This window comes from uncultured Sutterella sp. (assembly GCF_937923675.1).
Taxonomy (GTDB): Bacteria; Pseudomonadota; Gammaproteobacteria; order Burkholderiales; family Burkholderiaceae_F; genus Sutterella.
Map to the genome: position 1 here is coordinate 1 of NZ_CALDXB010000084.1, position 57671 is coordinate 57671.

Here is a 57671-nt window from a genome sequence, read left to right on the forward strand (position 1 = left end):
GTACTGTCGGCGAAGTGGAAAAACTGGCTTTCCGAATTTATGGAAGCCCCCTTAATACTATTGATCTTGGTTTTAATCTCAATCGAGTTTCCTATCTTATCCGCCCTGATCTGTCCGTCAAATGTGGCCACACCCGGAACCAAAATAAAATCGGGAGCCGAGACAGGAGAACTTAGAGAAAACGATTGATGTTGATCATCAACCTTTAAATTAATATTCGCCGGAAGCGCTGAACCATTACCTTCTTGAATTTGCAATATACCAGGAAGGTCGCCAAGGTTAATGCTCCCTGGATTCAGGTGATCTTGTCCATACGTTTTAGACCAGTTTTTATTAATAGCCTGATAGAGAACAGACCCCAGATTCAACTCATCGCCATTCTTAAGAGCGGCATTCAACGCAACAGTTGACGGGTTTCTACTTTTTGCGGGAGTTTTATCTGCATTTACGGCAGGCTGGAAACCAGCATTTAAATCAATTACATTAGCGTTTACCCCCCCCCCCCGCATAAAAGAATAATAGCTGCAGAACAAGCCATAAAAACAGGCGACTTCCTGTCGTTAAAATGGCTTACCTTATTATTTACCTGATAATCCTTCTTCATGATTTAATATCAAAATAAAAATTAAATTCTGTTGTTGGAGCAAGATGAATCGTATTTATTGATAAATGCTATTCACCTATCTTCATCGATAGCACCAAGGATTCTATCAGTGTAAACAGCAAGTGTCTCCGCAACATCACTTATTTGAAGAAGGTAGAGCAAAAGACTTATACTTAATTGAGTACCAGAGTAATTACATATATATCAACATGCTAAATTGATTCCATCAAAACAATCACATTTCCGTACGGCAATAAGAATGAGCCTCCGTAAACAGATTTGTAACTAAAAGATAATTGAACAAAACATTTTACACATCGCTCTATCGGATTAAATTCGCGCTTAGCGTAAGAGTCTGGAGCAATTAACTTCAATGAAAAACTGCCTGCCTCAGCGAAAAACATACCTGTTAAGGCAACGGGAAACAGAACATGCAGATAAATCGTTGCTTTTAGGCACAGTGACATTTATGGTTGTTTGCAAAAAGCGAAAACCAGCATTTTGAAAATTTAACAGAAAATCCCCGTGCGCCTAGGAGAGTCTTATCCCATTAGTTGAATCAAAAGCCGCTGAAGAGCAAGACAAGGCACTTGCGGGCGTCGCAGCGAAAATATCCGCCCACGTCTGGCGAGTGCCTCAGTCTGATCCGTCTATGCATCAAGTGGAAGAGCCGCCAGCTCGTTCCGTCGATATTTCTGAATTAAAAACCAAATCCCCGTCTTTTCAGCCTGCTGGCCAGAAGAAGCATAAGAAAATACCCTGCGCCGAGAATCGCCGCGAGCGTGCCCGCGGGAATCTGCGCCGGGTAGATGAGCACCTGCCCGAGCCAGTCCGCCCATGAGACGATGGCGCCGCCCAGGAGCGCGGCCGCAAAAAGCTGCGTCTTCACGGTTCTCGCTCCCATCATGAGGGCCATATGAGGGGCGACCAAACCCACGAAGGCGACGGGTCCCATGGCGGCCGTCGAAATGGCGCAGAGAAGCGCGCAGAGCCCGAGAAGCATGAGAGAGGCTTTTCCTAAGGGGAGTCCCCTCGACAAAGCGAAGTCGCGTCCGACCGTGAGGAGCGTCATGCTCCTTGAAACCGCGAGCGCCGCGGCGATGAGAAGCCCGACCCCGAGCGCGAGAAGCCCCGCCGCCTCAGGCGTCGTGCGGTAGGTTGACCCGGAAAGCCACTGCAGAATGAAGTAGTTTTCCATCGTTCCGCGCGAGAGGGAAAGCGTCGTAACGGAGTCAAGGAACGCTGAAAGCGCAATGCCCGAGAGCACGATGATGCCCGGTGAGAAATGGGCACGCCTTGAGAGCAGAAGGAGAACCGCAAGAACAGCGAGGCTCCCGACCAGCGCTCTCAAAGAGCCCGAAGCTCCGACGCTCGCCCCGAACCAGAGCGACCCCGCGACCATCGCGAAGGAAGCTCCCGCCGAAACGCCGAGAATATCGGGCGACGCGAGGGGATTCCGTATGAGGCGCTGCAGAATCACGCCGGCAGCGGCAAGTCCCGCGCCGGCGGCAAGCGCCGTCACGAGCCTCGGGCCTCTGAGGAGCAGTTCATAGTCCCCGGCAAGCCCGAAGGTCCAGCCTTCCCCGCGGCTTACAAGGAAGAGATTCATGAAAAGAACGCCCGCGAGCGCGATCGCCAGCACGGCGACGCCTGATTTCGAAAGCGTTTTCCCTGCCGAAACCAGACTCTCCTTGCCGGTTCCCGAGGCTTCAGCCGAAAGCGAACTCATCTGCCGGCGAACGATCCAGATGAAGATGGGCGTGCCCACCACCGCCGAGACCACGCCCGTCGGAACGATGTCGCCCGTGACGGAGGAGAGCCAGATCGCCGTGCCGTCCGTTGCCGTGAGAAGCGCCGCGCCGATCAGAATGCTCGCGAGGAGCTGCCGGCCGGGCGAGCGGAATCCCGCCGCCCGCGCAATATTGGGGGCAATGAGGCCCGTAAAGTTGATGACGCCCGCTGTCGTGATGAAGGCTGCGACGAGCCAGACTCCAAGAGCCGTGAGCGCGATGAAGACCGGCACGACCGGAAGACCTCTTGCACGCGCCCCTTCGTCGCCGAGCGAAATGAGGGCGAGCGCTCTCGGCGCAAAAAGGAGAATCAGCAGGATGACGGGAAGCGTTCTCGGGAGTAGCCATTCAAGCCCGCTCCAGCCGTTCTGCGAAAGGTCGCCCGCGCCCCAGAGAAAGACATTCTGGATGAAGTCCGCGTGAAGAAGCACCACCGCGGTCGCAATCGCGCCGAAGAGGAGATTCACGACCATGCCGGAAATGACAAGGGTTACGCCCGTCATGTTTCTCGGTCCCGTAATGAGGACGATGAGCCCGAAGGCGAGGAGCGCACCTGCAAATGCGGCGGCGAGCAGCCATTCGCTTGCGGCCTCCGGGAAGAAGGCGGAGAGAACGACGATCGCGAGCCACCCGCCCGACGAGGTGCCGAGCGTGAGGGGCGAGGTCATCGGGTTCTGCGTCAGCTGCTGAAGAAGACACCCGACCAGACCGAGAATGACGCCCCCGAAAATAGCGGCGGCAAGTCTCGGGAGCGTCCCGTATGCGTAGTAGTAGGCGTCAAAGCTCCCGGCCTTCGCCGGATGAAGGAGAAGGTCGAGGCAGTCCGTAAAGGAAAGCGGATTCTCGATCGTAAGCGCAAGCGCGATCCCGACGGCAAAGAGAATACCGGGGATGGCGATGAGCGCGCCCGCGGATTTGAATCCCAATAAAGATTGCTGCGTCATTGCCCGGCTCCCGGAGCAAGGGTGAGAAGCGCATCCGTGATGCGCCTGGCCGTCACGAGAATCGAAGGCGCCCCGCCGTGACTCCAGTAAGGTTCCGCTGCGGCTACGCGGCCTTTTCTCGCAAAGGGCGTTGCGCACCAGAGAATGGAATTGAGGACCTTCTTTTCCATCGCAAAGGGACGGATGTAGACCACGTATGCGTCCGTATAGTCCTTGAGATCCCGGATCCGCACCTGCGTGAGTCCGTAGCTCGCATTAGGACGCTCGAGCGGCTGCCGGATGTCCATCTTCCTCAACACATAGCCGCAGATCGAATTGGGCGTATAGACAAAGAGCGTCGTGAGGCTCGAAAAGCGGATCACCTGTACTTCAGGCGCCGTCCCGAAAGCGCGCTTCACTTTGTCTCTGAGTTCAGCGATCCCTGCCTGGATCCTGGCGATTTCTTCCTCTGCCCGGGCTTCCCTGCGAAAGAGCCTGCCGAGCTCGCGAAACTGAGCGATCGCGGTTTCGGCTTCGCCTTCAGCACTATCTGCCCTGTAGTTTTCAAAGAGAAGGACCGGCGCAATGCCTTTCAGCTGCGGAAGAAGATCCTCCTGCGTAGGCCCGATCAGAATGAGGTCGGGCTTCAATTCCGCGATCCGCTCGAGATTGGGTTCTGCCCGCGTCCCCACGTCGACGATCCCGTCGGGGAGCGCGGGCTCCCTCACCCATTCGGCCCAGGACGCGATGTCTGCGGCGCCGGCCGGGCGGATACCGAGACCCACGAGATTCTCAAGGATGTCCCACTGGAGCGCCACGACGCGCTGAGGAACCTGCGTGAATTCATGAACGCCGCGGGAGTCGCGGATGATGATTGCTTCCCCTTCGCCGGCAAAAGCCGGGGAAAGCGGAATTCCCATGAGAGGAAGAAGAGCCGCGCCGAGAGACGCTTCAACCAGTCTGCGGCGCCCGAGCTTGAAGGAAGACGTCACTCGCATACGACCGCCACCTGGAGAGGTTCCTTGTGGAGCGCCGCATAGGCCTTGGGCGGCATCGGATGCTTCATGAGCTTCACGTCAATTTCAAAGAGCGCCCGGAGGTTCTTTTCGTCTTCGAGCATGTCGGCGGAGCCTTCAAAGAGGACGTGTCCTCCCTTCATGGCAACAATGTGCGTGGCAAAGCGGAGGGCGAGATTGATGTCGTGAATGATCGCGATGACGCCCCGGCCCTCCTCGCGGCAGATTTTCTCGAGAAGCGCGAGGACGCCGTACTGGTGCCGCACGTCCAGCGCGGACGTCGGTTCGTCAAGAATCATCACGGGCGAGGCCTGGGCGAGGAGCATCCCGATCCAGACGCGCTGGCGCTCGCCCCCCGAGAGGTCGTCCGCAAAGGCGCGAGCGAACCGGCTCGTTCCAGTGGCTTCGAGCGCCGCGTCGATGGCGCGCTCGTCCTCGTCGCGCCACCGGCCGAAAAGCCCGCGCCAGGGGTAGCGCCCGAGGCGGACGAGCTCGCGGCAGATGAGGCCCGCCGATGCGGGAAGCTTCTGCGGAAGAAACGCCACCTCGCGCGCGCGGTCGCGCTCGGAGAGTGCAAAAAGGTCCTTGCCGTTCAGCATCACCTTCCCGGCGTCAGGTTCCACAAGGCCGGAGATGACGGAAGCGAGCGTGGATTTGCCCGACCCGTTGTGACCGAGGATGAGCGTCATCTTGTTGGTCGGGATGGTGAGGTGATCTATGGAGAGAATGGTTCTGCCGTCTCGAACCATGCGGATGCCGGAGAGTTCGTACATGGGAAAGCCCGGATGAAAAGTTGGATGGCAAAGTGCCGCCCGGAGATGAGGATCCCCGGGCGGCTTTGAGGCTGATGACTCTGAGTCAGAGCTCAGATTCGGGCATTACCAGTTGTAGGAAAGCGACCCGCGGACCACGCGGCCTTCGCCGTAGTAGGCCGTCTTCCAATCACTGCCAGCGACATAGCGTTTATCCAGGATATTCGAAGCCGTACCTACAAACTTCCAGTTGCGGTTGAATTCGTAGACAACGTTGGCATCCCAGAGAGTTGCTGAATCGACTTTGAATTGCGTATTGGTATCATGCGTGGATCCAAGATACCGAATGCCATTGCCGATAGTGAGCTGAGGGAGTCCGAAATCCGCAAAATTGTAGGAAACCCATGCCGAAACCAGGTGCTTCGGAGATAGCTCCGCTTCATCGTGCCAGTTGCCGTATGCATCCTGATACCACGGCTTAGTGACTTCCTGGAACGTATATGAGGCATTCAGAATCAGACTCTTTGTGAGCGCAGCCTGCATCTGAACTTCGACGCCTGTTGCCTCTTTTTCGGCGACCGGCACCTGCATCAATGCTCCGTCAAGAACGCCTTGAGCAAGTGCATTCTTCTGCTTCAACCGGAACCAAGCCACATTGAAATAACCATCGAGCCATTCAGGAGTGAATTTCACACCGGCCTCGATTTGTTTTGTTTCAATCGGTTCTGCAAGATAATTCCCGAACGTATACACATTGTTTTCAGTTTTTCCAATTTTGACTGTAGATGCATTCGTAAAGAATGCTTCTGAATAGTTCACATATGGAGAAATACCGAATGGACCGAAATACATTGCACCCGCATTCCAGGAAAGCTGGCCTTTATCCATGGAATCTTTGGTGTTTTCAGAACCTGTTTCTTCATTTAACGCATCAATCTTCACAAAGTCGTATCGCAGGCCTCCTTTCAACAAAAGAGTTTCATTCCACGTTGACTGCGCCTGAGTGTAAAGGCCCAGCTGCTGCTTTTTGATGTTGTTATTCCAGACAGGAATCTCGTCGTCAGAAGGCATTCCGGTATGTGAAGGATGGAAAGGATCTGCATTGGCTAATGTAGTACCTAATCCATTTCCGACCCATTTATTTTTGTGATGCTGGTAATCGAAGCCCACCTGAGCAATAGAATCGAAATTACCTGTATACCAATGTCCAGTCAAATTATTATCGAAGGTGAAACTCACCTCAGTGCCATCATTCAGAAGCGTGCCGCGATATAACCCATCAGGGCTCGGCGAACTTGCAGAATCAAACGAGCCATAAGCAGCTGTGGATCGCAAAAAGAGATCCGTGTACTTGCCCGTAAAATTCTGCTTGTATTCAACGTTGTCATTGAAGGCGTGCTTGAATTCCCAGCCGAAAGTCACCTGATCCTTATCGTACCTGTCATGTTCCGGATCTCCGTAATTGGTCCCATACGGAATCATGTGACCATTGCGAGGAACCACAGTGCCCCAAGCAGGCATAAAGGCATTGCTCGGCGTCTTCTTGTCCTTGAGGTAGCTGGCAAGCAGCGTCAGCGACGTTTTTTCAGAGATGTCGATCGTAAAGCTCGGAGCAATGTAAGCGCGCCAGCCGTCAACGTCATCCACGAAGGAATCCTCGCGGTTCGCCATCGCGACGAGGCGATAGCGCTTTGAGCCGTCTTCGCTCGCGAAATCCGAAATATCGAGCCCGCCCTGAATGAACTTCTGGGTGCCGGCAGTCACCGTCACAGAGTGCTGCGGAGTCTTCGTCGGCTTCTTCGTCACCAGGTTGACCACGCCGCCCGGCTGTGAGTCGCCGTAAAGCGATGATGCCGGACCGGAAACGACTTCAACGGCCTCGAGACCGAATGGCTCAACCGTGGTATCAAAATAGCCTTCCTGATATTGAGTCTGTCCGTCAAGTAGCGTCGTTACGGGGAAACCGCGCATACGAATCCAGTTCGAGTCATAGTCGGCACCGTAAGGGTTGACAAAGCCCGGCGTATAGCGAAGCGCATCATCGACCTTGCGAAGGATCTTGTTGTCCAGCTCTTCGTGACTGATGACGTTCACCGTCTGCGGCGTTTCCTCAGTGGAGGTATCAATTTTCAGCGCCTCAGCCGTGACGCTCACGGCTTCGACTGTTTTGTAATCGTCCGCGGCCTGCGCGGAGAGCGCAAAGGCGGCAGCGGCAAGAGCAACGGCGGCAGGGAGCTTGCCGAGAGAGATGTTTTTCTGACCTTTGATCATTTCTTTGGCGTGCGTTGTGAACGCTTTTACAAATAGGAATGAGTCTCATTCTATTTGCGCGTCGTAAACGACCATTGCAGAAGCCGCCAAAATAGTCGTCGATATACGACATGGAGGCCTGAAAATGCTTCGCGCGGGATGGCTTCATACGTTCTGCCGCCCTGTCTTTCTAGGAAACTCAGAAAACATCGGATGTTCGGATGACTTGATGACCGATTTTGTCGTCAGTAAACAACTTTTCTGCATGCGCCCGCTTCCGAGCGGACTTCTGACACCTTCCCAACTATTTTTTCTTTCCTACTTGCAAACGATTCTCATTTGCGATATAGTTCATCTCACTGGAACGAAACGCGCCGCGCACAGGAACCAAGGGGTCGGTTCCGCGGCGCAGAAGAGCTCCTCTACGGTGAAGCGGGGAAACTTCACTTTGAGCTCTTTTTCTTCCGAGAGTCTCCTGCTCGGTTCGTTCCTTGCCTCTGATGGGAGGCCGCGTGTTTCTTGGTCCGCGGCCTCCCATTTTTCTTTTCTGTTCTCAATATGAGCGAGCCGCGGAAGCGCACTGCGCCTGCGGCTCTTTCAATTTCGCGTTTCTGATCATCAGACTGCGGACGTCAGTCCGAAAAGCGAAGCCGCTCGGCGGTCCGGGTGCTCCGCTTCACAATGAAGAAGAAGACGAGGGAAAGCAGCCACGTCCCCGTCATCCAGCCGATGTAGCCGAGGTAGATGGCATCCATGGAAACGCCTGCCGCAAGTCGGCTCACGACAAAGTTGGGGATGCCGGATCCCACGTAGCAGGAGAGATAGAGCGCCGCAATGACGCCCGCGCGCTCGCGAAGCGTCGAATCCTGAAGCAGGAACTTGACGCCCAGGGTCGACGTGGCTCCGGAACACGCGCCGCTCAGGATGAGCGCCGTTAGGAAGAGCGACGGATGCCCCGTTTCAAGGAAGCAAAAGAGCAGCGCGCCGGCAATTGTGAAGCAAGTAACCGCTATCGGGAAAACGCGCGAGGGCTTGAGGCTACCCACCATGAAGCCGGCGGCCGCATTCGGAACAATGAGCCCCATGTAGACGATCGCCGCATACATCGTGCTCGTGGCGCCGAAGGCGGTTTCAGCTAGCTTTGCCGAAAAGCCCTGAAGGAAGCTTCCGAGCCCCCAGGTGCCGAGCATGGCGAAACCGGTCACGAGAAAAATGCGCCAGAGTCTTCCGGGGAGCGCGACCTTCGGAATCAGAACCTCGACCAGCGTTTCAGTACCCGGAGGGATGGTTTCCTCCGCCTTCCAGACGAGCGCAGCAAGAAGCACGCAGATGACGACGAAGCTCATGAACATCACGTCGATATCGACGAGCCCGTAGGCCGTGAGAACGCCCGAGAGGAGCGTCCCGATGGAGAGGCCGACATTGGGGCCTCCGGCCGTGAGCGCCGTTCCGATCCAGGCATGCTTCTTCGGCGAACAGTCGACGATCCACGACATGGCGGCCGACGATGCGAGCCCGCAGGCAATGCCCTGCGTGAAGCGCGCAATGTAAAAGAGCGTGGTATCCGTCATCACCGCATAGCACCAGCAGGAAACGGCGGCCCAGCCGATGGTGATGAGCGTTACCCAGCGGCGCCCCAGGGCGTTCGAGAGGCGCGCGAAGAAGACGAGCGTGACGATGCAGCCGAAGAAGTAGCTCACCACCGTCATGGCAACCTCTGCGGTCGTGAGTCCCATTTCACCCGCCCAGACGCCGATCAGCGGAATCGGAGCGGACGAGAAGATGAAGCAGCAGATGAGAACAAGGGACGCGGCAAAAAGCGTGAAGCTTCTGCGCGAATCGGAAATCCGCGCGCGTCGGCTGAGGTCTACTTCGGACATGGCGCTCTTGGGGAAAGGTCGAGCCTGGGAGGCTGAAGAAAAGCCCATTATGCGCCGCAGAGCGTCTGAAAGCGCGATCCTCAGAATCCTTCTTCGGTTTTGAATCCGAAAAACGAAAAAAACTGTCTGCACCGGCCCCGGGAAGGAGGTGCAGACAGTTTTTAGATGTGAAGGATGAGATCTCAGGCTGCGGGCGACGTTTCCGTCTTGGCAGGCGTGATCGCGGCAACGGGTTCTCCGGCCTCGCGGCTCTGGAAGTAAGTGGCGACGATCGGACCGGTCAGGTTGTGCCAGAGGGCGCCGACAGCCGAGGGCAGCGCCGTCATCGGATTCGCGGCAAAGTGCACGGAGGCGAGCGCCACGCCGAGAGCCGAATTCTGCATGCCGACCTCGAAGCAGAGGGCGCGGCATTTGGCGGCATTCATGCCCGTCATGCGGCCGATCACGTAGCCGAGGCCCATGCCGACGGCGTTCTGGATGGCAACCACGAGGAAGGCGACGAAGCCTGCGTTCACGATGCTCGACTTGGTCGACGCAACCACGGCGGCGATGATGATCACGATGGCCGTCACGGAGATGAGCGGCAGCGCGCAGGTGACATTCTCAACACGGTCGCCGAAGATGCGGTGAATCAGAACGCCGGCGCCGATCGGAACAAGGATCACCTGGACGATCGAGAGGAACATCGCGGTCGGGTCGATCGAGAGCCATTCGCTCGCAAAGGCGTACATCAGGGCGGGCGTCACGACAGGCGCCATCAGCGTCGTGCAGGACGTGATCGTGACGGAGAGCGCCACATCGCCGCGGGCGAGGAAGGTGACGACGTTCGAGGCCGTTCCGCCCGGGCAGCAGCCGAGGAGCATCAGGCCGACGGCGAGGTCGGGCGGCAGATCAAAGGCCTTGCAGAGCACGAAGGCCGAGAGCGGCATGATCGTGAACTGCGCAATGATGCCGATGAACACGTCCTTCGGGCGGGAAAAGATTTCGCGGAAGTCCGAGGTCGTGAGGGTGAGGCCCATGCCGAACATGACGATGCCGAGAAGGAAGGGTACCCAGGGACCAGCAAGTACGAATACTTCCGGAAATAGGAAGCCGAGGACGCCGGTGGCGACGACCCAGAGAGCGAACGTCTTGTTCACGAAGTAACTGATTTTCCGGAGAGTATTCATCATTTTTCAAATTGCAGAGGACGTTGTTGGCGTCCATGCTCCCTGTTGGCGACTAAACCTGAACCCGAATATGGTCATGGCGCGTCTCTTGAAGTTCAAATGGATGGGGATTGAGCCTGCGCATCAGCAGGAGAAAAAGTCCCGCTTGCTGCGCCGCTGAGAAGCAACTTTACGCGAAATTCAGAATTTCGCAATGCAATTTTCTAGATCTTAAGAATTAATTTTCTTGTATATTAAGATCATCGTGATGAAATTCAATTAATACTGCAAAGAATCCCTAGCGGTTTTCCCCAACTCCTGCGCTTGTTCCCGCGCATTTCCTTCACTCCGGATGCGGATGCAAAGCACTCGCCTTCATTCGCCTTGATCCTCATCAAACAATGAAAACTCTGAAGCCGGCTTCATGCTCATTCGTCGCAATCGCTATTGCGAATCGTTCTCATGTGAGGCATACTTCACCTCAAGCAAGACAGCTTGATCCACTACGAGAAGCCAGGGGTCGGCTTCGTGGATCCAGGCCTCCGGGCGGGTGCAATGCCTGCCCCCTGAAGCGAGGCGCTGTCTTGGGGTCTCCTGGAAGGGGATGGCGCAGAAGCGCCATCCCCTCTTTTTTCGCCCTTTTCCGGGGACGAGGAGCCCCGCACGCATGCCGCATGAATGCAAAAAGCCCGACCGCGGCTCTTCTGGAACCGCCCGGGCTCGTATTCAATATCATGGATGTTTGGTCCGGGGGGAAGCCTCAAGCCCGGAGTCAGACTCCGGTCTACCCGCAGGAACGATTTCCCCTCCGCTCCCCGGGCAAACGTCCGCGTCATCGACCCCCGATTCCGCGTGCGCCAGGAGGATCCCCCCGAACCAAAACTGAAGATGAATGAGAATGCATTCGCGCAGCCCTTAATCTTCGGCAATGCGCCTGAGATTCATTCTCAGTAAGGGAGACGGATTGTAACAAACTCTGAGGCGGCTACGGTTTACGTTTGGTCTGCAAAAAGTAAAGGTCCGCCGATTCCTTGGAAAAATCGATGCGGACCCTACGACATTTGCCTCAAGACTTCATGAGCCGGCGGGACCTTCCATAGCGGCTCAGCCGGGATTGCCCATCTGATCAGGCGAGAGTTCGACGAGCCGGAAGATCTTCCGGGCGCGCGGCTTTTGGCCTTCCCTGCTCCGGTCTTCATAGGTGCAGTGCAGAAGCTCGTGCGCGAGATGGCTTCCCGGAGCGCCGAGGAAGTCTTCATAGAGGCGGATCACTTCCGGATTCTCGTGCGAAGCCCGGATCGGCATCCTGGCGTCGATCTCGTACACGGCGCTCTGACGGGCGCCGAGGTTGTTCCTCCAGATGTCGCGGCCGCGAGGCGTGCCGCCTCCTCCGACGCATCCGTTCGGGCAGGCCATGACCTCGACGAAGTGATAGGGGCAGGTGCCCTTTCTCACCATGTCGATCACCTTCGCGACGTTGGCGCATTCATGCACCACCGCCACGCGGATGTCGCCCAGATCCCCGAGATGAACGGTCGTCTCCTTGATCGAGCGCGCGCCGCGGACGTCCTCAAAGGGCGGAAGCGGCTGCGGATCCTGGTTCGTAATCGCAGACATCGTGCGCAGCGCCGCTTCCATCACGCCGCCCGTCGTAGCAAAGAGCTGCGCGCCGCCCGAGGCGAGCGTCATCTGCGGCGTATCGAAGGCCGTATCGGGGAGATCCGCCAGATTGAGGCCCGTACGCTTGATCAGGCGCGTGAATTCCCGGATCGTGAGAACGACGTCGGTATCCTTTTCGCCGGGGTTGCGCTCGAGGAGCTTTCTCCCGGCCTCGTCCTTCTTCGCCGTGCAGGGCATGATCGAAATCACGCGGATCGATTTCGGATCGAGATCCCTCGACTTCGGCATCCAGGTCTTCGCGAGCGCCGAGAAAATCGCCTGTGGCGAGCGGGTCGAGGAGAGGTGCGGAATCATGTCGGGGGCCACCTTCTCAACGTAATTGACCCAGCCCGGGCAGCAGGAGGTGAAGTACGTGAAGGGTTTCCCAAGCGTTCCCGCAGCCTTTGCTTCCCTCAGGCGCTCCAGAATCTCCGTTCCCTCCTCCATGATCGTCACGTCGGCCGACCAGCGCGTATCCATCACGTAGTCGGCGCCCATGCGCTTCAACGCTGTGACGAGCTTTCCCTCCACATTGGTGCCGGGCGGAAGTCCAAAGGCTTCGGCGATCGCCACGCGAACGGCGGGCGCAATCTGAAAGACGGTCGTCACCGAATCGTCGTCGAGCAGGTCGAAGACGTCGCAGCACTGGTCGCGCACGCTGATGGCGCCCGTCGGGCAGACGAGCGAGCACTGCCCGCACTGAATGCAGACGTCGGATGCGCCCCAGGAATCCGCACCGCGGAAACCGACCTGGGCGCCCGTGCCGGTGTCGATGAGCGTGAGCGCAGCTACATTCGGGCCCTGCACGCGGCGGCAGACCTCGATGCAGCGCAGGCACCGGATGCATTTTCTGCCGTCAAAGCGCATGGCGGGCGCCGTGGCATCCTCGCGGCGGTCCGCGAGGTACTTCCCCGAGAGGTGCGAGCCTTCAAGCCCCACCCAGAGGGCGGCCTTCTGGAGTTCGCAGTCGCCGTGGCGCGAGCAGGAGGAGCAGTTTTCGTCATGGTCGGCGAAAAGGAGCTCCATCTGAAGACGCTGGCGGCGGCGCACCTCGGCCGTGCGCGTATGAATGCGCATGCCGGGCTCGATCCTCGTGTCGCAGGAGGTGACGATGTCGTGGCCGCCGTCCGCCCGCTCAATCCCGACGAGACAGATGCGGCAGGTACCGGGACGGTGGCTGAGGGCCGCAAATTCGCAGAGCGTTGGAATGAAGATCCCCGCACGGCGGGCAGCCTGAAGAATCGTGTCGTTGGGCTCGATCACCACGGAGATGCCGTTGATGAATGCGCGGGGCGCGAGCTCCTTCTTGTCTTTATAAATCTGGGAAGCCATCTTGGGGAAACTCCGTCAAAGGGGAAGCGTGTCCTCGCCCGTGGGCTCGGTGCCGGGAATGGGGTCGCGGGTGGTCACGCCGATGAGGCGGTAGCAGCGCATGCAGCGCTTTGATTCCTTCCAGCCGTCCGAATCCGTCATGCCGAATTCGACCTCCTCCCACGGGGTCTCCTCGATGCGTTTGCGGGCGTCGGGCATCGGCACTTCAAAGCGCTCGGCATGCGGATAGCCCTTTTCCGGACGGCACTGTCCGAGAAGATCGGCCTTTCTGATGATTCGCGAAAGGCGCTTTCTCGGGAAGAAGGCTGCTTCCCCGCTCTTCAGATAGGCGTCGATCGAGCGCGCAGCGCCTTCGCCGTGCGCCATCGCAAGAATGAGCGTCTGAGCGCCAACGGCGGCGTCGCCGCCCGCGAAGACGCCCTTTCTCGAAGTCGTGTAGTCGGCCTTCGTTTCAATTGTGTTCCAGCGCGAGAGCCTGATGCCGTCCTCGGGCGAAAAGACGGACGCATCCATCTTCTGGCCGATCGAAGCAATGACGGTGCTGCAGGGAATCACGAATTCAGAGCCCGCAATCGGCTTCACGCCGCGGCGCCCGGACTGGTCGGGTTCGGTCTGGTACATCCGCACGAGTTCGATTCCGACCACGCGGCCGTCTTCAACGATGATGCGCTTCGGGGCGGAGAGGAATTCAAACTCCACGCCCTCGGCGCGGGCGGCCTTGATTTCCTCCGGATCTGCCGGGGCCGAGGCCTCGATGCGGCGATAGGCGACGATGACGCGCCCGGACTTCAGAAGTCTTCTCGCCGTGCGGCAGCAGTCCATTGCAACGTTGCCGCAGCCGATCACAACCACGTCGCCCTGAAGGGGTGCGGGGCCTTCGGGATTCTTCTGGCTGTGCTCGACCTCGAGCAGAAAGTCGAGGCCCTTGAGGTAGCCTTCAGCCGACTGGTCCTCGTCGGGAAGGTTGAGATACTGCCCGAGCGCGCAGCCGATTCCGAGGAAGACGGCGCTATAGCCGTCCTGAAGGAGGCCGTCGACCGAAAAGTCGCGGCCGAGCTTCTTGCCGAAGACATAATTGCCGCCCAGCGCCTTCACGACGTCCGTTTCACCCGCGAGCTCCATGCGGGGGAGTCGGTAGGCGGGGATCCCCCAGCGCGCCATGCCGCCCGCTTCCTCCTCCATGTCGAAGACGTCGACGGCATGTCCCATCTGCAGAAGATGGTAGGCGCAGGTGATGCCCGCCGGACCGGCGCCGACGACGGCAACCTTCTTTTTGTCGCTCCCGAGCGCTTCTTCAGGGGAAAAGAGGTGCGACACCGGCGCGCCCGCATGATCGGCGGCAAAGCGCTTCAGGTCCTTGATCGCAACGGGCGCCTCGACAAAGCGCCGCGCGCAGGCTTTTTCGCAGGGACGCACGCAGACGCGCCCGCAGGTGCCGACGAGCGGATAGCGCTCCATAAGCACGCCTTCGGCGAGCTGCGGACGGCCGTCCCGGATGTAGTCGATGTAGCGGGGAACATTGACGTTCGCGGGACAGGCTTCAATGCAGGGCGCGGTTGCCGCGGACGCATAGCGCTTCTCATTCATGAGGGCCGCGGGATCGCCCGCGGGCTCCGTGGTCTTCAGATCATCGACAAAATGGTCGATTGCTCCGATGAGGGCCGCCGTCGTGGAGGCGCCGATGCCGCAGAGGCTCGTGAGCTCCATCTGGCGCGCGAGCGTGCGGATCTCCTCCCAGTTGACGGTGTTCCCGAGGCCGAGAACGGCTTTTTGGAGCGCCTCGCAGATGAGGATGCTCCCTGCGCGGCAGGGCGTGCAGCGTCCGCAGGACATGCGGCGAACGTTGTCGTAATAGGCGAAGAGAACCAGCGGAAGGGCTTCCGCCCCCTGGAAGATGAGAAAGCCGGCGCTCGAAATAAGGCTCGTCACCGGATTGTCGCGATTGAATTCGCGCACTTCGTCGAGCGGGAAGCCGTCAGGGAGCGCTCCCGAAGGATTGCTTCTCCGATCGAGCCGGCGGCCCTTCCAGAAGCCAAAGAGAAAATTCTCTTCCATTATGTGGGTCCCTCAAAACGTGCAGTCGGCGAGGCGCCTCTGGGCACAGCATCAACCCGGCCGGGGATGCTGACGGGGCAAACGCACTCGCTTCTGCGGTTTCTTCTCTGAGCGCCCGATGGATGCGGCTTTCGGAAGTTTTGCTTCTTCTCAGGAGCCGCCGCGGGGATCCGGGCTGCGTCAGTCTCTTCTTTTTGCGTCGATCATTCTAACTAGTTCTTTTGAAGGAACTGCACGCCTCTGAGTCAAAGTCTTACGGGAAAGCCAGAACTCAATCAGAAGCAAAGGTTTCTTCCTATATTGAGTTTCCGGGTTTTCCCTTATGCCTCAAGCGTGCCTTCAGGCAATACGCTTCTCCTGTCCCCGTTCATCCTTATTCGTAATTTCTCAAGTGCCCGACCTTTCTCCGAGCTTCAGAGAGGCCTCCTCGCGAGAGCGTCTCTTTACTCAGTTGCTTTTCAAGTGGATTCCCGCCGGCGCCCGTGCGCTTCTGCTCGGGAAAGCGCGCTTTGCCGTCCAGATGGCGGAGGCGAAGGTCGCCGTCACGCTCACGGCAGATGCGGAGCCGAAAACTCCGGTAACCGATGGGGATGTCCGGATGGAGCGCATTCCGCTTCATTTTCCGCTCGATAAAGCGGATCGCGAAGCTTGCGGCGAAATGCTCCGGAGCGCCGCCTGCGATGCGGTTGTCGCGGACGGTCTGGAGGGAGCAGTCACTCCGGAAAAGCTCCATGAACAGGTGCGGGAAATTGAGCTCGCTCTGAGCCCCTCAGGCACTGCCGTGGTTCTGCTTGACGGCGCTTCATCGACAAAAACGCTTTCTCCAGAGTTCGTCATCGCGCTTTTTGAGCGCTTCGGCTTTGCGCTTGCCGAAAGGAAATCTGCCGGGGACCCGGGAAGCCTGGTCACCGCGGCACTGGTCTTCGTGCGCGATGCGGCCCGGGTGCGGGCGAGAAAAAGCCTCCAGGGGCTCCTCGAGGAAGATCGGAAGACAACAACCTATAAGCTCGCGCTTATCAAGGCGCTCGCGGAAATCAACCTCGCCAACGCGGCGCGCGTCCGTTATCTCCCGCCTGCCGATATGGATGCCTACCGCCTTCTGACGAAGATCCCGGATGCTCCGCACCAGGCGGCGATTCCGATGGGACTCGTCATCGAGCGCGTCGCGGCGCTCTACTGGCAGATCTACCGCGCGCATGCCCTCAATGAATCCGCGCTGCTTCCTGCTCAGATCGGCGGCGGAAGGCGCCTCGAATTCGAAGAGCCCCTCATAGCGCTCATCCGCCTCTACCAGGGCGACTGGCTTTCCTTCAGAAACGACTTCTATCTCGAAAGACTGACGGCCGGATCCCCGCGCGCCCTCGCCTTCATCGCTCTTGCAAAGGTCATCCGCAAAGCCATTGGCCGCGGCCCCGTCCGCTATGCCGGCAACTCCCTCGGGGACGACACAAGCGCCATTGCCGCGATGAACGGGAACCGCCTCTTCCGGCTTGAAAAGGGAGCCGAAATTGATTTTCGAAAGGAAACGATTACGCCTGACCTCCTCGACCGGGCGGCCGGAACCTTCTACCTTCCGTCAGAGCTCTGGCGGGAGCTCAATGTCTCCGCGCCCTGGCTCACGGAGGCCGTGACGATCCGCTGGGCGAAGCAGTCGTCGGACTTCTCCCGCGGCGTCATTACCCCCGGCGCCGTCATCGACATCATGGCGCTGCCCGAGGACGTGCGCGATACGAACTGGTCGCGCGGGCTCTTTCTCGAACGCATCCGCACGAATGGGCTTGATTCGATCTGGTCCGGCGCGGCGCTCTCCGCCCATACGCTTGCCGTCGACCACATGATCCCGTGGTCGCGCACGCATACGAACGATCTCTGGAATCTGATGCCGGCGGAGAAAAAGGAAAACGGCCGGAAGTCCGATCTGGTGCCGTCGGCCGCCTGCCTCGACCAGGCTGCAGACCGGATCATCCGAACCTGGAAGCTCTATGAGGGCTCTCCCATGGGAACGCTCTTTCGCGCGCAGGCGCAGTCGACGCTCATGGGCCGGACGCTGCCGCAGAAGGACTGGGAAGCGCCGATGATGGACGCGCTTCTTAGGAGCGCTGACGAGACGGCGCTCCAGTACGCCTGCCGCCGCTGGGAGCCCGAGCCTGCGGCAGGCTTCTGACGCGAAGCAGAAAAACAAAAAGAGCGCTCGCTCTCCCGGAAATCCGGAAGTCTGAGCGCTCTTCATCAGGATGTCTGTCCTTTAGTCCGTTCGAACTGAACGGGCTGAAGGTGAGTCATCAGGCCTTCGCCGGGCAGCAGCCTTCCTGCCTGGCATCCGCACGCATGGCGGAGAGGAACCAGAGTTCCTTCGCGTAGCTCGCGAGATAGCCTTCAAAGAGACCCTGCGTCTGGAAGTCGTCTTCCTCGGCAGCCGCATCGCGGATTTCGCGGGCGAGCTTCGCCATCTTCTTCATGTCGGCTTCGACTTCAGCGACGACTTCGCAGGAAGAGAAGAGGCGCGGAGCGACTTCTTCAACAACCGAGAGCTCGATGCTGCCGCGAAGGGTTGCATGCGGCATTTCGCCCTTCATCTTGAGGAGCTCGGCCGTTTCGTCGTAAGCCTCGAAAGCCTTGTCGTAAAGGGCTTCCGTGTATTCATGGAGGGGCTTAAAGAGCTTCCCCGTCACGTTCCAGTGGAGATTGTGGAGCTTCACATTCCAGACGAGAAGAGAGGCAACGTAGGCGTTGAGGCGTTCAGTATTCGTCATTTTGATGGGTCCTGCTGCGATGCATTTAAAACTATCATTTATTTGTTTTCAATGCATCTTGTTTATCGATGAGACCATATTACATACTAAAACTATCGAAGTCAAGTTTTTAATAGTTTTAACTAAAGACGGCTGTCGTTCTTCATTGTCAAATTCAATCAAATAGCTGCCCCAATCTCTCAAATTGAGGCATCTGAAAGGATTCATGGAGCGCCCTCAACCACTGCATTTCCCTGATTCATTGATGTAATGAGACTTTGCTTACGCCATTCACCCACCTTGCAAACTGCCCAATCCTGCTTATCATTTGAACTATGACCTGCTCCGGCGCAAAGCATCTGCCGGACATCCCTTCGACCAAATCTTTCTTCCGATTCATTCCACTGCCATGTCCGACATTGATTCTCAGATTGCCGACATGCTTCAGGCGCTCAAGGCTCTCAACCCTCAGAGAGGATCGCATGAGACGAGCGTGCCGGACTTCTACACGCACCGCCACGAGTGCGAGATGCCGCTTACCTGCTCCTGCGGGGAGCTCGCCTGCTCGCTCATTCTTTCCGGGTCGAAAAGCTCGCTCATCTGCAACCGGGAAATCATTTATCACTCCGGCGAAGGCCTCCTCTCGGGCGCGGCGCTCCCGAGCGCATACCGGGCGCTCAACGCCTCGCCCGAGCATCCCTTCTATTCGATTTCGCTCCGGCTCGACCGGGCGCTCCTTATAGAGCTCGCTGAAAACATGACGGCGGCGGACGCCCAGCCTCAGCCGCCCCAGGCCTGCTTCGTCTTTACGCCCTGGAAGGATCTGCTCGAGGACTTCTCCCGGCTCATTCATCTCGCGGCAAACCCCGATCAGGTAAAGGTGCGCGCACCGCTCGTGATCCGCGACCTCCACTATCTGCTCCTCACGGGCGCAACCGCGCCGCGGCTCCTGCCGCTTCTTCGGGACGCTGCTCCTGCGGGCGCCATCGTGCGCGCGGTTTCGTGGCTCCGGGCCAATTTCGCGACCTCGATTGCGATTGAGGAGCTCGCCCGCATGCACAACATGTCGACCTCGAACTTCCATCGGCAGTTCAAAGGCCTGACCGGCATGAGTCCGCTTCAGTTCCAGAAGCAGATCCGTCTTTTTGAAGCGCAGCGCATGATGCTCGCGCAGCACGCGCAGGTGGCGGAAGCCGCCTATGCCGTCGGATACGAAAGTCCCACGCAGTTCGTGCGCGAATACAAGCGCCAGTTCGGCGACTCGCCCCTGAGGGATGTGCGCCGTCGCCGCACGGCCTTTGCCTCTGCCGACCGCTACGGAATCGAAGCCGATGAAGCCGCGTGAGGGCCGACCCGACTGCTGCCTGAGCTGAGACCACCATTTTTTTCAATAATCCAGACCATGTCCCATTCCACCGTTCGCTTCGATCTTGACCGTCCGCGCCGCATCGGTCTGCCTGAAGCGGTGTTCTGCGCGGGGAAGCCCCGTTCGGTGCTCACTGAGCTTTTCGAGCGGTTCGGAAAGCCCGGCGCGGAACCGATTCTCTTCACGCGCCTCGAACCCGAATTTTTTGCCGGACTCCCGGAAGATCTCCGCAAGCAGTACGACTTTGATTCCCTTTCCCGCACGGCCTGGAACGCGAAGCTTCCAGCCCGTCCGGGCAAAGCAGCGCTCGTGTCCGCAGGAAATGCCGATGCGAGCGTGCTGCATGAAGCCGCACGCACGCTCGAATACCTTGGGTACCAAACGGCATTTTTCGAAGACTGCGGCGTTGCCGGCCTCTGGCGCATTCAGTCCGTGATCGACGAGATCAACGCGTGCGACGTCGTGATCGTCGCTGCGGGCCTCGATGCTGCGCTCGCCTCCGTCATGGGAGGCCTCACCGAGAAGCCCCTTTTTGCCGTTCCCACATCCGTGGGCTACGGCATTGCCGAGGGCGGCATGACGGCGCTTCGCAGCATGCTCGCCTCCTGCGCTCCGGGCGTAGCGGTCTTCAATATCGACAACGGCTACGGCGCCGCCTGCGCTGCCGCGAGAACGCTCAGGCTCCTCCACTCCAATTTCTGAACTCTGCATTTATCCATGACTGAATCCACGATTCTTGCCGTCCGCATTCATGCGGGCTTCAACGCGGGCGCCTTCCTCGCCGGCCTTCTGGCCCTGAACGACCTTCCGGGCGGCATGGCAGGCGCCTACCTGCGCACGCTCTTTCCCAATATCGACTGCGGCCTCGAGTTTGCACCCCATTACGTCAATTCCATCCGAGGCATGTCGGCGCGGATTCTGGCGCCGAAGGAGCACGCCCACCGGCATCCGGCGGACATCCGGGCAATCTACGCTGAGAGCCGCCTCTCAGACGCAGCGCGGACGCTTTCCGACCGCGTCTGGCAGGTGCTCGCCGGGGCCGAGGCTAAAGTGCACGGCATGTCGATGGACGAGGTCCACTTTCACGAGGTCGGCCGCATGGCCAACATTCTTGCGATCGGCCTCTCGGCAGAACTCTTCCTCAGGATGAACGTCTCGAAGATTGCAGCGAGCCCCATTCCGATGAACGAGGGCGAGGTCGAGTGCGCCCACGGTCTTCTTCCCTACCCGGCGCCCGCGATGTTCACGATGCTCGACGGCGTCGCCGTGCGCGCCTCCTCGGGAAAGGGAGAGCTCGTGACGCCCACGGGCCTCGCAATTCTCAAGGGTTTCGGCGCCGAATTCGGCCCCTGGCCCGAAATGACGATTGAGAAGGCCGCGCAGATCTTCGTCTGGGGAAGCGACTATGAGGGCGTTCCCAACGGCTCCCGCTTCTTCCTCGGCTCCCCTGCACCGGCCGCAGCCGAATAAGCGGCAAGTCCATCACCGCCTTCCGACAAAAAAGCCTCCGCCCGGCAGAAACCGGTTCCGGAGGCTTTTCTCTTATTCAGAGCAGAGCTTCAATCAGGTCGGAAGCTGGCGGATTCGGCGCCGGTAGGCGGCGGGAGAACACCCGAACCAGCGCGAGCACGAGCGCGAGAAGTTGCTCGGATCCGAGAAGCCGATCGTATAGGCGATCTCGGTGATCGAGCGCTCGGTATGAGCGAGCGCGTCGTGCGCAAACTGCTTCTTATGCTTGTCGACCAGGTGAACGAAGACGGCGCCTTCCTCCTCAAGGCGACGCTGAAGCGTGCGCGCGGACAGATTAAGGCGCCCGGCAACGTCCGGAATGCGGACGCTTTCGCCGGCTCTCAGGAGCGCCTCGATTTCCTCTTCAACGCGCACGGTGAAGGAGAACTGCCGAACGCGGTTAAGGTACTGACGGACCACCTGCTCGTTGGCCTCGCGCAGCATTGCGTTCTGTGCGGCATAGGGCTCCATCACGTCGTTGTAGGCAAAGCGGATCGAAGCGCGATCGGAACTCTTCGTGTCGACGGCGCAGCCGAAATACTCCTCGAGGCGGGAAATTTCCTCGCGCTCTGCTCTCGGAAGCGGGATCTTCACCTCGACGGGCGTGACCGCATGCTGCGAAAGGGAATTGGCCTGACGGAAGATGAAGGCAAGCACGCAGAGGAGCGCCGCATGGCGTGCTTCATAGCCGTGCAGAGTCTTCAGCGTCAGGGTCGACCCGGAGCTGTCGTGCGCGAGGCTCGCGTCCATCGTCGTCGAAATCACCTTGGCGTAGCGGGCCGTGAGGTCGAGCACCTGCGCGAGCGAGTGGCTCGTGATGATGGCAAGCCCGAGGCCGTGGAGCGTCGGCGCCTGCATTTCCTGGCCGCATCTGAGGCCGATGAGTTCGTCGCCCGTAGCACTGATGAGCGCCTCCCAGAAGCGGCGCACGTTCATCGCGGGAAAGCGCGCATCGGGAACCGTGAGAAGCGAGGAATCCATGCCGACGCGCTTCAGAATGGCTTCGGGCTCCACGCCGTAGCCTCTGGCGGTCTGGCAGATCGAACGGATCCAGCTCGCGAGAATACTGTCGCCCAGGGGCAGATGCGCATCATCATCGGGAACGGGCTTCCCCTCAAGCGGCAGAGGAAGGCGAATCTCTTCAGACATTTCGGGGAAAAACTCCTTTGAGGACGGAATCTTACGTTATCAGAAAAAGCACTGAAAAAGCGTCAGTCTTAACGGAAGCCCGCGAAAAAAAGCCGGCCGAGGAGAACCCTGGGCCGGCTAAAAACGCGGAGGAAAAAATCACATGCTCGAATCTAATTCTTCAGATCCGATCCGGAGCATCAGCCGTAAATGACGCCCTCTTCTTTGACGACGCGGGTGCCGGCCTTGCCCGCGAGAATCTGATCGATCTCGGAAAGGGCGCCGATCACAGCGGTCTTGCCGCTCTTCTCGACGAAGCGGCAGGCAGCTTCGACCTTCGGGCCCATCGAGCCCTTGGCAAAGCCGAATTCGCGCAGCGACTTCGGATCGGACTGAACGATCTTCTTCTGATCGGGCTTGCCCCAGTTGATGTAGGCGCCGTCAACGTCGGTCGCGATGACGAAGAGATCAGCGTCAAGGGAAGCAGCGAGAACGGACGAAGCGAGATCCTTGTCGATCACAGCCTCGGCGCCGACGAGCTTGCCGTCCTTGTCGAAGTAGGTCGGAACACCGCCGCCGCCGCAGCAGATGACGATGTGGCCGTTTTCAACCAGGGTCTTAAGAGGAGCGAGACCCCAGATGCGCTTCGGATCCGGGCTCGGAACCACGCGGCGCCACTTGTCGTTGTCGGGAGCGATCGTCCAGCCGTGCTGCTTGGCGAGCTGTTCGGCTTCTTCCTTCTCATAAACGGGGCCGACGGGCTTCGTCGGGTTCTTGAAGGCGGGATCTTCAGGATCAACCTGCGTCTGCGTGAGAATCGTCGCGAGCGTGGCGGTCTTCGGCACGTAGTTGACGAGTTCCTGCTGGATCATGTAGCCGATCATGCCGACAGATTCAGCGCCGATCACGTCGAGCGGATACATCGGCACCTTCTTGTAGGCATTGTTCTGGAGAGCGAGAAGACCGACCTGCGGGCCGTTGCCGTGGGTGATCACGAGCTCGTTGCCTTCGTAGGCCTTGGCGATCTGCTTGCAGGCGAGGGAGACGTTTTCGCGCTGGTTTTCGCAGAGCATCGGCTCACCGCGCTTCAAAAGGGCATTGCCGCCCAGAGCAATAACAAGACGCATGACTGAAGAATCCTTTCTGGAGAGTATTGGGTTCAAGAGGCCGGAACGGCATCCGGCCTCTGTGAAGAGAAGCTGAGTTCTATCTGCAGCAGACCCACGGATGAATCAGGAAATATCGGTGATGTCTGCTGCTTTTCTTCTTGAACTCAGCGGATCCCCTGCTGGTGCTTGCGGGATCAGTTGACGCCGACGACGGCAGCGAGGAGCGCCATGCGCAGAGCGACGGAGAAGCCGATCGCGCGGAAGTAGAGCTGGTGCTCGGTGTTGTCGATGCCGAAGTCGAATTCGCCCGGGTTGCGCGGCAGCGAGTGATGGACGCCAACGGTCTTGCCGGTCTTCGCCTTGATGTTGCGGAGCATTTCGAGCGAGACGTAGTAGTTGGCCATCTTCTTCTCGAAGTCGGCGCGGTTCGGGTCATCCTTCTTGACGGAGCAGCCCGGCAGATAGATGAGGTCGACGTTCTTGTCGGCGTAGAGCTCTTCGTTCTGCTTCATCGTGAGGTCGAAGTGCTCTTCGAAGTTCGCGTTCATCTTGATGAGCTTCTGGCGAACGACTTCCGGCGTACGGAGTTCGCTCGTGCCCGTGTAGATGATCTTGGCGCCCATGGCGGCAAGAGCGAGGGCGAAGGACTGGCCGGAGCGGGCGCGCGAGAGGTCAGGCGTGGCGATGGCGACGGTGACCTTGGAGAGGTCGCCGAAGGCGCGCCAGCAGGTGTAGGAGTCAAGGAGACCCTGGGTCGGGTGCGTGACGTGGCCGTAGCCGCCCGAGATCACCGGAGCGCAGTGGCCTTCGATTTCCTTAAGGGCGCCGAGGGCTTCCTTGTCGTCCGGGTGACGCATGACGATGACGTCGGCGTATTCGCTCGTGACGCGCAGGCTGTCGGCGAGGGATTCGTTCTTCGCGACGGAGGAGTTGTGCGTCGGATCCGCTTCCGTGATCACGGAGCCGCCGAGGCGGTGCATGGCGTTTTCATGCGAGCAGCGGGTACGGGTGGAGGGCTGGAAGAAGAGCGTGTAGAGAACCTTGCCGCGCAGCAGGTCGGTGCCGGTGCGCATGAACGGTTCGAGCATCTCAGCAGCCTGATAGAGGGAGAGGATTTCGTCGCGGGAGAAATCATCGAGGAACGTGATGTTGCGGCCCTTCATGTGGGTGCCGGCGAGCGCTTCACGGATATCAAGGTGCTTGAAGTTGCTGTCGAGAGCCATGGTGAAAATTCCTTGGAGTTGGCTTGTTTGCTTTGGTAAAGGTGCTTCTCTGCGAGGGAGTAAGGACCGGCTGGATCGGTATTGAAAGGGATGGCTTCAAAGACAGGGGGGAAAGAAGACCATCCCCTTCGCAAGCGATGCGCGGCCGGTCATTCTTCCGGTCGCCCGCTGGGGGTGAGATCCATTAGATCTCAACGTCGCGGTTGCAGTCCTTCGAATAGATGTAGGAGAACGGGCCGCGGCCGATGCCGTAACCGGCCTGAACCGAGAAGGCGCCCATCCAGAGGAAGTCTTCCTTCTTCGTCGTGTACCAGGTATCGTCGAGGAGGTACATGCCTTCGCCTTCATAGATGTAGGCGCCGTGTTCCTGGACGTGCGTTTCGCAGATGTTGTGGGACGCACCCGGATCGAAGGAGAGGATGTGCATGTTCATGTCGAAGGCTTCTTCAACCGGGAGGAAGTCCTTGACGTGAACGTTGGCCATGCCATCGTAGTCGCGGAAGGCAACTTCGTTGATGTTGCCGAAGACGCTCCAGGGCATGAGTCCCTTGGGATGGGGGATGTAGCGCTGCTTGTAAAGAAGGATGCGGCCTTCCTTGCCGTTGACGTTCTTGAAGCCGATGCCCTTGCCCGGAGCGGAGTAGGCATAGCCGCCCTGCGTGAGGACGCGCTTTTCGCCGGCGACGTCGACTTCGAGTTCAACTTCGCCGTCGAGGACGTAGATGAAGGCTTCTTCGTGTTCCTTGGCGCCGTAGGGGTAGTCCGTGTGCGCCGTGGCGCCCAGGGTACCGATCAGCTGCACGAAGCCCGCGCCGATCTTCGGCGAGCAGAGAATCGTCATCTTGGCGTCAACGATTCCGGGAACCGTATTGATCACGCGGCCCTGGGGGGTGATGATCGCAAAGTCCGCCTTGACGACTGAACGGTTGGAAAGCAGGTCCTGAGGATAACCAGGCATCTGAAACTCCTTCAACTGACTGTAAGAGTGGTTGCTTTTTTCGCCTCGAAGCCTTTGGCAGCATCCTTTGTGTTCCGGCCCTGCCCTGGCTTTGATTTGATCTTCGGAAAGCGTGTTCCGTTGAATTGAACTATAGGCGCTAAATGACTTTTCTCATGCGCTCATCGCGTCAAGGTCATGTCATTACGCGTCACGCATATACAGCGTTTCCTCCTATACCGTAATTTGATTTTCATATTTTTCAATATGTTTAAAAATATTACCCGACAAACACCTTATGTTTCTCATGACGTTCGATATCAACTTGTGACATAGCACTTGTCATTTAATGCCATCGAAAACCAAAAAGAAAAAGCGCTGCAGAGGGAAGACGAACTTCCTGCCGCAGCGCCTCAATGTCCTCAAGTTCGAGGACTTTTCCTCAGGGAGAATGGTTAGTCGCGAATGATGTCGGAGTTGGCAATCCAGCGATAGACGCCCGCAGCCATGAAGGCGCCGATGAAGAAGGTGAAGTTGCCGATGCCGCTGCCCGAATCGAGCATCATTGCCGCAACGCTGGCAATGCCCGCGGGAATCAGCGCCGCAACAGCCTTCCAGTTGACGCCGTGACGGTACCAGTAGCTGCCCTCGCGGCTCGTGCTGTAAAGGTCGTGCACGTTCACATGACGGCGCTTGATGAAGTAGTAGTCGATGATCAGGATGCCGTAGACCGGGCCGATGAGGGCTGCGAGCACGTCAACCGTTACGTGAATCACCTCCGGCGAGCTGAAGAGATTCCAGGGCAGGAGCGCAACCGAAAGAACGGAAGCGACGAGGCCGCCCGTACGCCAGGAAATGTACTTCGGGAAGATGTTCGAAATATCGAAGGCAGCCGAAACGAAGTTGGCGACAATGTTGACGCCCACCGTGGCGATCAGCATCGTCAGGCCGAGAATCAGCACGGCAGTCTTGTTGTCGAGCTTGCCCATCACCTCAATCGGGTCGACGATGAGTTCGCCGAAAACCACCGGAGTGCCCGAAATCGTCACCACTGCGATGAGCGAGAAGAAGACGAAGTTGATGGGGAGGCCCCAGAAGTTGCCGCGCTTCATCTGCGACGGGCTCTTCGCGTAGCGCGAGAAGTCGCCGAAATTAAGGGTCGGCCCGCAGAAATAGGACACTACAAGCGCGGCGCCCACAATCATCGTCCAGACGGTTTCGCTCACGCTCATTTCTTTTTCAGTGAGCGAGAAGCTGATGTTTTCCCAGGCAGCTTCGCGAACAATCAGGACCATCAGCACGAGCATGGCGATGTAGACGATCGGGCCCGCCCAGTCCATGAAGCGGCGGATGGCTTCCATGTTGCAGAGGAAGAGCGCCGTCTGGAGCACCCACATAGCGGCAAAGCAGTACCAGCCGAGCGTGGAGAGTCCGAGAATGTTGTCGTGCGTCAGGCTCACGAGATCAGGCCACTCGTAGAGGACCACGATCATGAGTGCAGCACTTGCAAGATAAGTCTGGATGCCGTACCAGACGACGGCAATGCCGCCGCGGATGAGTGCCGGAATGTTCGCGCCGAAGACGCCGTACGTCATGCGCGAAATGACCGGGAACGGCACGGCGAGCTTCTGGCTCGGCACGCCGATGATGTTGGCAAGTCCCTGAATGATGACAATGCCTACGATGAGGGAAACAAAGACCTGCCAGCCTGCCAGACCAAGAGAGAAGAGCGTGCCGGCAAAAATGTAGCCGCCCGCACTGTGAACGTCCGACATCCAGAAAGCAAAGATGTTGTACCAGTTCCAGGTCTGTTTTGAGGGAAGTAAATCCTTGTTCGCGAGAACGCTCTCTGATATTGCCTGCGTCGAAGTTCGATCGTCCATGGTTGGCGCTCCTCGGAAAAGTTTCTTATTTGTTGTTTTTTGCAACACCCGTATTCTCAGAAGAGCGGCGCGTGGGGTCGATAGCTTTAGGCGACAAGAAAATGGCTTTTTGCGTCAAATATGTTTTCAGTTTATTTAATTGATTTACTTGGTGAAATTAGTTAACACTCATCTCAGAACATACCCTTATAAAATTATCTGTGGCGCTTAAAGACATAAAAATGGTAGCTAATGACTTTTACCTATTCTGTATGTCTTCGGATTCAGCTGCCGGGTTCTTGTTTCTGTGTGCATATTCAAGACATAAATTTCGAAGTCTTCCCGTAAACAGGAAAAAGCCGGGAGGAGTCGAACAAACTCCCTTCCCGGCTTTCGAATGAGGCGTCACTCAGAGGAAACGCCTCGGCAGCATGGGATTGTCTTTAGGCGGCAATCGTCATGCGGCGGCCCATCGGCTTCTCGGAAGCGCCCTTTTCAAGGCTCCAGGCGAGATTGCCGCGCACAAGCGTGTGCGTGATGCGGCAGTCGATGCGGCGGCCTTCATAGGCGGAGAACTTGTTCTTGTAGAGCAGATCCTCGGCCTTGAGCACGTAGCTCGACTTCGGGTCGATGAGCACGAGGTCGGCATCAAAGCCGAGCGCGATCTCGCCCTTGCCCTTCAGGCGGAAGCGGCGGGCCGCTCCGGTGGAGAGCGCCTTCGCGAGCGTGACGGGGCTGATGCCGTGCTTCAGAACCGCTTCGTCGAACATGGCGTCGACGCAGTTCTGACAGCCGCTGATGCCGCCCCAGGCGTCGAACGCATTGTCCGAAGACTTGAGGTCGAACGTGCAGGGCGAGTGGTCGGAAACGAGCATCTCGATTCTGCCTTCGGCAAGGAGCTCCCACATGCGGCGCTGGTGAGCGCGGTCGCGGATCGGGGGCGAGCACTTGGCCTTGGGGCCGATCGCATCAAGATCCTCGGTCGCGAGGAGGAAGTAGTGCGGGCAGGACTCAAAGCTCGCGTCGACGCCGCGGGCGCGGGCGCGCTCGACCTCTTCAACCGCCTCGTGGCAGGAGCAGTGCGCGATGTGAATGCGGCAGCCGGCGGCTTCCGCGATCATGAGCACGCGATGCACTGCCTCGACTTCCGTAAAGACCGGGCGGGAGGCGACGTAGTCGGAAAGCGACTTTTTGCCGCTCGCGCGGGCTTCCGCACCGAGACCGTCCGTGATCGTCGCGTTTTCGCAGTGAACGACGAGAAGACCGTCCTTCTTCGCGATTTCGCGGGCGCCCTGATAGAGCTCCCAGTCGGTCACGTTCTTGAAGTCTCCGGGCTTGCCGGAACCGCAGGTGGCGACGAAGGCCTTGAAGGCGGCGACGCCGGCGTCCGCGAGGGGCGCGAGGTCGGCAAGGTTCCAGGGAACGAGGCCGCCCATCGGGGCGTAGTCGACCCAGCACTGGCCTTCGGCGGACTTGAGCTTGATTTCAAGGCTCGGAATATCCGTCGTGCAGGGAATCTGGTTGAGGGGCATCTCGACGAACGAGGTGATGCCGCCTGCAGCCATGGCCTGCGTACCCGTGCGGTAGCCTTCCCATTCGGTGCGGCCGGGCTCGGAGAGGTGCATGTGAGGATCAACCATGCCGGGCAGAACGTATTCGCCGGCAGCGTCGATTTCCTCGCGGGCAGGCTCTTCGATGCGGTTCGAAAGGCGAACGATCACGCCGTCCTTCACGCCGATGTCGAGAGACTCAACGGCTTCGGTGGTAACGACCTGGCCATTGCGGATGATGAGATCGAGCATTTGCTTCTTTCACTCCATTAGAAGTTGAGGCCGAGCTGCTGCTGCAGGTAGAGCGCGACGCAGCAGATGGCGCCGAGGATGAGCATCAGAGGCGTATAGAAGCGGATCCACTTCGTGTATTCGACCTTGGCGATCACGAGGGTGGCGATGAAGAAGCCGGAGGTCGGGAAGAAGATGTCCGTGAGCTGGCCGCCCCAGGCGTTGGCAGAAACGATGGCCTGCTGCGAAACGTCAAGGAGGGAGCCGAGCGGCGAGAGAATCGGCATCGTCAGAATGGTAAGGGCCGTGGCGCCAGGAATGAGCGCATTGAAGATGGCCTGTTCCCAGAAGATGGCGATGGCGGAGAGGGCCGGAGGCGTCGTGGCGAGGAGCTGCTCGAGCCAGTAGACGATCGTGTCGGTAATGACGCCCTTGTCCATCACGACGGCGATGGCGGAGGCAACGCCGCAGAGGAGAGCGCCGACCATCAGGTCGCGCATGCCGGCATTGATGTCGTCGCAGATCTACTGCGCGGACTTGCCTGCGATGATCGCGGCGATGATGCCGATCGCGAGGAAGAGGCCGCCGATCGCTTCAAAGCCGAGGTTCATCGAAAGGATGAGGTAGACGGCGATCGGGAACATGATGAGGCAGGAGACGCCCGCATAGACCTGACGCTGCGTGAACGTCAGTTCCGTGCCCTTCGTCTTTTCAGCTTCTTCCTGAGCAAACTGTTCCTTGAGTTCAAGGTCGGTGTCGTACGTGAGGCTCTTCTTCGGGTCCTTCTTGACGCGGGCAGCGTAGAGCATCACATAGGCGATCGTGACGGCGACGGCGATCACGAGGACGACGGCGCGCAGGCCGGAGCCCGAGAACATCGTGATCTGAGCAATCTGCTGGCCCATGCCGACCGAACCCGGAATCGTGATGCCGAAGGTGAAGCCGATGCAGGGCGAGAGGAGCGCAACCGCGGTAGCGGTCATGCCGTCATAGCCGAGGCGATAGAAGAGCGGGAGGAACACCGGCAGATAGGCGAGCGACAGTTCCGGCACGCCGATGAAGGCGGCGAGCATCGAGAGAACGATCATGAGCACCGGAGCCACGAGGAATTCGGACTGGCCGACCGCGCGGGAGAGGCGCTGAACGCCGAGGTCGATCAGGCCGGCGCGCTTGATGAGGCCCATGCAGGCGCCAACCATGAAGGTGAGGACGACGATGCCGGCGGCGCGTTCAAAGCCGAACGGAATGGCCGTGATGATCTCAAGCCAGCCGGCAGGGTTCTGCGCGACGGCATGATAGGTGTTGGCTACGACGAGGTTCTGTACGCCGTGCGCAGTTTCAACGACCTGGCGATCGTACTGGCCGGCAGGAACAACGTACGTGAGCACTGCCATGAGAAGAATGAAGAGCCCGAGAATAATGTAGATGTCGGGCATCTTGAAGCCCTTCTTCTTGGGGGCTTGCTGCGAAGTATCCTGCTTCGGATTCATTTTGCGGTCCTGGGGGGAGGGTTGATTTTTCCTCAGAATCCGCAACACACAGCTCTGGCGTAATCTGACAGACTATGAGGAAAATGGTTGACACACACAAAGCTTCAAGCCTGTTGATTTTTCCGACTATCCGCTTTGTTCAGAAAGCAATATAGGGTGTTGACCCTAAATCGCACGATGCCGGAGCACGTCAACTTACTGTCAGAATGCGCCACTCATGGTTGTTCCTCATGTCCCCCCGGGGCATAAAAAAAGCGCTTTCCCCTGCCTTCCATGAAGGCGCCGGGAAAGCGCTTTTCCAATGCGGCCCAATGATGGAGCGGGAGCGTCAGGACTTCGATCCTTCGATCAGAATGTCGACGCGTTCGCGCATCGTGTCGGCATCAACTGACCCGGTGTGCTTCCAGATGGGTTCCCCCTTGGCGTCGTAGAAGATCTGCGCGGGCATCTGGTCGATGAGGAATACGTCCTCAATGCCGCGCCACTTGTCGATGTCGATCGTGACGAAGGCGGCGCGGTCGCCGTACTCCTTCTGCATCTGCTTCATGAGCTCTTCCATTTCCGGGCAGCTCGCGCACCAGGTGGCGCCGAAATCGACCACCGTCACCTTGCCGGGAACGGGGAACGGATACTTCGGGTCATAGTTGCTGTTGGCGGCGGAGTCCGCCGCATGCGCGAAGCCCGTCGAAAGAAGAAGGGCGGCGCTCGCTGCCGCACAGATAATCTCGCGTCTGAACATTTTTATGCGTTCCCTCTCAAGAAAAAAAAGATGAATGGATTCAAGCGCTCTTCGTGCGCGCTTCAAGGCGCCCTTCCGCCATGTCGTAGAGCCGGGTTGAAGCGTCAAGACTGAAGGTGTCGTGCGTCACCATCAGAACCGCCCCGCCCTTCTGAGCAATGGCGCGGAAAATATCGACAACGCCCCGGGCGCTTGCCGGATCGAGGTTGGAAGTAGGTTCGTCGGCAACGATCACGTCCGGAGAACACATGAGCGCGCGAGCAATTGCAACGCGCCTCAGTTCGCCGCCCGAGAGCGCGCTCGGGAACTGGCTCCCGAGATCCTTAAGGCCCACCTCTTCGAGAAGCGCCTCAGCCCTCCCCTCCGGCTCCGCCCCTCTCTCTCCTGCCAGGTACCAGGGGAGACGAACGTTCTCGAGGATGGTGAGGGTCGGAATGAGGCCGGCGCTCTGCGGAACATAGCCCACGTGCGCATTTCGAAGGCCCGAGCGCTTCGCGTCGTCAAGCTTCGAGATGTCTTCGCCCATGAGCGAAACACTCCCTTCCGTCGGCGGCAGAAGCCCGACCAGAATATTGAGAAGCGTCGACTTCCCGGAACCGGAGCGCCCGAGGACGGTCACAAAGTCGCCGGAAGCCACCTGCAGACTTGCGCCTCTCAGCGCCCAGAAGGGCCGCCCGCCCCGTTCGTAGCGCTTCCCAAGGCTTCTTGCATCAATCAGCATGGTCATGATCAATCCCCCTCGCGAAGCGTCGTGTAGATGTCGCGCCTGCCGATGCGCCAGGCGGTCGGGAGCGCCGCGAGCGGAACCGTCGCAATGCCGGCGGCCAGGCTCGCGATGAGCGCAAAGACCCAGGCCCCGGGCGCAGGGGTCAGATAGGGAAGCCCGATCGCGCGCGAAATCGCCGTTGAGAAGCTCGTAACCGCAATTGCGCCGATCAGCACGCCGGCGCAGGAACCCGCCGTCGAAATCATGAAGGCTTCCGACATGACGATGCGGATGACGCGGGAACGGGATGCCCCCAGCGCCCTGAGCGTTGCAAATTCACGCTGCCGCTCGCTGAAGGCAAAGAAATAGACAATCAGCATGATGAGGGCTGCGATCACCCAGAAGCCCCCGGCTGCGGAATACATCACCGCAACGATTTTCTGGAGTTTTGCCGACGTGTCGCTCATCATGTTGGAGGCAAAGACGAAATTCACGTTGGCGCCGAGCCCGAGCTCGTCGAAGAGGCCGTCCGAAACCGTGATCGGGTCAACCCCCGGATTCACACGCACGAGAATCGACGAGAGGCTCTTGGCAATTTCATCCTTCTTTTCGGGAGAAGCAATTTCGCCGAGCTTGCGGGCAGCCTCGATCGTCATGAAGATCGACGAATCGAACCCCATGCCGGTCGCTGCGAGTCGGCCGACGATTTTGAACTTCTGGCCGTAGAAAGTGAGCTCCGTTCCGATGTCGCCGAAAATATAGTCGCCGACGATGACTTCATTGCCTTCAAGAGGCTTCTCAGCCGCTTTGCGAAGCCAGGGAGCAACGACGAAATCCGTTTTTTCATCGATGCCGATGAGCTGAACCTTCACCGAGCAGCACTGGGCATCAAGAGATGAGATGAAGAGCTGTCCCGAGGCCTGAGCCACGCCGGGGAGCTTTCTCACCGTATCGAGAAGCTTTGCGTCGAGATAAAAGGTTGACGGCTCCGCCCTCAGAATGACGCTTTCGATCTTTTTGCCTTCCCCCTGCGGCACGACGAGAAGGTCCGCCCCCATGCGTGCGGAAAGAGATTCAATGCCGGCCTGAAGATTGGCCGCAATCATTGAACCCGAAAAAAGCATGAAAGTGAAAACAGCGGCAATGAGCGCGAGGGAAAGCGAACGCAGGGGCTTTTGCGAAACGTTGGCGGCCGCAATGCGAAGCGTCGTGATCGGTGTCATATGAGGATGGCTCCCTTAAAGTAAGCGGCTGAATCTCAGCGTGCAAGCTTTGAGAGGCGCCACATTTCGGCGAGCGCAATGAGCGCGATGAGCGCGCCCGCGACGAGGATGGTCGGCTGCGTCACGGCGTGGCATCCCATCATCGGGTTGGGGCACGGCCCGATCAGGAAGCTCGCAAGGGCCATTTCAAGCATTGCGGTGAAAATAATGCCCGCGAGCGCACCGATCGCAGCTCCCGCAGAAGGCGAGAACAGCATGACGATGCCGAGAGCCGCGATGACAAGGGAAGCGCCCGCCGCAGCACGGGTCATCCAGACGCACTTCATGACCACTTCGCCGTGACAATGCGGCAGCCACCAGAAGAGCGCCGCTGACAGAACAATGCCGACGACAGTCATCACGATGCCGCTCGCAAATGCGGGACGAGATTGCGACATTTCAGGAATTCCTTCCAAAAAGAACACTCCGGGCAAAAAGGATTTTCCCCGGAGAAAACATGCCTGCACTTCAAAGCGCAGACTTTTACTGCTGCTTGGCGGCCTCGCGCTTCAGACGCGCCGCTTCAATGCCCCGGTCCTTGCGTCCGAGACCTTCAAATTCGTAGCCGTTCTGCACCCAGCCCTGAATGCCGTCGGGCATGAGGTACACGTTTTCGTAGCCGAGCTCAATCACCCTGAGGGAAGCCTCAAAGGAGACGTTGCAGAGACGATTGATGCAGTAAAGGATGATGAAGGAATTCTTCTTGTCTGCAGGCAGAAGCTTCTCCCACCCTTCCACATTGGCGTGAATCGACCCCTTCAGATGGCTCTGCTCGTAGATGTCCTCGGGGTTGCAGTCAAAAACGTACACGCCGGGCTTGCCGAGATTCTTTGCGACGCGGGCCAGGGAGAGCGGAATCGGCTGGCGCTGCTGCACCTGAGGAGCGGCGCTTTCCGCCGCCGCTGCGGAGCCCGAAAAGCCCGCGGCTGCAAGAAAAGCCGCACAGAGAGCGGCCAGACAGGTTGTCTTCATCATGGGGTTCCTGGAGAAGAGATGACACTCTGAAAAATGACCTTTCGAGCGTATCAGCAGAAGATTAAGCGGGCGTTATGCAAAACCATTTCCGGCCTCAGAAATGAATCTCAATATCCATAAAAATTAATTTGATAGCTCAAGATAACGAAGCCCCGGAAACTCTTACGAGCTTCCGGGGCTTCTAACTCTTAACTCAGAGTGTCGGCCTTAAGAATTACTTCTTGGCGGTCTTCTGCTGAGCGTTGAGGATCGCGAGAGCCTGGGCCGTGTAGGTCTGGGCTTCGTCAACGAGCTGCTTCGAGAACTTCGGAGCGTGGACACCCCACGAACCGTCGTCCTTCAGCTTGGCAGCGTTGAGGCGAGCTTCCTCAGCGTAGAGCTGGACCTGGGCGCGGTCGGCCGTCGAGAGCTTCGCAACCTTGAGCATATCCTGGATGTTGCTCAGGTCAGCGATAACCTTGGCGTAGCCTTCCTTGACCGGGGTCTGCCAGGCGAGGACCTTGTTGTAGATGGTCTTCTGATCCTTGAAGCGCATGGATTCAGGGAACTTCGACTGGATCGGGCTGTGGCAGCCCATCGCATCGACAACGTGCTTATCCTGGTAGGCCGTACGACCGCAGGACCACATCAGATCGATGTAGGGACGGCCGTCATCCTTCGTAACGTGCCAGCCCTTCGGGCTGACGAGCTTACGATCGGTGGTGCCTTCCGGCGGATTGATGGTCTTCTTTTCCGGATCAACGAGGATGCGCCAGATGTGGGACGCACGAACGTTATCGAAGCCGGCGAGGTCAGGACGCTGGATCGAAGCGAAGTTTTCGCAGGAACCCATCTTCGGCATATGGCAGGAGGCGCAGCTGTTGCGGCTGTGCGTACCGCCCTGCGAGAAGAAGTAGGCAGCCGTGGTATGGCAGTCCTGGCATTCCTTCTTCATGTTCGGCACGGTGTACTGCGAGGCCCAGTCATTAGCGGTGACTTCATGCGGGTCGTGGCAGGTCGTGCAGCGCATGCCCTTCTGGTAGTGCTTCGAGTAGTGCGACTGCGAGCCTTCCGTACCGCAGGCCGGGCAGAAGGACTTGAAGTACACATTGAACGGGGTCTTGAAGTTGGCCTTGGCGTCGTTCTCGTTGTAGACGAAGCGCTGGTGGCAGCGTTCGCAGTTCGACGGCATGCCGGCACCGCGGGCACCGTAAAGGTGAGCACCAGCGCCGTGGCATTCTTCGCAGCCCACGCCCTTCGTCACGACGTGCGAGCGGAGCTTCTTGGCATCGCCGAGGGCGGCAAAGAGTTCATCCTGGCTCTTGAAGTCGAACTTCCAGGTATGGCAGATTTCGCAGTAGGACGAACCCGGCTGGAACATAGCCTGCTTGCGGTTCGAAGCACCGTAGGAGTTCATGCCCCAGACCTTGGAGCTCTGAGCACCGAAGTCCTCAAGCTTGGTCGGGAAGGTCGGATCCCACTCGTGAATCTTCTTCGCAACTTCAGGGGTGATGTGTTCAGCCCAGTTGCGGGAGAACTGGTTGCCGCCGGCCACGATCTTGCCGGTAGCCTTGGAGAGTTCACCGCCGTCTTCGATGTGGTAGGTACCACGGACGAGCCACTTGTCGACGAAGCCGTACTTCGTACGCGGCGTGCCCATCATGACGAAGATGTCGTCCGCATTGATGCCTTCAGGAAGGGCGCCGCTCTGCGACTTGTAGAGCGGACGCTTCAGGTCGCCCTGAACCATCGGTTCCGTCATTTCTTCCGGGAAGCGGACGATCTTGTTGTGACGCGAACGTTCCCACTTTTCGTACTGGGACGGATGGCATTCGCCGCACTTCTTCGGACCGACGAAGTTGTTCGGCAGATCGAGGAAGGATTCGTACGGGAGGCGGTACGTCACAGCAGCCTTGCGGCCGGTGTTCTTGGCGTACTTGTCGCCGCCGCCGAAGTCAACCCACTCTTCCTGGCGGTCGGACATCGTGAACTTACCAACGACGCGGCCTTCCTTGAGGTACTTGAAGTAGGGGTGATTGGCCTTGAGGTAGTCCCAGAAAGCCTTGTCCTGAGCGACGTAGCCATCGAGGGTGCGCGGGAGGTCAACCGAAGTCTGGGCAGCGGGGGTGTCAGCGGCCATGGCGGTGGAAGCCACGAACGCAGCGCTCATGCACGCAGCGAGAGACAGAAGCTTGTGTTGCTTGGTCATTTTTAGCTCCTAGAGGGTCTCTTTAGGGGTTTATTGGATTGCCTGATCTTTCGATTCGGCTTCTTTGAGGTCAAATGCGCGGCCCTCACGGGGGGCGCACCGTCAATCTACTCCTTAATTTCTACTTAAGACAGATTTCAAAACTTTTCCGACTGCGCATTCCTGCAATGATCGTTTACACCCAATAATAGGTATATACGTTGACCTTTAGAATCACATTTTTCATATTTATCCATATATATCAATTTATTATCGAAATACTCATTTTACCGAACAGATCCCCCTCTTACCTCTGAACAGATCTATCTCGTAAGAGGTAATTTCTTTCTTAATTCATCCTTAAACCACCCTTTAAATACATTTATCGCAATCAGTCGTTCCATTTTTCGAAATATATTGAGGTGATTTCGTATTTCAGAAGCACAAATAAAGTGCGCAACCTTAACGTGAATTTGAGAATTATTCTCATTTAAAAATCTGAATTTTCTGGCAATCTAGGGAAAGTCCTAAACTCATTTTTTAATCTTTGTTTATCGATTATTAGAAATCGATAGTTAAATGAAACAAGACGGAATCACGTTTGCGTTCGGTTTTCCCGCTTTCCCTGCAATACGCAAACAAAAAAATCCCGGGCACCTGCTTCTTCTGCAGTCCCGGGATTCGAAAGTCTTAAGAAATGGGCGTGCCGGCTTCAGATGCCGTGCACCTGACCGTTTGTCCGAAGGGTCGGCGACGGATGAGCGGCGCGGCCGTCCATGCCGGGGGGAGTCTGGTCTTCGGGCGTGCCCGAGGGCACGGTGCGCGAGCCGTCGCTGTGAAAGATCTGCATCTTGGGCGGCAGCATGGCGTCGGCTAAGTTTTCTCCCTTTTCGGGCATGCGCGGGAAGGTAATCGTGAAGCGCAGGCCCGTGATGCCGTTTCTTTCAACCGTTACGTGACCCGCATGGCGCTCGGCAATGCTCGAGACAATGGAAAGTCCGAGACCCATGCCGGCGCTCCCCTTTGTCGTCTGAAGAGGCTTGAAGAGCGCCGCGAGCTGCTCGTCGTCGATGTAGGGACCGTTGTCGGCGACGGAAAGCGCCCATGTTTTTTCGTCCTGCGGAACAAGCATCACCTCAATCTTCGGCTCCTCAACGCCTGAAATCGCGTCGGCCGCGTTCTTCATCAGGTTGAGCACGGCGAGCTCTATTTCCCAGGCATCCACTTCAGCCATTGAATGAGGATTGACGCGGACGATGACCTCAGCCTTCGTCTGGCGCGAACGTCTGAAGGTAGTGATGGCGTTCCCCACCACTTCATAGAGGTCCGTCACCTTGCGCGGCGGATAGTCGTGCTTCGCATAGGCGCGCACGCGATTGACGATTTCATTGGCACGCTCGGCCTGAGCAAGAATTTCCCCGAGCGCAAAGGTAAATGCCTTCTCGTCGAACTTTCCCTGCTTCGTGCGCCGGCTGAGGCTTCCCGCAAAATTGACGATAGCGGCAAGGGGCTGCTTCAGTTCGTGCGCGATGATGGTCGACATCTGGCCGACGATGCCGGTGCGCTCGAGGTTGGCGATGTGCTGGCGCGACTGCGAGGCTTCAGCCTCGATGAGATCGCGCTCGGAAAGCGCCCGCCTCAGCTCCCGCGTCTTCACCCGGACGAGCACCGAGAGACTCACGGCATAGGACACGATGAGGAAGGCGACGAGAAGCGTGAGAGCGAGGACTTCTGAATTCTCGCGCATGAAGCGGTTGAAGCTCCAGGTTGCAAGGTGTTCGTAAGGGCCCATCTTGAGCTCGTAGAACATGTCGTAAACCGCACGGTTGACGGCCGGGAGCGCCCATTCACCGCCGTAGGAGAGGCTGCTCGTCGAATAGAGAATCGTGCTCATCGCCTTCTTCCACGTCGGATCCGTCCGCGCGAGCGCGCCGAAGGTCCAGGACGGATAGGCGGGCGTCGTATGAAGGCACCTCAGGGAGTCGTCCGTCCGGGGGGCGAGCACCGCGAGATCCTGTTCAAGGGAAATCTTCCCTTCATTTGCAAGCTGCTCGAGCATGCAGGCGGGAAGAATGCCCGCTGTCTGAGCCCCTGAAAGCACGCCCCGGACGACCGCCTCCGCAGAAAAACCGTAGAAGGTCGTCTTTGCCTGAATGGACGCTGCCGAAAGCCCCTGAAGCTGCATGAGCGCAAGCGGCGCCCGCCAGCCGGCGAGCGTTTCGGAATTCAGCGCGGCGATGGAAACATCGGCTCCGCCGAGAGCGCTCACGCTTCGCAGGCTGCGGCCTCTTTTCGTAAAGAAGACCCCGGCCTGCGCATCTTCCGCACGCGATGCAGCATTCGGCAGGAAGTTTGCGAGCGGCTCATAGCGGCCGGAGGCCTGAGTGAGCGCAAACTGGTCGGCATCGCTCAGGATGAAGTCGAGCTGTTCGCTCTGAGCGCCAAGCTCGAACGAATGATCGTCGAGCCAGAGAATCTCGACGTTGTCGGCGCCGAGCACGTACTGAATTTCCTCGAGCGTGAACTTCAGCCATCTCGTCTGAGCAGAAAGTCCGAGGGATGCCTGAATGCCGATCCGCATCCTGCGCGGGAAATCCACCGTCACGGGAACGGAAAAAAGATCGAGCGGATTGATCTGAGCCCCGCGAACGCTCTCAGGCATCTCCATGGTCCGGAGTACCGGAGTGATCGCAGCCTTCACGTCTCCTGAGGGGGTCCCCGTCGAGGCGCCCATGCCGATGAAGGAGCTTGCCGCTCCCCAGGCGGGAAGCGAAAGCGCGAAGGCAGCCGAGGCAGCAAGGCCCGCTGCAAGGAGCCGCAGGCTCCCCGGACATGAAGCATGCCGGTTCGGAGTGGTCATGAAAAACTGTCCCATGAAGAGGAAAATACCGTTCATCGGCAAAGCTTCCGGCCGCAGAGGCCATAAGCTCCGTCCTCCTATATATTAGGCAAAGTTTCGAAAAAGTCCTCTTCGCATGCCTTCCTCTCCTACCCCTGCACCGCTTCCTTCGCGCCGGCTTGATCCGGAAGAACTTCTCTCAGAACTTCTCCCCGAGGACTGGGCGCTGCCGCTTACGAAGGCGGGGCTTGCAACGCTCGAGGACCTCTACGACTGCGCCGCTTCGCTCGGGAGCACCTGGCACCGGTCGTTTCCCGGACTGGGGAGCCGCCGGGCCGTTGCCCTGATGGAGTGGCTCAGGGACTACGGCCGCAATATCGGAGAAGTCACGCCGCGGTTTTTTCCTGCAGGCGTGCGGGAAAAAGCGGCAGCCGAGAAGCAGCCCGGCTGCGCGGAGTTCGACCCCCTGATCAGGCCGCTCGAGGAAATCTCGCTCCCCCGGCCGCTCTCGGGCGCCGAGGGCATCAACCGGGCACCCGCCATCGGATGCTCGCTTTCTGCATCAAACGACCTCGATGCCATCCGCACGTGGCTTAATGCCCGCGCGGGGAACCCCAATACCTATGCGAGCTACCGCAAGGAAGCCGAGCGCTTTCTTCTCTGGTGCCTCGCCGAAAAGGAAAGAGCGCTCTCAGACATCCGGGCGGACGATGCCGCCGAGTACCTGAGGTGGCTTGAAGACCTGGGGCGGCTCGAGGAAAACGCATTTTTGAGAAAGTGGCGGCTCCCGCAGTCGCGCTGGATCGGTCCCAAGAATGCCGAACGCGCCACCGCCCTCTGGAAGCCCTTCAACGGGCCGCTTTCCTCGTCGAGCCGAAAAAATGCCATTGTCGTCGTGCGGCAGCTCTTTAATTTTTTAAAGCGCACGGGCTACCTCATCTTCAACCCCTTCGACCAGGTGAGCCCCAAGGTGCCGCTCCTCAAGGGCGAAGGCGCTCCGCAGGCTTTTGCCGACCGGTCGCTTACCGATGCGCAGTGGCAGGAAATCGTCTCCCGCCTCGACATGCTGCCCGAAGGGCTTCCGCGCGAACGCATGCGGCTCATCCTCATGATGGGAAAGAGCCTCGGCATGCGGGCATCCGAAATGCTCGACGCCTGCACGGGCTGGATCGTCAGGCGCCGCGTCGGGCTTTCCGTCAGAAATGCCATTGAGATTGTCGGCAAGGGCAGCAAGGTGAGGCGCCTGCCGCTTACGCCCGAGCAGATCGGCATCATTGAGGATTCGCTTCGCGCCCGGGGGATCCCCGGGCTCGCGCAGAGCGACCCCGGGACCCGGCTTCTCATCAATCTCGGACGCGGAAGGAACCCGGGCGGAGCCATGAGCAGAAGCGGCCTCTACCGCGTGCTCGAAGGCTTCTTTGCCCGCGTCGCGGACGACGTGGCCGCAGCCGCACCGATGGATGCCGCAAAGCTGAGGGCCTCCTCCACCCACTGGCTGAGGCACACCTTTGCCGTTCAGGCGCTCACGCGCATGAGCGTCAACGTCGTGCAGGCCGCCATGGGGCATGCATCTGTCGCCACGACGGGGCGCTACCTCGCTCCGGAAGAAGAGGAAATGAGCGAGGCGATGAGCCGCATGAAGGCGCTTTAAGGAAACGCCGAAGAGGCGCCTTCAGCGCTTCGTGAAGACGTCCCGATAGCGAAAGAAGGTCTGCTCCCAGACCTGGCGGCTGTTCAAGGGGTGGTCGGCCGAGCGGCGTACGGTCTCGGCGAAGTCCGCGAACTTCGCCGCCCGCGCGGGCGTCGTGAGTCCGGCGAGCTTTTCGAGCGCCGCCCTTTCGCCGGGTAGAAAGTGCGGTGCGAGTCCCGATGAAACCCGCATGAGATCATGCGCCCAGCGCAGAAGGAGGAGCGAAAGCGCCGGGATCGTCAGATCCGGAGCGAGCGTTCTCACCACAAGGTCGGGCGACAGATCCGGTCCGGCACGCAGAAGATCGAGCGCTGCGGCTTCGGTTTTGGGAGAAAGCCGTTCGTCGTCGTTTGCGCGCAGAGCCGGCATCGGAGCGCCGCCGGCAAAGGCGAGCGCCTCCTCGGCATTCTTCACCTTCCTTGATCTGAGGAATTCAAGCGCCTCCTCGCGCGAGGGCGAAGGCGCACGAACGAGGCGCGAGCGCGACCGGATGGTCGGGAGCACGTCGTCGAGCTTTTCGGCTACCAGAATCCAGGTGAGGCCTTCCGGGGGCTCTTCCATCGACTTGAGGAGCGAAGCCGCGGCTTCAGCACGGACCTTGTCCGCCGGGTAGACGAGAATGATGCGGCGCCCGCCCTGATTGGCGTTGAGCGACAGGAAGTCTGACAGCACGCGGATCTGATGGATGCGGATTTCGCGCGAGAGCTTCTTCTTCGCTTCCGGCCGTTCGTTCTCAGCTGCCGTGTAAGGCACGTCCCATTCGGCGCACATGAATTCCGAGAGCACCTGGCGGAAGTCCGGATGCGTTCCGGCGTGCGTGAGCTGGCAGCCCCTGCACTTTCCGCAGGGCGTGCCGTCGGCGGCGGGATGTTCGCAGAAGAGCGACTTCGCAAAGGCGAGACCGAGCTCGTAGAGTCCCGTACCGGGAGCGCCGTAAAGGAGAATGGCATTTGGCATCCGGTCCCGCATCGCATTCAAAGCTTCCGCGGGCTTCTCAAGCCATGAATAAGGAACTAGAGCCATCCGGCGACTCCCTCGAGAATGCGCTTCTCAACCTCGTCGGGCGTTTGCTCGGCGTCGATGATTAAAAAGCGCTCGGGCGACTTCCTCGCGCGCTCGAGATAGGCGTTCCTCACGCGGGTGAAGAAGTCGACTCCCATGCGCTCGAACCGATCCTCGTCGCCCGCACGGGCGCGAAGACGCTGAGCTGCCTTCTCAGGGGCAATGTCAAAGAGAATCGTGAGATCCGGCTCGAAACTCCCAAGCGTCCAGCGCTCGAGCGCTTCGATCCTTTCTCCGGGGAAGCCTTTTCCTCCTGCCTGATAGGCATAGGTGGCATCGGTAAAGCGGTCCGACACCACCCACCGCCCGGCCTCGAGCGCCGGACGAATCACTTTTTCCACGTGCTCGGCGCGCGCAGCGAAAAAGAGAAGCGTCTCTGCCGTTGCGCCCATTTCGTCCGAGAGGAGCATCGCGCGGATTTTTTCCCCCGGCGGCGTGCCGCCCGGCTCGCGGGTGTGAACCAGGTCGATGCCCTTCTCTTTCAGGAACTTCAGCAGATTTGCGGTCTGGGTGGATTTGCCCGCACCGTCAATCCCTTCAATGCTGATGAAGCGTCCGCGCATCCCTTACTCCTTGGTTCTCTTCGCGCTCGAAATGAAAAATACTGAGCCCGAATTATCGCCGATGCGCCGGGCGGCGGAAATGCCGCGAGCTACTTCTGCGGCAGCGGCGTCGTGCGCTTTCTGATGATGAAATGGTTCACGGCCCGGTTGTGGTCCCTGAGGTTGGTCGAAAATTCGCTCGTCCCGTCGCCGCGCGCGACGAAATAGAGGTACTTCGTTTCGGCCGGATGGGCCGCCGCTTCGATCGATGCGGCCGAGGGCATCGAAATCGGCGTGGGCGGGAGCCCCGCAAAACGATATGTATTCCAGGGGGTCGGCGTTTCAAGATCCCGCCTTCTGAGTCTTCCCGACCAGTCGGGGCCGAGCCCGTAGATCACCGTCGGGTCGGTCTGAAGGGCCATCCCGATCCGAAGCCGGTTGTTGAAGACCGAGCTCACGAGATGGCGGTCGCTCCTTACGCCTGTTTCCTTTTCAATAATGGACGCAAGAATCAGAAGCTCATAGGGGTTCTTCGCCTGACAGCCCGCATTGCGGGAATTCCAGGCTTCGTCGAGAAGCCGTTTCTGGCGGTCGACGGCCATTCTGAGAACGGCGAGGTCGCTCGAGCCGGACCCGTACCGATAGGTTTCGGGTGCAAGGTACCCTTCGAGCGAGGCTCTACCCTCGAGGCCGACCGCTTGGAGAAGCTCCGCTTCCGTCATGCGCGCGGAATCGGGTTCAAGTCCCGGCGCTTCGCTGATAATGTCAAGAACGTCCCAGACGGGCGCGCCCTCTGGAATCCGGAGCTGCTGATCAATGAGCGCAGGGCCTGAGAGCGTCTTCAGAACGGCTTCGGGCGTCATGCCGCGCTCAAAGCGAAAGCGCCCGACATGGATGCGCGAAAGAAGCGAAGGCTCAAAACGCCTCAGGACTCTCACCTTCCAGGGCTCGAGCGTAATGCCGGCCTTCCTTGCAAGGTTGAGGGCTTCGGTCGCGCTCGCCCCCTGGGGGACCGTGATTTCAATGCGCTCCGCGGTCATCGCCGCAGGCTCGCGATAGAGGATGTCCTCAACCTTCATCCAGGCGAAGGCGCCGAGCGCAAGAATAAGCACGACGAACGCGAGGAGAAGGCAGACCCACCGCAGCAGGCGGGAAGACTTCCTCGGCTGAGCCTCCTTCCGGGAGGAAAGCTGCGCCTCATCAGCCGCCTCATCAGGCTTCTTTTCCGTGAGGGGCTCATCCTTTTGAGGATCAGCGCCTTCCGCGGCATTCTTTTCGTTCGCTCTTTCCTTTGAGGCGTCGGCTTCCTCCTGGCGCTTTTCAGGGGCCTGAGGCTCTTCGGGCTCTCCGTTCTTTTTGTCCTTTTCGTTCCCGGCGTTCTTTTCGGCGCTTAAGGCATCTTCGCGACGCTTCTCCGCATCCTCCGCAGAGGCATTCGTCCCGCCCGGCAAAACGGAAGAATCCGCTTTCTGAGAATCTTCGGAAGACGCCTTCGACGAGGCTTCGCACGAACCCTCAGTTCCCGGGATTTCCGGCTGATCCGGACCGGGAGCCGCAGCAGCGGGAAGCTCTTTTACGGAACCTTCGCACTCAGCTTCTTCGGGGGAAGCATCACGCTCCGCGAGCTCCTTCTCGATGCGCTTCTTTTCCTCGCGGCTCTTTTTCGAATGTCTGCGGCTCACTTTTATTGAAACTCCCGGGAGTGGGAAAAGGGAAAACGGGAAATCAGGTTCCTGAAGCACAGACTTAAGGAACCCGGCGGCATCCGAGTTTAGCGAAGAGAAGAAGCGCTCGGCGCGGTCATTTTGTTTCAGCTCTCGGGCGTCGCGCCACACAGAAGCCCGCCGGGCGTCTATTCTTCCGAAAACGAGCCGCAGACGCGGTTCGATGAATCGTTTCTCTTTTGTCTGGAAGGAATCATGCAGAGCTTCACCGCTTCGGCCGAAAGCCTCTCTCCTCTTCCCGGCGTCATGCACGCCGGCGGCATTTCCCTCATCCGCGTTTCGGGCGCCGATGCCGTTCATTTTCTTCATGGCCAGTTCACTCAGGCCGTCGAGAACCTCGGCAGCCGCACGACGCTCGCGGGGTACTGCTCCCCCAAGGGACGTCTCCTTGCCCTCATGCGCGTCTGGATGGAGGGCGACGACGTCATGCTCGCGCTCCCTGCGTCCATGGCCGAAGGGTTTCTGAAGCGGATCCGCATGTACGTGCTCCGCGCGAAGGTCGTCTTCACGCCGCTCGATCCGGCTCCGCAGACGCTCGTTTTCGTCGGGAAGGCCGGCGAAAAGGCTGCCGCTGAAATGGGACTTTCCATTCCCGCACCCGGCGAAGTGAGGGCGGAGGGCGGCGCGACGCTCCTCGGCCTTCCTCCGTCCGAAGGAATTGAAGGCTTCTGCGCAGGCGGCTCGAGAACGCTCGCGCTCTTTCCCGCCGGGACGGAATTCCCCTTCAAGCCCGCGCCCGACGCCTGGCGCACCGCTGCGGTCATTGCCGCAGGCGTCCCGCAGATTCTTCCCGAGACGCGCGAACGCTTTGTTCCGCAGGCAGTCAACCTCGAGCTCGTGGGCGGCGTCTCCTTTAAGAAGGGCTGCTACCCCGGCCAGGAAGTCGTCTCGCGCGTGCAGCATATCGGCGAAACCAACCGCCGCGCCGCGATCGGGCGCATTGCCGCAGCGGAAGACGTGCTCCCCGGCGCGCCGGTTTATTCCGATGGCGACGAAGCGGGATCCGTCATCCTTTCATCCCGCATCGGAAATGAAGCCCTGATTCTCTATTCCGCCACGCTCACGGCGATCGAAAAGGGCGTTTCGCTCGCACCCGACGGCGCCAAACTCGCGAACGTGCCGCTTCCCTACCGCATCCGCAACGTCCTCACGGAAGAAGCCTGACGGAATCGTCTCCGAGCTTTCCCGCATGCGGCGCACTTCGCTTGAAGCGCGCCGCTTCGGGCTGTTAAGCTCCCACACCGCTCTTCGGCCGCTTTTTCCCCGCACGCAGGCCGACACTGTCGGAGTTTTTGAAATTGATGAAGCAATCCCTCTGGGCGCTCTGCGCAGCCCTCTGCTTTTCCTTCATGGCGGCCTTCGTGAAGCTTTCGAGCGGCGAACTGGGCACGCTCGAGATGGTCTTCTACCGTTCGCTCTTCGGCGTCATCACGATCGGCCTCTACGTGAAGCGCAACAACCTCTCGCTTAAAACGCCCTATCTGATGGGAAATCTGCGCCGTTCGATCCTCGGCACCATTTCGATTGCGCTCTGGTTCTACACCCTGGGACTTCTCCCCTTCGGCACGAACATGACGCTCATCTACACGACGCCGCTCTTCATGGCGGTGAACTTCATCGTCCTCGCGATGATGAAGCACCAGCGGGCGCCCTGGGCCCTTGCACTCGCGATCATCGTGGGGTTCGCCGGCATCGCCATCGTGCTGCAGCCGAGCTTCTCGTCGGATGAGCTCATCCCGGCGCTCATCTGCCTCTCCGTAGCGCTCCTCGACCTCGTCATCTACTGGCAGATGAAGGAGCTCGGGCGCCTCAAGGAACCCTCCTGGCGAATCGTCTTCTACTTCACCTGCTGCGGCACGATCTTCGGCCTCGTCGGCGCCTACCTCGTCGAGGGCGGGCTCCACGTGCCGGGCATGAATTCCGTGATCGCCATCATCGGCATGGGGATCTGCGCAACGCTCGGTCAGATCTGCACGACGCGCTCCTACGCCTACGGCAACATGCTCCTTTCCTCCTGCCTCGGCTTCTCCGCAATTCCCTTCTCGGCCGTCATCAGCTGGCTACTCTTCGGCGAATCGACGACGACGCTTGCCCTCATCGGCATGTCGCTCATCATCTGCGCGGGCGTTGCCGCCACGATCACGACGAAGCGCGCGGAGGCGCGGGGCGAAAGTCCCCTCGCGTGATCCCGCAAGCGGGTATTTTCTCGAAGTTTACGGAGCGTTCCGCCGCGCTAAGATTTCAGGCACTGAATGGGCCCGCAGAGAGCGTAATGCCTGCGGGCTTTTTTTCGGTCCATTCAACTCAATCATGGAGATGAACCCACATGTGCACCACCGTCATCGTCGGCAAGCGAGCTTCCACCACGGGTCGCGTCATCCTCGGCCACAATGAGGATTCGGGCGGCCGCGTCATGCATCAGCAGTTCTGGTGCCCGGGCGCGAAGCACGCTCCCGGCGAATTCGTCGAGGGCGAACCCGGCCGCGCCCGCGTTCCGCAGGCGCCCGAAACCCTCGGCACCTACTGGAGCAACATGCTCGCTCCCGCCCCGGGCTCATCCTTCGATCAGGGGCTTGCCAACGAAGCGGGCGTCGTGATGTGCTCCAACAGCGGCGGCACGTCCTTTGACGGCGAACTCTCGGACGAGGAAACGGGACTTGTCGAAGGCGGCATCGGCTTCCTTCTTCGCCGCTGCGTGATGGAGCGCGCCCGCACGGCGCGCGAAGCCGTGGAAATCGCAGCTTCGCTTCTCGACAAGTACGGCTACTGGAGCCCCGCGAGAAACTATTCCTTTGCCGACCGCGACGATGCGTGGCTCCTCAACGTCGTGAAGGGCCACCACTACGTCGCGAAGCGCGTCCCTGAGGACGAGGTGGTTCTCATCTCCAACTACCTCGCGATCCGCAAGGTCGACCTTTCCGACAAGGAAAACGTCATTGCCTCGCCCGACCTCATCGAGTACGCCATCCGCATGGGCCGCTACACGCCGAAGACCCCGGGCGACTTCAGCGACTTCGACTTCTCCCGCGCCTATCAGCCAGTTGAAAACCTCACGGCCTCCACGAAGTCGATCCGCATGCGCACGGGCTGGCAGGAAATCACGGGCGTGCGCTACACGGACGAACTCAACTACCCCGAACGCCTCGTTCCGCCGAAGCTCATGAGCCCGGACGACGTGAAGGCGGTGCTTCGCCTCACGGCCGAGGAAACCTACAGGAATCTCGGCGACGGCAAGGGCGACGCCTTCCACATCAGCGCGGAAGACATTTCCCGCTCGCATACGCGCGAGAGCTGGGTCTGCGAAATCGGCGAGAAGCCCATTCTCAACATCCTCTGGCACTGCGCGTCCTACCAGGATACGGGGGTCTACGTGCCCTGGTTCCCGCTTGCGAAGCGCATTCCGGAAAACTGCCAGTGGACGACGCTTGAGGAAGCCCGCCGCGTGCACTTCCAGATGAAGCCCGAATACCTCGACTTCTCGTTCGGAAAGCGCTACTTCCTCAACGCGCTCTTAGGCGAACTCGTCAACTTCGACCGCGGCCTCATGGCCGGGATCTGGCGTGAAAGGGACGGCCTCGAGGCCCAATACAAGACCCTTGCGGCGGAAGTGGTTGAGAAGGCGAAGACGCTCCCTGCAGAGGAAGCCGAAAAGATGCTCGGCGACTTCACGTGCGAGATGACGGAACGCTCCAACGACCTTCTTCGCGAACTGCTCGCCTGCCTCGACACGGTCGACGCGGAAGTGCATCCGCAGGAGCTTTCGATTACCGACCCTGACGCCACTGCCGAAGTCGTCATCCGCTCCTTCCCGGAACTCGACATTGAGGAGATCGACCAGAGTTCGCTCCTCTGGAGCCTCGGCTTCACCGGCGCCAAGGCGTCCGTCCTTGAACCCGCAAAGCCCCTCAAGGTTGAGATCCGCGGCGACGATCTCGTCGCCACCTTCCGGGCTTTCGACGTCGCGCGCTTCGGCATTGCCGGGTGCCTCACCGACACCTACATCCGCGGCTACATCGCCCACAGGCGCTTCGTCGCCATGGCGCTCGTCCGCTTCAAGGCTTAATTGAATATTTGAGCGCTCCTTCCGGAGCGCTCATCAAAAAGAAGCCCGCAGGTCCGAAAGGATGTCTGCGGGCTTCTTTTCATTCAATCCGGAATGGACAGGCGATCCTCTGCGATCACTTGGCTTCGGTGCCGAACCACTTGTCGTAGATCTTCTGATACGACCCGTCGGCGCGCATGGCGTCGAGCGTCGAATCGAGAAGGTTGAGGAGCTTCTTGTTGCCCTTCTGCACAGCCATGCCGTAGAGGTCATCAGAAACAACAAAGTCGAGCGCGACGAGCTTCATGCTCTGGGAAGCCTTCTGCTTCAAGAAGTACTTGTTGACGGGGCCGTCGTTGAGCATCGCGTAGCAGCCGCCCTTATTGAGCTCAAGGAACGCGTCCGCCGCCGAATTGAAGGTGCGGATGGTGGTTCCCGGAATGCGCTTCATCATGAGCGCGCCAGAGGAGCCGATTTCGGCGCAGAGGGTTTTGTTTTCAAGATCCTTGAGGCTCTTGATCTGCGGGGCGTTGTCCTTCGTCGTCATCACCGTGAGGCCTGCATTCATGTAGGGCTTCGTGAAGTCGACCTTTTCGGAGCGTTCCGGAGTGATCGTGAGCGCGGAAACCGCGCAGTCGATGTTGCCGGAAATCAGCGCCGGAACAAGACCGTCGAGCGACATCGAGACGATGCGGATGTCGATGTCGTTGCGCCTGCCGATTTCACGGATCAGATCCATGTCAAAGCCTTCGTACTGTCCGGTCTTGGAATCAAGATATTCAAAAGGCGGATAGACCGTGAGGGAGCCCACGCGAAGCGTCGGCGCTGCCTCAGCAGCAAAGGAGAAGACAAGGGTTGCAGCTGCGGCGGCCGCAGCAAACTTCTTGGAAATAGCCATTTCAGAGGGCCTCATGTATTTATGAAGCGGATTGTGCAGCTCGACGTGATCCCTCTTTTTATCGTTCACATGCTTCGAGGAACGGGCATTGAGCCTCCTCTCCGCGGGGATTTTTCGCTGAGCCGGACCCTCCTGGGGTTGGCGTCTGCTTCAGTGCCGGACACATGCGGCCTCAAAGCAGTGGTGAAATTGTTGCCGTGAGAGTTACCTCAGCGGCGGAGCGCTTCCGGCACCTTCCGTCCTTTACCTTAATTTCGGACATGGAATATCGAGTGCGGAGCATTCTCCCGAAGCCGGCCTGAAGAAGCCGTCCCGGTCCTCCTCGCCTTCACGGGCGCTTCGGACAAGGAGGAATATTGCACATTTTCCGCTCAAAGGCAAACGTCTCGTCAGGGAGTTGTTCTTCTCGATGGAATCGAGCTTTTTTCCCGTATCAGTTTTATCCGCGGATGAAAGTCGGCCGTGGCAGACGTACGCACGCCATGGCCGCCATGCAAATCAGAAGAGATTCCCTCGCTCTTTCCTATCTGAGAGCCTCAAGCATCAATTCAGCAACTCTTTGAGAAGATGCCGGATTCTGCCCGGTCACGAGCCTGCCATCACGAACGGCAAAGGCTTCGAAATCAGGTCCCTGCGCATAGATGCCGCCGGCTTCGCGCATTCTGGTTTCCAACAAGAACGGCACGACCCGGGTCAATTTCATCTTCTCTTCTTCAGAATTGCTGAATCCTGTAACGTGCAAGCCGCTCACAAGAGCGCGGCCATCCTCCTTTACGGCAAGTGAAAATGCGGCCGGCCCGTGACACACCGATCCGATAACGGCACCGCCCTTCCACGCATCCGACAAGAACTTGCCCAATGCCTCACTCGACGCCAGGTCCCACATTGCGCCGTGCCCGCCCGGGATAAAGATTGCCTGGTAATCCTTGTACGCCAAGTCCCCAAGCCGGCGGCTCTCTTTAAGCTTTGACTGCAGATCTGCGTCCTTGAGGTAGCGTTCAACCGTCGGGGGGTTCTTTCCTGCTTCGGCTAAGGAATGCGGATCAATCGGAATCTGGCCGCCGGGCAAAGTCGCAATGGTGATGCTGGCGCCTTGATCGGCAAAAGCGTAATAAGGCGTGGTGAGTTCTTCAAGCCAAAGCCCGGTTTGCGCGCTGGTGCCGCCGAGAAGTGCATGCGCAGTGGCAATGATGAGAATAGAAACCGTGTTCATGATTTTGTATTTCGTTATTTATTAAGACGTCGTCCGAAGACTCATTTCCTTAAGGCGCGCACAATGCCTTCGAGCCAATCCTGATGGCCGGCCACCATGGGATTGGGATGCGTTTTCGCCAGTACTTTGGCGGGCTCTCCCTTCTGGCTTTCCTGCGTCAATATGCGTACGCGATTGTGCGGGAGTTCTTCAATGAGCCACGCATGAATGACGTCAAGTCGATCCTTCCCCTGGCCGCACCAGCCGTGCCAGGCAAGACGGGCGCATGCTTCGCGCCCGGGCGGCACGCATTCCGTGACTTTTGCATCCACGGGGAAACCGAAAGTGCGGAAAAAGAAAACGTCGCCTTCCTTCAAATCGTCATTGCTGAACCGAATATCGGATGCATTTGCATAGTATTCGGGCCAGCGGTGCGGATTGACGAGCAGCGCCCAAACGTCCTCAACGCTTAAGCCCTGCACGATCACCTCGTTGGATGCGAAGTTGTCGGTCATTCCGGGAAGATAGTCTTCCGGCCAGCGAATCGATTCCATTTTGTCTCCTAAAAAATAAACCTGCATGAAGTCAGGAATTATCAGAAGACGAAGAATAAGTGGTTTTTAATTTGATATCAATAACTTACAAACCTCTCAGTCACTTACCGATTCGTTAGTACATCTTTTTTTGACCTCGAGCCGGCAAGCATTTTTCTCGAGCGGAATCAGTAAAATCAGCGGCGATTCGGTATGCCGAAAGGTATGGAGAAAGGTTGTGCCAAAACTTCAGTCTTCTTATTCTTGTGCTTTGCTTCTGGCGATGGATTTGCTCGGCGGTAAATGGAAGCTTCGGATTCTCTGGCATATTCTCGAGGGCGCCACTCGATTTTCGTCCTTAAGGCGCGCCATGCCCGACATCTCGGAAAAAATGCTCGCCACGCAGCTCAACGATCTGGAAGCCGACGGCATCTTGTCGCGCACCATCGTCTCCGCCAAACCACTGCACATTGAATACGCTTTGGCTCCCGATCAGCAGGAACTGTGCCGGGCATTGGCCGATTTATGCGAGTTCTCGAAAAATTACGCCGCTAAAAACAACATTGCCCTTCTCGGCGGAACGTGCTGCCCGCATGAAACTCCTTCAGGCAAACTCCGCTCCGGGGCGTCTGACCAAGAGTGAGATTGGATCTGGCGGAGATTCCGCTCACCGGGAAGCGTGCTGCAGGCTTTCCGAATCATCGGTGCGTATTCTTCTCACTCACTAAAGCCTTTCGCCAGCAAGCGTCGGAACCTGCGAAAAAATAACTCCTGAAAAGCGACTAAGACTGCATCTCAGTCGCCTTCAGGAGTATCGGCACTTGAAGTAAGTTCTTCAGCGATCCCTTACTTCCCGCTCGTCAGATCCTCAAGGAACTTCACGTAGGTTTCCTTCGTGAAGACGGGCTTGAATTCGCGGCAGATGATGTCGGCCGCCTCAGCGCCGTCCCAGAGGAGATCGATGATCGTCATCGCGAGCACCTCGGGCGACTTCACGTAGGCCGTCTCTTCGTCGAAGACCTTGTAGTCAGCGCCGTGGAGCGTGCCGGAGACGCAGCCCACCCAGGGGTGCACGACCGGCATCAGGTGCGAAACGTCGCCCATGTCGGTCGAGCCCGCGGAGTGCTCGCCCTCGACCGTATTGGCGTCGCCGAAGATCTCATGGGCATTGGCGCGGAGCACATCGCGGAAGTGCGGTTCCGGACGGAGCGGCAGGTACCCCGGCAGATCCGAAATCACGCATTCGGCGCCGAGCGCGGCGCCGCCCGCGCGAAGCGCCCGGTTGATGGCGCTGTTGTAGTGCGCGAGCGCTTCAACATTGGCGGCACGGCAGTAGCTTTCCATCTTGACGTAATCGGGAATCACGTTCACGAGGTCGCCGCCCGCATTGATGATCGGGTGGAAGCGCACGCAGTCGCTGTCGCGGAAGGTTTCGCGGATGGCATTAACGCCCATGACGCCGAGCATGGCGGCGTTGAGCGCGTTGATGCCTTCCTCGGGGCAGCCGGCGGCATGCGCGGCGCGGCCGTGGTATTCGATGAGCTTGCCCACAAAGCCGTTCGACGAGGCGCCGACCGTGAAGTCGCCGTTGGGGTTCTTGGTCGAGCTCACGTGCATCATCATGGCGAGGTCGATGTCGTCAAAGCCCCCCTCGGCGATGATCTGCTGCTTGCCGCCCAGGAACCGGAGCTTCCCTTCCTTTCTGAGGCCGCTGCGGTAGTCGATCTCAACATACTCTTCGGCAGGAACCGCAAAGAAGACGACGTCGCCTCCGAGGAGTTCCATCGCGCCCGTTTCTTTGAGCGCGCGGGCAACGGCGAGCACGTTTGCGATCTGCACGTTGTGGCCGCAGCAGTGCGCGGCGCCCGTGACCGGGTCGCTCGCCTCATGCTTTCTGCAGACGATGGCGTCGAGTTCGCCCAGGAGCGCAATGGTTCTCGCGGAATTCGCGCCCTTGAGGCGCGCCTTCACGCCCGTGTGGCCCCAGCCGTCCTCATGCGCGATGCCGAGCGCGTCAAAGGCAGCCTTCACCTTGGCCGACGTCTTCACTTCCTTGAAGCCGAGTTCGGGTTCGGCAAAGATGGAGTGGCCGAGCGCCTGGGTTTCGGCAAAATTCTTGCGGATGGCTTCGCAGACGCGCTTCTTCAGTTGTTCCTTGTCCATGGCTGGACTCCTTTTGTTGTCATGTCCGGAGCGGGATCCTGTCTGCTCCGGGCTTTATTCCATGTACTTGAATCGTACGCGCGGGACATGCTTGATGCCCCGCGCTCTAAAAAACTGTTTCTTTTCTGTTAGAAGATGCCTTCAAGGTGGAGCATCACTTCAGCAAGCGCCGTCGCGCAGATGAAGCTGCCGGCGGCAACGGCAAGCGCCACCGGAACGATGCGCCACGAGAGGCGCTTGAAGCCTTCCATGTCCTTGCCGAGCGAGAGGCCGCAGTAGGCAAGCACCACCGTCGTGATCGGCAGGAACCCGATCTGCTTCGTGTAGGAAAGGAGCACGTCGCTTCCCGGGAACTGCGGGAGCGAAAGCACCACGGCAAGAATCGACACCCAGAAGACCATCGGGAGGCGGTTGAAGACCGGAAGATGCGAAATAAAGACGCCGGCCGCAGTAATCGCGACAAGAATCAGGGCACCGATGGCGCTGCCGCCCAGCGCGGGATCCCCCGTCTGCATGTTGGCGATCCAGGTATAGAACCCCGTCACGAGCAGAATGAAGAGGACGTCGTACATCTCGTTGAGAATCTTTTTCATTTTTTTCAATCTCGCTGAATTCTGTTGATAAGTGCTTGTTCCCGTGGATCAGGCCGCCCTGGCTGCCTTGCTGCCGCCCTTGTCGCGGGTGAAGAACTCATAGACCTTGATCGTGACCGGGAGAGAGATGAAGAGCGAGAAGTAGATGCCGAGGACCGAGGTGAGGAGGTTCGCGGCTGCCGCGTAGGCGCGCACCGTTTCCTCCCACTCCGGATGGACCGCGATGATCGAGCTCATCGAAGCGGCCATCATGGAGGCGCTGCCGATGCCCGCGCCCATGGCGAGCGAATGCGGGTGGAAGATGCCGAGCTGAGCGATGATGCCCGCGAGGAGCGACACCCAGAGAGCGCCGAAGACCGTGCCGCAGACATACATGCCCATGACGCCGCGGCCTTCTGCAGAATCGAGGCCGAAGCGCTCGGCAATAATGGCGACGTTCGCCTCGCGGTCAATCGAGTAGCAGGCGCCGATCGCCTCGCGCTTCATGCCGAGAAGGAGCGCAACCGGAAGACCGAAGATGAGCGTGCCGAAGAAGTGCCCGAACTCCTGCATGATGAGGGCAAGCCCTGAATCCATGATCATGCTGATGTTGGGGCCGATGTCGAGGCCGATCTTCGTGATGAGGATCAGCACGCCGATCGAGAGCATCTTGCCCGCGCGGTTCATTTCCGGGAGCTTGATGAAGTTCCACCGCGGGAAGCTCGCCACGGCGCCGAGCACGAGCGCATAAAGGAGCGGCAGAAGCACGACGAGTCCGAACTTCAATATGCCGATCCACTCTGATACCAGCACGATGATGAGTGCGAGAAGGTGAATTTTGTAGTTGCGGATGAGATCCATGATGTCTCCCGGATGGGTTGAATGCTTTTGCCAGGGGTTTGAATTTATGGAATCAGAATGGAAACGGGAGCGCCTCAGCCTCTGAGGTGCTCCCGTTCTTGAATCTGTCTTTCGGTTTCAGGTTCTATCCCGCCTGAATCCTCCTGAACGTGCATCTGCGAGGCGAATGAGCTTTCTCCCTGTTGAAGGAGAGCAAGAGGAGGATGTAGAGGAGAAGGAGGTTTGACGCGCGCGCCAGAGGGCTTCATCGCAGCGGATGAAGTTCTGGAACTGAAGTACTGCGGCGGTCATTGCTTTCCCTTTGCCTGAATATCGAAAAATGGGGTTTGCGTCTTTTCTCAAAACGCATGTGAGAAAACATAGCACGCCTGCCGCTAAGTGTGAATAAGCAGAACTGCGCATGTTCTAATTACTCACACAAACCCATCGGGAGCGCCGATGCCGCGGGACTTCAGGTGCCGAGCATTGAGCTTGATCAAAACTCGGAGGCGGCTTCGCTCATGGCGAAACGCTCCGCGCCCGTTTAGGATGAAAAGCACTATGCAGAACATCTTTTTTCCCCACGCGTCCTATTCCAACTATTGGTGGCGCCCGTCTGAAAATCAAGGCGGGTAGCGCGGTCATGCGCACGGAAAAAGTTTAGAAAGCCTTGGCTTCAAGGCCTTCAATCTCATCGAAACCCGCCCGAAAGCGGGTTTTTGCATTTCTGGAGCCCGCGAAAAGTTTCGGATCTCAAGTCTCCAATCATTCGCCCATCGATAAGGACCCTTCAAAATGACGAGCCAAGACGCTTCCAAGGTCATGCCGGACTCCCGAACTGAGACCATCCCCTTCTTTTTCGGTCCCGCCACGCTCCTCATCCCCTTTCTCCTCTTCGCGGCCGCGTCCGTCTATCTCTTCGTCTTCCTGAAGGTCTTCGACCTCATGGCGCTTGCGGGCGCGGGGCTCGCCGCGCTCGTGAGCGGCGCGCTCCTCACGCGTAGTCCCAGGGCCTACTGGAAGGCCGTGCTCGCTGGCGCCGCATCGGAATTGACGGCCACCGTGCTTCTGCTTCTCATGGCGGCCGGCGTCTTCTCTGCCATGATGAAGGCGGCGGGACTCGCGCAGGCGCTTGCTCTTCTGACGGGCGGCGCCATTGCCGGGACGCCCTTTCTCACGCCGGCGGTCTTCCTGATCTGCGCCGTGCTCGCCACCGCAACAGGGAGCTCCATCTCTACGATTCTCGCCGCTTCGCCCATCTTCCTCCCCTTCGGCGCGGCGCTCGGCTGCGACGTGCCGATGCTCGCGGGCGCGATTCTTTCGGGCGCCATCTTCGGCGACAACCTCGCTCCGGTCTCGGACGTGGCGATTATTTCGGCCATGACACAGTCGGACAATGCGGGGCGCCCCATTGATCTCGGCGAAGTCGTCCGCACGCGATTCCCCTTCGCCATGGCGGCGCTCATCATTACGCTTCCCTTCTACTTCCTGGGCTCCGCCGGGAGCGCTCAAGGCGTTGAGGTTTTTGAAGACGCAAACCTCATGAGCCTCGTGATGATCATTCCGGTCGCGCTCCTCATCTATGTCGCCATCCGCTCGAAGGACGCGCTTCACGCCGTCACGCTCGCGACGGTGACCGGACTCGTCCTCGGACTCATTACCGGAATCCTCACGCCCGCACAGATCGTGTCCGTAAAGGACGGAGCCATTTCGGGCGTCATTACCGGCGGCATCGCCAATGTTTCGGGGATCATGCTGATGTGCCTCGCGCTCTTCGGATTTACGGGCGTCATCCACCGCACGGGGCTCGCTGATGCTGCTGAAAAATTCCTCGGCCGTGAAGCCGCTTCCCCGAGAAGCGCCGAGACGCTCCTCGCGGTGGTGACGGTGCTCATCTCCGCCGCGCTCGCAGCCGTCACGAGCGTTGCCGTGGCGCTTGCGGGCCAGCTCGCCGACAGGCTGCTCCGCGACCGCATCGACCCCTATCGCCGCGCCTACCTTCTCGCCGGGTTCGCGAACAGCCTCCCTGTTATTCTTCCCTTCTCGGCCTTTTCGCTCATTACGCTCTCAGCCGCCTCGAGCCTCGGGGACGCCTCTCTCACGCCCTTCACGCTCATGACGGCGACCTATTATCCGGTTGCGCTCTTCGTGGTCTTCACGCTTTCGATCGTCACCGGCATCGGCCGCCCGAAGGCAGAGGCGAAAGAGACAAATCCGTAACCCGCAGGAAACACCAAACAGCATGTCTTCCAAAGAACTCGCACCAGACGAATTTGAACTTTACGACCTGAAGGTCACGGTCGAAGGCGGCAATTTCGTCTGCCGACACCATTCGGACCAGGGCTTTCGCGTTGAAGGCGAAGACCTGATTTTTCCGGAGGGCGGCCGCTTCTCGCTCTACGCGATGGCGGCGCTCCTGCCGCTTCTGCCCGCCAAGGAAAGGTCGACCGCGTCGGCAGACTGGATGACGACGGACGCGCTCATCGCCTGCCCGGATCCCAACTGCGGCGCGCGCTTCAGAATCACGCGCACGGCCAGGCGCATCTTCCGTCACGGCGACTGCACGGTCGTGCCGCTCGAGAGCGAAACCAAAACGAATTTCAGCACTGAGGAGAATTCCAAGTGACCGCAACCATTGCCCGCTATCCACTTCTGCCCGACTATTCCTGCGCCCGCGTCATCAACGGCGGCTGGCAGCTTGCAACCGGGCATGCGCTTGAAAAAGCGCTCGACTATTCCGATGCGGAAAAAGCCTTCGAAACGCTTCTCGACCACGGATTCGACACCTTCGACTGTGCGGATATCTATACGGGCGTCGAGGAATTCTACGGCCGGATCATTCGCTCCCGCCGTGCAGCCGGTCTGAGCCTTCCGAGGATTCATACCAAGTTCGTCCCCGACCTCAAGGATCTCGCGCACATCGACCGCGCCTATGTCGAGCGCATCATCACGCGCTCGCTATCCCGCCTCGGCGTGGAGCGCCTCGACATGGTTCAGTTCCACTGGTGGGATTATGAAGTCCCGGGGATGGTCGATACCGCCGGATATCTCGTGGAACTCCAGGAAAAGGGATTGATCCGCGCGATTTCGACGACGAACTTCAATGCCGAAAATCTTCGCCGTCTTGTCGACGCAGGCATCCCGGTCGTCACCAACCAGTGTCAGTACTCGCTTCTCGA

Annotated in this window: 44 protein-coding genes and 1 pseudogene (1 of these 45 running past the window's edge); 12 read left to right on the forward strand and 33 right to left on the reverse strand. The window is 59.1% G+C overall.

What is annotated here, in order from left to right; all coding sequences use genetic code 11:
• The 9 genes from Q0106_RS09840 to Q0106_RS09880 all read right to left on the reverse strand — a co-directional run.
• Positions 1 to 533: hypothetical protein (locus Q0106_RS09840; RefSeq protein WP_297612249.1), on the reverse strand; the 533-nt coding region annotated here is incomplete at its 3' end.
• Positions 534 to 1304: 771 nt separating this feature from the next.
• Positions 1305 to 3338 (reverse strand): Fe(3+)-hydroxamate ABC transporter permease FhuB, encoded by a 2034-nt coding sequence (fhuB, locus tag Q0106_RS09845; protein ID WP_297612252.1) that lies wholly within the window; start codon positions 3336 to 3338, stop codon positions 1305 to 1307.
• Positions 3335 to 4315, reverse strand: coding sequence for an iron-siderophore ABC transporter substrate-binding protein (locus Q0106_RS09850; protein ID WP_297612255.1), 981 nt, complete (start codon positions 4313 to 4315; stop codon positions 3335 to 3337). Before Q0106_RS09850 ends, fhuB begins: the two co-directional genes overlap by 4 nt.
• Positions 4306 to 5106, reverse strand: a complete 801-nt coding sequence (locus Q0106_RS09855; protein ID WP_297612258.1) for an ABC transporter ATP-binding protein — start codon at positions 5104 to 5106, stop codon at positions 4306 to 4308. The genes Q0106_RS09850 and Q0106_RS09855 overlap by 10 nt, the downstream gene beginning before the upstream one ends.
• A 105-nt stretch (positions 5107 to 5211) precedes the next feature.
• Entirely contained in the window at positions 5212 to 7356 is a 2145-nt protein-coding gene (locus Q0106_RS09860; RefSeq protein WP_297612260.1) for a TonB-dependent siderophore receptor, read from the reverse strand.
• Positions 7357 to 7967: 611 nt separating this feature from the next.
• Entirely contained in the window at positions 7968 to 9215 is a 1248-nt protein-coding gene (locus Q0106_RS09865) for an MFS transporter (protein ID WP_297612262.1), read from the reverse strand.
• Between the two features lie 182 nt (positions 9216 to 9397).
• Positions 9398 to 10384: a bile acid:sodium symporter family protein gene (locus Q0106_RS09870; protein WP_297612501.1), complete on the reverse strand. Its 987-nt coding sequence runs from the start codon at positions 10382 to 10384 to the stop codon at positions 9398 to 9400.
• A 1083-nt stretch (positions 10385 to 11467) separates the two neighbouring features.
• Positions 11468 to 13354 (reverse strand): [FeFe] hydrogenase, group A, encoded by a 1887-nt coding sequence (locus tag Q0106_RS09875; RefSeq protein ID WP_297612264.1) that lies wholly within the window; start codon positions 13352 to 13354, stop codon positions 11468 to 11470.
• Between the two features lie 15 nt (positions 13355 to 13369).
• Complete coding sequence (locus Q0106_RS09880; RefSeq protein ID WP_297612266.1) at positions 13370 to 15409, reverse strand: FAD-dependent oxidoreductase; 2040 nt, start codon at positions 15407 to 15409, stop codon at positions 13370 to 13372.
• A 391-nt stretch (positions 15410 to 15800) separates the two neighbouring features.
• Between Q0106_RS09880 and Q0106_RS09885 the strand changes: the two genes are divergently transcribed.
• Entirely contained in the window at positions 15801 to 17573 is a 1773-nt protein-coding gene (locus Q0106_RS09885; RefSeq protein ID WP_297612269.1) for an HNH endonuclease domain-containing protein, read from the forward strand.
• Between the two features lie 118 nt (positions 17574 to 17691).
• Here Q0106_RS09885 and Q0106_RS09890 read toward each other — a convergent pair whose 3' ends face one another.
• Positions 17692 to 18162 carry a DNA starvation/stationary phase protection protein gene (locus tag Q0106_RS09890; RefSeq protein WP_297612272.1) on the reverse strand — a complete coding sequence of 157 codons (471 nt, stop codon included), beginning with the start codon at positions 18160 to 18162 and terminating at the stop codon, positions 17692 to 17694.
• Positions 18163 to 18550: 388 nt separating this feature from the next.
• Here Q0106_RS09890 and Q0106_RS09895 point away from each other — a divergent pair, with 388 nt between their 5' ends.
• Genes Q0106_RS09895 through larC form a run of 3 tightly spaced genes read left to right on the forward strand, consistent with a single transcriptional unit; the run spans position 18551 to position 20977 of the window.
• Entirely contained in the window at positions 18551 to 19486 is a 936-nt protein-coding gene (locus Q0106_RS09895; RefSeq protein ID WP_297612275.1) for an AraC family transcriptional regulator, read from the forward strand.
• 57 nt (positions 19487 to 19543) lie between these two features.
• Positions 19544 to 20209: a nickel pincer cofactor biosynthesis protein LarB gene (gene larB, locus Q0106_RS09900; protein ID WP_297612278.1), complete on the forward strand. Its 666-nt coding sequence runs from the start codon at positions 19544 to 19546 to the stop codon at positions 20207 to 20209.
• A gap of 15 nt (positions 20210 to 20224) precedes the next feature.
• Positions 20225 to 20977 carry a nickel insertion protein gene (gene larC / locus Q0106_RS09905; protein ID WP_297612281.1) on the forward strand — a complete coding sequence of 251 codons (753 nt, stop codon included), beginning with the start codon at positions 20225 to 20227 and terminating at the stop codon, positions 20975 to 20977.
• Positions 20978 to 21070: 93 nt separating this feature from the next.
• Here the strand turns inward: larC and Q0106_RS09910 are convergent, their stop codons facing one another.
• The 14 genes and pseudogenes from Q0106_RS09910 to Q0106_RS09975 all read right to left on the reverse strand — a co-directional run bounded on the left by Q0106_RS09910 (position 21071) and on the right by Q0106_RS09975 (position 39255).
• The gene (locus Q0106_RS09910; RefSeq protein ID WP_297612284.1) at positions 21071 to 22165 is read right to left on the reverse strand and encodes an AraC family transcriptional regulator; all 1095 of its coding nucleotides are present in this window, start codon (positions 22163 to 22165) and stop codon (positions 21071 to 21073) included.
• A 179-nt stretch (positions 22166 to 22344) separates the two neighbouring features.
• Entirely contained in the window at positions 22345 to 23271 is a 927-nt protein-coding gene (arcC, locus tag Q0106_RS09915) for a carbamate kinase (RefSeq protein ID WP_297612287.1), read from the reverse strand.
• Between the two features lie 176 nt (positions 23272 to 23447).
• On the reverse strand, positions 23448 to 24476 hold the full coding sequence (locus Q0106_RS09920) for an aspartate carbamoyltransferase (RefSeq protein WP_295490443.1): 1029 nt from the start codon (positions 24474 to 24476) through the stop codon (positions 23448 to 23450).
• A gap of 184 nt (positions 24477 to 24660) precedes the next feature.
• A complete protein-coding gene (gene allE / locus Q0106_RS09925) occupies positions 24661 to 25434 on the reverse strand; it encodes a (S)-ureidoglycine aminohydrolase (protein WP_139687583.1) in 774 nt (257 codons plus the stop codon).
• A 434-nt stretch (positions 25435 to 25868) separates the two neighbouring features.
• Positions 25869 to 27296, reverse strand: coding sequence for an NCS1 family nucleobase:cation symporter-1 (locus tag Q0106_RS09930; RefSeq protein ID WP_297612292.1), 1428 nt, complete (start codon positions 27294 to 27296; stop codon positions 25869 to 25871).
• Between the two features lie 422 nt (positions 27297 to 27718).
• Positions 27719 to 29077, reverse strand: coding sequence for an allantoinase AllB (allB, locus tag Q0106_RS09935; RefSeq protein WP_297612296.1), 1359 nt, complete (start codon positions 29075 to 29077; stop codon positions 27719 to 27721).
• 17 nt (positions 29078 to 29094) lie between these two features.
• Positions 29095 to 30546 (reverse strand): annotated as a pseudogene (locus tag Q0106_RS09940) (YfcC family protein).
• Between the two features lie 328 nt (positions 30547 to 30874).
• The gene (locus Q0106_RS09945) at positions 30875 to 31285 is read right to left on the reverse strand and encodes a thioredoxin domain-containing protein (protein ID WP_297612300.1); all 411 of its coding nucleotides are present in this window, start codon (positions 31283 to 31285) and stop codon (positions 30875 to 30877) included.
• A gap of 40 nt (positions 31286 to 31325) precedes the next feature.
• Entirely contained in the window at positions 31326 to 32012 is a 687-nt protein-coding gene (locus tag Q0106_RS09950; protein ID WP_297612303.1) for an ABC transporter ATP-binding protein, read from the reverse strand.
• A 2-nt stretch (positions 32013 to 32014) separates the two neighbouring features.
• Positions 32015 to 33214 (reverse strand): FtsX-like permease family protein, encoded by a 1200-nt coding sequence (locus tag Q0106_RS09955; RefSeq protein ID WP_297612306.1) that lies wholly within the window; start codon positions 33212 to 33214, stop codon positions 32015 to 32017.
• A gap of 35 nt (positions 33215 to 33249) precedes the next feature.
• A complete protein-coding gene (locus tag Q0106_RS09960) occupies positions 33250 to 33651 on the reverse strand; it encodes a DUF4418 family protein (protein WP_297612309.1) in 402 nt (133 codons plus the stop codon).
• A gap of 85 nt (positions 33652 to 33736) precedes the next feature.
• Entirely contained in the window at positions 33737 to 34228 is a 492-nt protein-coding gene (locus tag Q0106_RS09965; protein ID WP_297612312.1) for a rhodanese-like domain-containing protein, read from the reverse strand.
• Between the two features lie 214 nt (positions 34229 to 34442).
• Positions 34443 to 36416: a cytochrome c3 family protein gene (locus tag Q0106_RS09970; protein ID WP_297612315.1), complete on the reverse strand. Its 1974-nt coding sequence runs from the start codon at positions 36414 to 36416 to the stop codon at positions 34443 to 34445.
• Positions 36417 to 37107: 691 nt separating this feature from the next.
• Complete coding sequence (locus Q0106_RS09975) at positions 37108 to 39255, reverse strand: sensor histidine kinase (RefSeq protein WP_297612318.1); 2148 nt, start codon at positions 39253 to 39255, stop codon at positions 37108 to 37110.
• Between the two features lie 115 nt (positions 39256 to 39370).
• Here Q0106_RS09975 and Q0106_RS09980 point away from each other — a divergent pair, with 115 nt between their 5' ends.
• The gene (locus tag Q0106_RS09980; protein WP_297612321.1) at positions 39371 to 40885 is read left to right on the forward strand and encodes a tyrosine-type recombinase/integrase; all 1515 of its coding nucleotides are present in this window, start codon (positions 39371 to 39373) and stop codon (positions 40883 to 40885) included.
• Between the two features lie 21 nt (positions 40886 to 40906).
• Here Q0106_RS09980 and Q0106_RS09985 read toward each other — a convergent pair whose 3' ends face one another.
• The 3 genes from Q0106_RS09985 to mltG all read right to left on the reverse strand — a co-directional run bounded on the left by Q0106_RS09985 (position 40907) and on the right by mltG (position 44210).
• Positions 40907 to 41947, reverse strand: a complete 1041-nt coding sequence (locus Q0106_RS09985; protein ID WP_297612324.1) for a DNA polymerase III subunit delta — start codon at positions 41945 to 41947, stop codon at positions 40907 to 40909.
• Positions 41938 to 42549: a dTMP kinase gene (tmk, locus tag Q0106_RS09990; RefSeq protein ID WP_297612328.1), complete on the reverse strand. Its 612-nt coding sequence runs from the start codon at positions 42547 to 42549 to the stop codon at positions 41938 to 41940. Before tmk ends, Q0106_RS09985 begins: the two co-directional genes overlap by 10 nt.
• Before the next feature lie 89 nt (positions 42550 to 42638).
• Positions 42639 to 44210 carry an endolytic transglycosylase MltG gene (gene mltG, locus Q0106_RS09995; RefSeq protein ID WP_297612331.1) on the reverse strand — a complete coding sequence of 524 codons (1572 nt, stop codon included), beginning with the start codon at positions 44208 to 44210 and terminating at the stop codon, positions 42639 to 42641.
• Between the two features lie 237 nt (positions 44211 to 44447).
• On the opposite strand from mltG, the gene Q0106_RS10000 reads away from it, so the two are divergent.
• The 3 genes from Q0106_RS10000 (at position 44448) to Q0106_RS10010 (ending at position 48315) form a co-directional block, all read left to right on the forward strand.
• Positions 44448 to 45416 carry a folate-binding protein gene (locus Q0106_RS10000; RefSeq protein ID WP_297612334.1) on the forward strand — a complete coding sequence of 323 codons (969 nt, stop codon included), beginning with the start codon at positions 44448 to 44450 and terminating at the stop codon, positions 45414 to 45416.
• 137 nt (positions 45417 to 45553) lie between these two features.
• Positions 45554 to 46438 carry a DMT family transporter gene (locus Q0106_RS10005; protein ID WP_297612337.1) on the forward strand — a complete coding sequence of 295 codons (885 nt, stop codon included), beginning with the start codon at positions 45554 to 45556 and terminating at the stop codon, positions 46436 to 46438.
• Positions 46439 to 46578: 140 nt separating this feature from the next.
• Complete coding sequence (locus tag Q0106_RS10010) at positions 46579 to 48315, forward strand: C69 family dipeptidase (RefSeq protein ID WP_297612340.1); 1737 nt, start codon at positions 46579 to 46581, stop codon at positions 48313 to 48315.
• 115 nt (positions 48316 to 48430) lie between these two features.
• Here Q0106_RS10010 and Q0106_RS10015 read toward each other — a convergent pair whose 3' ends face one another.
• The 3 genes from Q0106_RS10015 to Q0106_RS10025 form a co-directional block, all read right to left on the reverse strand.
• Positions 48431 to 49192 (reverse strand): basic amino acid ABC transporter substrate-binding protein, encoded by a 762-nt coding sequence (locus Q0106_RS10015; protein ID WP_297612343.1) that lies wholly within the window; start codon positions 49190 to 49192, stop codon positions 48431 to 48433.
• Between the two features lie 523 nt (positions 49193 to 49715).
• Complete coding sequence (locus tag Q0106_RS10020) at positions 49716 to 50405, reverse strand: type 1 glutamine amidotransferase domain-containing protein (protein ID WP_297612346.1); 690 nt, start codon at positions 50403 to 50405, stop codon at positions 49716 to 49718.
• Positions 50406 to 50446: 41 nt separating this feature from the next.
• Positions 50447 to 50938, reverse strand: a complete 492-nt coding sequence (locus Q0106_RS10025) for an SRPBCC domain-containing protein (protein ID WP_297612349.1) — start codon at positions 50936 to 50938, stop codon at positions 50447 to 50449.
• 217 nt (positions 50939 to 51155) lie between these two features.
• On the opposite strand from Q0106_RS10025, the gene Q0106_RS10030 reads away from it, so the two are divergent.
• Positions 51156 to 51560 carry a helix-turn-helix domain-containing protein gene (locus tag Q0106_RS10030; RefSeq protein WP_297612352.1) on the forward strand — a complete coding sequence of 135 codons (405 nt, stop codon included), beginning with the start codon at positions 51156 to 51158 and terminating at the stop codon, positions 51558 to 51560.
• Positions 51561 to 51763: 203 nt separating this feature from the next.
• Here the strand turns inward: Q0106_RS10030 and Q0106_RS10035 are convergent, their stop codons facing one another.
• The 3 genes from Q0106_RS10035 to Q0106_RS10045 all read right to left on the reverse strand — a co-directional run bounded on the left by Q0106_RS10035 (position 51764) and on the right by Q0106_RS10045 (position 54513).
• The gene (locus tag Q0106_RS10035; protein ID WP_152158379.1) at positions 51764 to 53080 is read right to left on the reverse strand and encodes an amidohydrolase; all 1317 of its coding nucleotides are present in this window, start codon (positions 53078 to 53080) and stop codon (positions 51764 to 51766) included.
• Between the two features lie 128 nt (positions 53081 to 53208).
• On the reverse strand, positions 53209 to 53673 hold the full coding sequence (locus Q0106_RS10040; RefSeq protein WP_139687604.1) for a hypothetical protein: 465 nt from the start codon (positions 53671 to 53673) through the stop codon (positions 53209 to 53211).
• Between the two features lie 48 nt (positions 53674 to 53721).
• Positions 53722 to 54513, reverse strand: a complete 792-nt coding sequence (locus Q0106_RS10045) for a DUF3100 domain-containing protein (RefSeq protein WP_297612357.1) — start codon at positions 54511 to 54513, stop codon at positions 53722 to 53724.
• Positions 54514 to 55287: 774 nt separating this feature from the next.
• On the opposite strand from Q0106_RS10045, the gene Q0106_RS10050 reads away from it, so the two are divergent.
• The 3 genes in view from Q0106_RS10050 to Q0106_RS10060 are tightly spaced (at most 22 nt apart) and all read left to right on the forward strand, a layout consistent with a single transcriptional unit that may run on beyond the window.
• Positions 55288 to 56712: a Na+/H+ antiporter NhaC family protein gene (locus tag Q0106_RS10050; protein ID WP_297612360.1), complete on the forward strand. Its 1425-nt coding sequence runs from the start codon at positions 55288 to 55290 to the stop codon at positions 56710 to 56712.
• Positions 56713 to 56734: 22 nt separating this feature from the next.
• The gene (locus tag Q0106_RS10055; protein WP_297612363.1) at positions 56735 to 57118 is read left to right on the forward strand and encodes a TIGR04076 family protein; all 384 of its coding nucleotides are present in this window, start codon (positions 56735 to 56737) and stop codon (positions 57116 to 57118) included.
• Positions 57115 to 57671, forward strand: the 5' portion of a protein-coding gene (locus Q0106_RS10060; RefSeq protein WP_297612365.1) for an aldo/keto reductase. The gene runs 511 nt beyond the window's last position; 557 of the gene's 1068 nt are visible here — the first part of the coding sequence; it begins with the start codon at positions 57115 to 57117; the stop codon falls past the right edge of the window. The genes Q0106_RS10055 and Q0106_RS10060 overlap by 4 nt, the downstream gene beginning before the upstream one ends.

What these genes read in the sequence shown, in the direction of transcription:
- fhuB (WP_297612252.1), bottom strand. Translation starts at nt 3,338, where the DNA reads ATGACGCAGCAATCTTTATTGGGATTCAAATCCGCGGGCGCGCTCATC.
- Q0106_RS09850 (WP_297612255.1), bottom strand. Translation starts at nt 4,315, where the DNA reads ATGCGAGTGACGTCTTCCTTCAAGCTCGGGCGCCGCAGACTGGTTGAA.
- Q0106_RS09855 (WP_297612258.1), bottom strand. Translation starts at nt 5,106, where the DNA reads ATGTACGAACTCTCCGGCATCCGCATGGTTCGAGACGGCAGAACCATT.
- Q0106_RS09860 (WP_297612260.1), bottom strand. Translation starts at nt 7,356, where the DNA reads ATGATCAAAGGTCAGAAAAACATCTCTCTCGGCAAGCTCCCTGCCGCC.
- Q0106_RS09865 (WP_297612262.1), bottom strand. Translation starts at nt 9,215, where the DNA reads ATGTCCGAAGTAGACCTCAGCCGACGCGCGCGGATTTCCGATTCGCGC.
- Q0106_RS09870 (WP_297612501.1), bottom strand. Translation starts at nt 10,384, where the DNA reads ATGAATACTCTCCGGAAAATCAGTTACTTCGTGAACAAGACGTTCGCT.
- Q0106_RS09875 (WP_297612264.1), bottom strand. Translation starts at nt 13,354, where the DNA reads ATGGCTTCCCAGATTTATAAAGACAAGAAGGAGCTCGCGCCCCGCGCA.
- Q0106_RS09880 (WP_297612266.1), bottom strand. Translation starts at nt 15,409, where the DNA reads ATGGAAGAGAATTTTCTCTTTGGCTTCTGGAAGGGCCGCCGGCTCGAT.
- Q0106_RS09890 (WP_297612272.1), bottom strand. Translation starts at nt 18,162, where the DNA reads ATGACGAATACTGAACGCCTCAACGCCTACGTTGCCTCTCTTCTCGTC.
- Q0106_RS09895 (WP_297612275.1), top strand. Translation starts at nt 18,551, where the DNA reads ATGTCCGACATTGATTCTCAGATTGCCGACATGCTTCAGGCGCTCAAG.
- larB (WP_297612278.1), top strand. Translation starts at nt 19,544, where the DNA reads ATGTCCCATTCCACCGTTCGCTTCGATCTTGACCGTCCGCGCCGCATC.
- larC (WP_297612281.1), top strand. Translation starts at nt 20,225, where the DNA reads ATGACTGAATCCACGATTCTTGCCGTCCGCATTCATGCGGGCTTCAAC.
- Q0106_RS09910 (WP_297612284.1), bottom strand. Translation starts at nt 22,165, where the DNA reads ATGTCTGAAGAGATTCGCCTTCCTCTGCCGCTTGAGGGGAAGCCCGTT.
- arcC (WP_297612287.1), bottom strand. Translation starts at nt 23,271, where the DNA reads ATGCGTCTTGTTATTGCTCTGGGCGGCAATGCCCTTTTGAAGCGCGGT.
- Q0106_RS09920 (WP_295490443.1), bottom strand. Translation starts at nt 24,476, where the DNA reads ATGGCTCTCGACAGCAACTTCAAGCACCTTGATATCCGTGAAGCGCTC.
- allE (WP_139687583.1), bottom strand. Translation starts at nt 25,434, where the DNA reads ATGCCTGGTTATCCTCAGGACCTGCTTTCCAACCGTTCAGTCGTCAAG.
- Q0106_RS09930 (WP_297612292.1), bottom strand. Translation starts at nt 27,296, where the DNA reads ATGGACGATCGAACTTCGACGCAGGCAATATCAGAGAGCGTTCTCGCG.
- allB (WP_297612296.1), bottom strand. Translation starts at nt 29,077, where the DNA reads ATGCTCGATCTCATCATCCGCAATGGCCAGGTCGTTACCACCGAAGCC.
- Q0106_RS09945 (WP_297612300.1), bottom strand. Translation starts at nt 31,285, where the DNA reads ATGTTCAGACGCGAGATTATCTGTGCGGCAGCGAGCGCCGCCCTTCTT.
- Q0106_RS09950 (WP_297612303.1), bottom strand. Translation starts at nt 32,012, where the DNA reads ATGACCATGCTGATTGATGCAAGAAGCCTTGGGAAGCGCTACGAACGG.
- Q0106_RS09955 (WP_297612306.1), bottom strand. Translation starts at nt 33,214, where the DNA reads ATGACACCGATCACGACGCTTCGCATTGCGGCCGCCAACGTTTCGCAA.
- Q0106_RS09960 (WP_297612309.1), bottom strand. Translation starts at nt 33,651, where the DNA reads ATGTCGCAATCTCGTCCCGCATTTGCGAGCGGCATCGTGATGACTGTC.
- Q0106_RS09965 (WP_297612312.1), bottom strand. Translation starts at nt 34,228, where the DNA reads ATGATGAAGACAACCTGTCTGGCCGCTCTCTGTGCGGCTTTTCTTGCA.
- Q0106_RS09970 (WP_297612315.1), bottom strand. Translation starts at nt 36,416, where the DNA reads ATGACCAAGCAACACAAGCTTCTGTCTCTCGCTGCGTGCATGAGCGCT.
- Q0106_RS09975 (WP_297612318.1), bottom strand. Translation starts at nt 39,255, where the DNA reads ATGACCACTCCGAACCGGCATGCTTCATGTCCGGGGAGCCTGCGGCTC.
- Q0106_RS09980 (WP_297612321.1), top strand. Translation starts at nt 39,371, where the DNA reads ATGCCTTCCTCTCCTACCCCTGCACCGCTTCCTTCGCGCCGGCTTGAT.
- Q0106_RS09985 (WP_297612324.1), bottom strand. Translation starts at nt 41,947, where the DNA reads ATGGCTCTAGTTCCTTATTCATGGCTTGAGAAGCCCGCGGAAGCTTTG.
- tmk (WP_297612328.1), bottom strand. Translation starts at nt 42,549, where the DNA reads ATGCGCGGACGCTTCATCAGCATTGAAGGGATTGACGGTGCGGGCAAA.
- Q0106_RS10000 (WP_297612334.1), top strand. Translation starts at nt 44,448, where the DNA reads ATGCAGAGCTTCACCGCTTCGGCCGAAAGCCTCTCTCCTCTTCCCGGC.
- Q0106_RS10005 (WP_297612337.1), top strand. Translation starts at nt 45,554, where the DNA reads ATGAAGCAATCCCTCTGGGCGCTCTGCGCAGCCCTCTGCTTTTCCTTC.
- Q0106_RS10010 (WP_297612340.1), top strand. Translation starts at nt 46,579, where the DNA reads ATGTGCACCACCGTCATCGTCGGCAAGCGAGCTTCCACCACGGGTCGC.
- Q0106_RS10015 (WP_297612343.1), bottom strand. Translation starts at nt 49,192, where the DNA reads ATGGCTATTTCCAAGAAGTTTGCTGCGGCCGCCGCAGCTGCAACCCTT.
- Q0106_RS10020 (WP_297612346.1), bottom strand. Translation starts at nt 50,405, where the DNA reads ATGAACACGGTTTCTATTCTCATCATTGCCACTGCGCATGCACTTCTC.
- Q0106_RS10025 (WP_297612349.1), bottom strand. Translation starts at nt 50,938, where the DNA reads ATGGAATCGATTCGCTGGCCGGAAGACTATCTTCCCGGAATGACCGAC.
- Q0106_RS10035 (WP_152158379.1), bottom strand. Translation starts at nt 53,080, where the DNA reads ATGGACAAGGAACAACTGAAGAAGCGCGTCTGCGAAGCCATCCGCAAG.
- Q0106_RS10040 (WP_139687604.1), bottom strand. Translation starts at nt 53,673, where the DNA reads ATGAAAAAGATTCTCAACGAGATGTACGACGTCCTCTTCATTCTGCTC.
- Q0106_RS10045 (WP_297612357.1), bottom strand. Translation starts at nt 54,513, where the DNA reads ATGGATCTCATCCGCAACTACAAAATTCACCTTCTCGCACTCATCATC.
- Q0106_RS10050 (WP_297612360.1), top strand. Translation starts at nt 55,288, where the DNA reads ATGACGAGCCAAGACGCTTCCAAGGTCATGCCGGACTCCCGAACTGAG.
- Q0106_RS10055 (WP_297612363.1), top strand. Translation starts at nt 56,735, where the DNA reads ATGTCTTCCAAAGAACTCGCACCAGACGAATTTGAACTTTACGACCTG.